This window comes from Hymenobacter sp. ISL-91 (assembly GCF_018613725.1).
Taxonomy (GTDB): Bacteria; Bacteroidota; Bacteroidia; order Cytophagales; family Hymenobacteraceae; genus Hymenobacter.
Genome location: NZ_JAGGPS010000031.1, coordinates 1 through 56,791, shown reverse-complemented (window position 1 = coordinate 56,791; position 56,791 = coordinate 1). Strand labels below are relative to the sequence as shown.

The 56,791-nt window shown below is 61.5% G+C and carries 48 protein-coding genes; 23 read left to right on the top strand and 25 right to left on the bottom strand.

Annotation, left to right across the window (positions count from 1 at the left end; all coding sequences use genetic code 11):
- Positions 1–93: 93 nt before the first annotated feature.
- From J7E24_RS12895 to J7E24_RS12885, 3 genes are all read left to right on the top strand, one after another.
- Positions 94–1,719, top strand: a complete 1,626-nt coding sequence (locus J7E24_RS12895; RefSeq protein WP_215138567.1) for a PAS domain-containing sensor histidine kinase — start codon at positions 94–96, stop codon at positions 1,717–1,719.
- Entirely contained in the window at positions 1,697–2,779 is a 1,083-nt protein-coding gene (locus tag J7E24_RS12890) for a response regulator (protein WP_215138566.1), read from the top strand. Before J7E24_RS12895 ends, J7E24_RS12890 begins: the two co-directional genes overlap by 23 nt.
- A gap of 321 nt (positions 2,780–3,100) precedes the next feature.
- The gene (locus J7E24_RS12885; protein WP_215138565.1) at positions 3,101–4,390 is read left to right on the top strand and encodes a nucleoside permease; all 1,290 of its coding nucleotides are present in this window, start codon (positions 3,101–3,103) and stop codon (positions 4,388–4,390) included.
- Between the two features lie 203 nt (positions 4,391–4,593).
- Here J7E24_RS12885 and J7E24_RS12880 read toward each other — a convergent pair whose 3' ends face one another.
- Complete coding sequence (locus J7E24_RS12880) at positions 4,594–4,998, bottom strand: nucleoside-diphosphate kinase (protein ID WP_019947375.1); 405 nt, start codon at positions 4,996–4,998, stop codon at positions 4,594–4,596.
- Positions 4,999–5,280: 282 nt separating this feature from the next.
- Here J7E24_RS12880 and J7E24_RS12875 point away from each other — a divergent pair, with 282 nt between their 5' ends.
- The 7 genes from J7E24_RS12875 (at position 5,281) to J7E24_RS12845 (ending at position 10,797) form a co-directional block, all read left to right on the top strand.
- Positions 5,281–6,324 (top strand): DHH family phosphoesterase, encoded by a 1,044-nt coding sequence (locus tag J7E24_RS12875; RefSeq protein ID WP_215138564.1) that lies wholly within the window; start codon positions 5,281–5,283, stop codon positions 6,322–6,324.
- Positions 6,325–6,377: 53 nt separating this feature from the next.
- Positions 6,378–7,439 carry an FKBP-type peptidyl-prolyl cis-trans isomerase gene (locus tag J7E24_RS12870; RefSeq protein WP_215138563.1) on the top strand — a complete coding sequence of 354 codons (1,062 nt, stop codon included), beginning with the start codon at positions 6,378–6,380 and terminating at the stop codon, positions 7,437–7,439.
- Between the two features lie 108 nt (positions 7,440–7,547).
- Positions 7,548–8,069: an FKBP-type peptidyl-prolyl cis-trans isomerase gene (locus J7E24_RS12865; protein WP_215138562.1), complete on the top strand. Its 522-nt coding sequence runs from the start codon at positions 7,548–7,550 to the stop codon at positions 8,067–8,069.
- A 28-nt stretch (positions 8,070–8,097) separates the two neighbouring features.
- Positions 8,098–8,589: an FKBP-type peptidyl-prolyl cis-trans isomerase gene (locus J7E24_RS12860; protein ID WP_215138561.1), complete on the top strand. Its 492-nt coding sequence runs from the start codon at positions 8,098–8,100 to the stop codon at positions 8,587–8,589.
- 45 nt (positions 8,590–8,634) lie between these two features.
- Positions 8,635–9,174 (top strand): FKBP-type peptidyl-prolyl cis-trans isomerase, encoded by a 540-nt coding sequence (locus tag J7E24_RS12855; protein WP_215138560.1) that lies wholly within the window; start codon positions 8,635–8,637, stop codon positions 9,172–9,174.
- Between the two features lie 11 nt (positions 9,175–9,185).
- Positions 9,186–9,677, top strand: a complete 492-nt coding sequence (locus J7E24_RS12850; RefSeq protein WP_215138559.1) for an FKBP-type peptidyl-prolyl cis-trans isomerase — start codon at positions 9,186–9,188, stop codon at positions 9,675–9,677.
- Positions 9,678–9,819: 142 nt separating this feature from the next.
- Positions 9,820–10,797: an FKBP-type peptidyl-prolyl cis-trans isomerase gene (locus tag J7E24_RS12845; RefSeq protein WP_251047185.1), complete on the top strand. Its 978-nt coding sequence runs from the start codon at positions 9,820–9,822 to the stop codon at positions 10,795–10,797.
- Between the two features lie 147 nt (positions 10,798–10,944).
- On the opposite strand, the gene recO is transcribed toward J7E24_RS12845, so the two are convergent.
- The 4 genes from recO to J7E24_RS12825 all read right to left on the bottom strand — a co-directional run bounded on the left by recO (position 10,945) and on the right by J7E24_RS12825 (position 15,259).
- On the bottom strand, positions 10,945–11,661 hold the full coding sequence (gene recO, locus J7E24_RS12840; protein WP_215138558.1) for a DNA repair protein RecO: 717 nt from the start codon (positions 11,659–11,661) through the stop codon (positions 10,945–10,947).
- A 54-nt stretch (positions 11,662–11,715) separates the two neighbouring features.
- Positions 11,716–14,091, bottom strand: a complete 2,376-nt coding sequence (locus J7E24_RS12835; RefSeq protein WP_215138557.1) for a T9SS type A sorting domain-containing protein — start codon at positions 14,089–14,091, stop codon at positions 11,716–11,718.
- 70 nt (positions 14,092–14,161) lie between these two features.
- Positions 14,162–14,761: a thymidine kinase gene (locus J7E24_RS12830; protein WP_215138556.1), complete on the bottom strand. Its 600-nt coding sequence runs from the start codon at positions 14,759–14,761 to the stop codon at positions 14,162–14,164.
- Between the two features lie 168 nt (positions 14,762–14,929).
- Positions 14,930–15,259: a 2Fe-2S iron-sulfur cluster-binding protein gene (locus J7E24_RS12825; RefSeq protein WP_215138555.1), complete on the bottom strand. Its 330-nt coding sequence runs from the start codon at positions 15,257–15,259 to the stop codon at positions 14,930–14,932.
- Between the two features lie 34 nt (positions 15,260–15,293).
- On the opposite strand from J7E24_RS12825, the gene J7E24_RS12820 reads away from it, so the two are divergent.
- Genes J7E24_RS12820 through J7E24_RS12810 form a run of 3 tightly spaced genes read left to right on the top strand, consistent with a single transcriptional unit; the run spans position 15,294 to position 18,011 of the window.
- Positions 15,294–16,421: a hypothetical protein gene (locus J7E24_RS12820; protein WP_215138554.1), complete on the top strand. Its 1,128-nt coding sequence runs from the start codon at positions 15,294–15,296 to the stop codon at positions 16,419–16,421.
- A gap of 55 nt (positions 16,422–16,476) precedes the next feature.
- Positions 16,477–17,502: a hypothetical protein gene (locus J7E24_RS12815; RefSeq protein ID WP_215138553.1), complete on the top strand. Its 1,026-nt coding sequence runs from the start codon at positions 16,477–16,479 to the stop codon at positions 17,500–17,502.
- Positions 17,503–17,561: 59 nt separating this feature from the next.
- Positions 17,562–18,011 carry a hypothetical protein gene (locus tag J7E24_RS12810; protein ID WP_215138552.1) on the top strand — a complete coding sequence of 150 codons (450 nt, stop codon included), beginning with the start codon at positions 17,562–17,564 and terminating at the stop codon, positions 18,009–18,011.
- Positions 18,012–18,076: 65 nt separating this feature from the next.
- On the opposite strand, the gene rodA is transcribed toward J7E24_RS12810, so the two are convergent.
- From rodA to purH, 6 genes are all read right to left on the bottom strand, one after another.
- Positions 18,077–19,375, bottom strand: a complete 1,299-nt coding sequence (gene rodA, locus J7E24_RS12805; RefSeq protein WP_215138551.1) for a rod shape-determining protein RodA — start codon at positions 19,373–19,375, stop codon at positions 18,077–18,079.
- A gap of 116 nt (positions 19,376–19,491) precedes the next feature.
- Positions 19,492–21,336: a penicillin-binding protein 2 gene (gene mrdA, locus J7E24_RS12800; protein ID WP_215138550.1), complete on the bottom strand. Its 1,845-nt coding sequence runs from the start codon at positions 21,334–21,336 to the stop codon at positions 19,492–19,494.
- A gap of 187 nt (positions 21,337–21,523) precedes the next feature.
- Entirely contained in the window at positions 21,524–22,060 is a 537-nt protein-coding gene (locus J7E24_RS12795) for a hypothetical protein (protein ID WP_251047184.1), read from the bottom strand.
- Positions 22,057–22,980, bottom strand: a complete 924-nt coding sequence (gene mreC, locus J7E24_RS12790) for a rod shape-determining protein MreC (RefSeq protein WP_215138549.1) — start codon at positions 22,978–22,980, stop codon at positions 22,057–22,059. Before mreC ends, J7E24_RS12795 begins: the two co-directional genes overlap by 4 nt.
- Positions 22,981–23,082: 102 nt before the next feature.
- Complete coding sequence (locus tag J7E24_RS12785; protein ID WP_215138548.1) at positions 23,083–24,108, bottom strand: rod shape-determining protein; 1,026 nt, start codon at positions 24,106–24,108, stop codon at positions 23,083–23,085.
- A 171-nt stretch (positions 24,109–24,279) separates the two neighbouring features.
- Complete coding sequence (gene purH, locus J7E24_RS12780) at positions 24,280–25,848, bottom strand: bifunctional phosphoribosylaminoimidazolecarboxamide formyltransferase/IMP cyclohydrolase (RefSeq protein ID WP_215138547.1); 1,569 nt, start codon at positions 25,846–25,848, stop codon at positions 24,280–24,282.
- A gap of 234 nt (positions 25,849–26,082) precedes the next feature.
- On the opposite strand from purH, the gene J7E24_RS12775 reads away from it, so the two are divergent.
- The 3 genes from J7E24_RS12775 to J7E24_RS12765 all read left to right on the top strand — a co-directional run bounded on the left by J7E24_RS12775 (position 26,083) and on the right by J7E24_RS12765 (position 28,889).
- The gene (locus tag J7E24_RS12775; RefSeq protein ID WP_215138546.1) at positions 26,083–27,252 is read left to right on the top strand and encodes an acyl-CoA dehydrogenase family protein; all 1,170 of its coding nucleotides are present in this window, start codon (positions 26,083–26,085) and stop codon (positions 27,250–27,252) included.
- A gap of 252 nt (positions 27,253–27,504) precedes the next feature.
- Positions 27,505–28,290: a PIG-L deacetylase family protein gene (locus J7E24_RS12770; RefSeq protein WP_215138545.1), complete on the top strand. Its 786-nt coding sequence runs from the start codon at positions 27,505–27,507 to the stop codon at positions 28,288–28,290.
- Positions 28,287–28,889 carry a class I SAM-dependent DNA methyltransferase gene (locus tag J7E24_RS12765; RefSeq protein ID WP_215138544.1) on the top strand — a complete coding sequence of 201 codons (603 nt, stop codon included), beginning with the start codon at positions 28,287–28,289 and terminating at the stop codon, positions 28,887–28,889. Before J7E24_RS12770 ends, J7E24_RS12765 begins: the two co-directional genes overlap by 4 nt.
- A gap of 173 nt (positions 28,890–29,062) precedes the next feature.
- Here J7E24_RS12765 and J7E24_RS12760 read toward each other — a convergent pair whose 3' ends face one another.
- From J7E24_RS12760 to J7E24_RS12730, 7 genes are all read right to left on the bottom strand, one after another.
- Positions 29,063–30,262 carry a glycosyltransferase gene (locus tag J7E24_RS12760; RefSeq protein ID WP_215138543.1) on the bottom strand — a complete coding sequence of 400 codons (1,200 nt, stop codon included), beginning with the start codon at positions 30,260–30,262 and terminating at the stop codon, positions 29,063–29,065.
- A gap of 137 nt (positions 30,263–30,399) precedes the next feature.
- Positions 30,400–31,674: a BamA/TamA family outer membrane protein gene (locus J7E24_RS12755; protein ID WP_215138542.1), complete on the bottom strand. Its 1,275-nt coding sequence runs from the start codon at positions 31,672–31,674 to the stop codon at positions 30,400–30,402.
- A 133-nt stretch (positions 31,675–31,807) separates the two neighbouring features.
- On the bottom strand, positions 31,808–32,758 hold the full coding sequence (locus J7E24_RS12750; protein ID WP_215138541.1) for a geranylgeranylglycerol-phosphate geranylgeranyltransferase: 951 nt from the start codon (positions 32,756–32,758) through the stop codon (positions 31,808–31,810).
- 187 nt (positions 32,759–32,945) lie between these two features.
- Positions 32,946–33,440, bottom strand: a complete 495-nt coding sequence (locus tag J7E24_RS12745; protein WP_215138540.1) for a KdsC family phosphatase — start codon at positions 33,438–33,440, stop codon at positions 32,946–32,948.
- Positions 33,441–33,535: 95 nt separating this feature from the next.
- The gene (gene iscX / locus J7E24_RS12740) at positions 33,536–33,772 is read right to left on the bottom strand and encodes a Fe-S cluster assembly protein IscX (protein ID WP_116943204.1); all 237 of its coding nucleotides are present in this window, start codon (positions 33,770–33,772) and stop codon (positions 33,536–33,538) included.
- A gap of 107 nt (positions 33,773–33,879) precedes the next feature.
- Positions 33,880–34,209 carry a 2Fe-2S iron-sulfur cluster-binding protein gene (locus tag J7E24_RS12735; protein WP_215138539.1) on the bottom strand — a complete coding sequence of 110 codons (330 nt, stop codon included), beginning with the start codon at positions 34,207–34,209 and terminating at the stop codon, positions 33,880–33,882.
- Between the two features lie 63 nt (positions 34,210–34,272).
- The gene (locus J7E24_RS12730) at positions 34,273–35,115 is read right to left on the bottom strand and encodes a Rossmann-like and DUF2520 domain-containing protein (protein ID WP_215138538.1); all 843 of its coding nucleotides are present in this window, start codon (positions 35,113–35,115) and stop codon (positions 34,273–34,275) included.
- A gap of 181 nt (positions 35,116–35,296) precedes the next feature.
- Here J7E24_RS12730 and J7E24_RS12725 point away from each other — a divergent pair, with 181 nt between their 5' ends.
- Together J7E24_RS12725 and J7E24_RS12720 are read left to right on the top strand one after the other, a co-directional pair.
- On the top strand, positions 35,297–38,011 hold the full coding sequence (locus J7E24_RS12725; protein WP_215138537.1) for a T9SS type A sorting domain-containing protein: 2,715 nt from the start codon (positions 35,297–35,299) through the stop codon (positions 38,009–38,011).
- A gap of 259 nt (positions 38,012–38,270) precedes the next feature.
- Positions 38,271–38,420 (top strand): hypothetical protein, encoded by a 150-nt coding sequence (locus J7E24_RS12720; protein WP_215138536.1) that lies wholly within the window; start codon positions 38,271–38,273, stop codon positions 38,418–38,420.
- A gap of 106 nt (positions 38,421–38,526) precedes the next feature.
- Here J7E24_RS12720 and ccsA (J7E24_RS12715) read toward each other — a convergent pair whose 3' ends face one another.
- From ccsA (J7E24_RS12715) to J7E24_RS12685, 7 genes are all read right to left on the bottom strand, one after another.
- Positions 38,527–41,127, bottom strand: a complete 2,601-nt coding sequence (gene ccsA, locus J7E24_RS12715) for a cytochrome c biogenesis protein CcsA (RefSeq protein ID WP_215138535.1) — start codon at positions 41,125–41,127, stop codon at positions 38,527–38,529.
- Between the two features lie 115 nt (positions 41,128–41,242).
- Positions 41,243–41,671, bottom strand: coding sequence for a cytochrome c maturation protein CcmE (locus J7E24_RS12710; RefSeq protein ID WP_215138534.1), 429 nt, complete (start codon positions 41,669–41,671; stop codon positions 41,243–41,245).
- Positions 41,672–41,809: 138 nt separating this feature from the next.
- Entirely contained in the window at positions 41,810–42,076 is a 267-nt protein-coding gene (locus J7E24_RS12705; RefSeq protein ID WP_251047183.1) for a CcmD family protein, read from the bottom strand.
- On the bottom strand, positions 42,057–42,728 hold the full coding sequence (gene ccsA / locus J7E24_RS12700; protein WP_215138533.1) for a cytochrome c biogenesis protein CcsA: 672 nt from the start codon (positions 42,726–42,728) through the stop codon (positions 42,057–42,059). The genes J7E24_RS12705 and ccsA (J7E24_RS12700) overlap by 20 nt, the downstream gene beginning before the upstream one ends.
- Positions 42,729–42,844: 116 nt before the next feature.
- A complete protein-coding gene (locus J7E24_RS12695; protein ID WP_215138532.1) occupies positions 42,845–43,486 on the bottom strand; it encodes a heme exporter protein CcmB in 642 nt (213 codons plus the stop codon).
- A gap of 190 nt (positions 43,487–43,676) precedes the next feature.
- Positions 43,677–47,003, bottom strand: coding sequence for a PD40 domain-containing protein (locus J7E24_RS12690; RefSeq protein ID WP_215138531.1), 3,327 nt, complete (start codon positions 47,001–47,003; stop codon positions 43,677–43,679).
- Between the two features lie 131 nt (positions 47,004–47,134).
- Positions 47,135–48,223: an NAD(P)/FAD-dependent oxidoreductase gene (locus tag J7E24_RS12685; protein WP_215138530.1), complete on the bottom strand. Its 1,089-nt coding sequence runs from the start codon at positions 48,221–48,223 to the stop codon at positions 47,135–47,137.
- A gap of 224 nt (positions 48,224–48,447) precedes the next feature.
- On the opposite strand from J7E24_RS12685, the gene J7E24_RS12680 reads away from it, so the two are divergent.
- From J7E24_RS12680 to J7E24_RS12660, 5 genes are all read left to right on the top strand, one after another.
- Entirely contained in the window at positions 48,448–49,083 is a 636-nt protein-coding gene (locus J7E24_RS12680) for an MBL fold metallo-hydrolase (RefSeq protein WP_215138529.1), read from the top strand.
- 115 nt (positions 49,084–49,198) lie between these two features.
- The gene (pssA, locus tag J7E24_RS12675) at positions 49,199–49,903 is read left to right on the top strand and encodes a CDP-diacylglycerol--serine O-phosphatidyltransferase (RefSeq protein WP_215138528.1); all 705 of its coding nucleotides are present in this window, start codon (positions 49,199–49,201) and stop codon (positions 49,901–49,903) included.
- A gap of 183 nt (positions 49,904–50,086) precedes the next feature.
- Positions 50,087–54,013: a type IX secretion system sortase PorU gene (gene porU, locus J7E24_RS12670; protein WP_215138527.1), complete on the top strand. Its 3,927-nt coding sequence runs from the start codon at positions 50,087–50,089 to the stop codon at positions 54,011–54,013.
- Positions 54,014–54,067: 54 nt separating this feature from the next.
- Positions 54,068–55,267: a type IX secretion system outer membrane channel protein PorV gene (gene porV / locus J7E24_RS12665; protein WP_215138526.1), complete on the top strand. Its 1,200-nt coding sequence runs from the start codon at positions 54,068–54,070 to the stop codon at positions 55,265–55,267.
- Positions 55,268–55,397: 130 nt separating this feature from the next.
- Complete coding sequence (locus J7E24_RS12660; protein WP_215138525.1) at positions 55,398–56,675, top strand: M16 family metallopeptidase; 1,278 nt, start codon at positions 55,398–55,400, stop codon at positions 56,673–56,675.
- Positions 56,676–56,791: the final 116 nt, after the last annotated feature.

Below are 56,791 nucleotides of genomic sequence, written 5' to 3'. Positions count from 1 at the left end.
CCTCGCTTGACCTTCCTCAGAAAGCCCGCCCGCACCGCCTTTTTTGCCGAACTTCGCTTCTTCCTCACTTCTCAGGGTTTCGCTACCGCAACTATGTTTTCCCACGCCCTGGCCGACCTGCTGCTCTCCCAAACCCCCGACTTTGCGGGGCTGGCCGACCCGGTTACCGGCCGGCTGCTGCGCGTAAACCAGGCGGGCGTGCAGCTGCTGGGCTACACCTCCGAAGCCGAGCTGCTGGAGCGGCCCGTTTCGCCGCTGCCGCCCGAGTGGCCCGCGCTGCTGGCCGAAGCCCGTAGCACGGGCTCGGCCGAGTCGGTGGTGCAGCTTGGGGCGTCCGGTGTGCGGGCCCGCCTCACGCTGCTGCCCCTGGCCCCCGCCGACCCCGCCGCGCCGCTGCTGCTGCGGCTGCAACCGCTGCCCAGCGGCGGCTGCCCGATGGCCGAAGGCTTGCGGCTGCAGCGCGCCGAGCAGGCCCTGGCCAACAGCCACGGCCAGTTCGAGGCCGTGGTGTCGCACGCCACCATTGGCATTATCGTCTGCAACCGGGCGGGCGACATCGTGTCGGCCAACCACTTGGCGCACCAGCAGTTCGGCTACCCGCCCGAGGGGCTGGTGCGCGCCAACATCGACGCGCTGGTGCCGCCTGCGCCCGGCCGCAACCACCAGCAGCTGCGCGAATCGTTCAACGCCGACCCGCAAGTGCGCGCCCTCAACTCGCACCGCGGTGACCTGGAGGGCCAGCGCGCCGATGGCTCGGTGTTTCCGGTGGAGGTGAGTCTGAGCTATTTCTACCAGGAAAACGAGCTGTACGTGGTGTCGTACGTCATCGACATTACCGATAAGCGGCAGGCGCGGGAGGCGCTGGTGGCCGAGCGCCTGCGCGTGGAGCGCCTGCGCGTGGAGCGCCTCAACGCCGACCTGGAGCAGAAAGTAGCCGACCGCACCCACGCCCTGCTGAGCACCCTGGAGCAGCTGGAGCAGCGCAAAGACGAGCTGGCCAAGGCCCTGCAGGCCGAGCAGGAACTGGGCGAGCTGAAGTCGCGCTTCGTGAGCATGGCCTCGCACGAGTTCCGCACCCCGCTTACGGCCGTGCTCACCTCGGCCTCACTCATCGAGCAGTACCCAGCCACCGAGCAGCAGCCCAAGCGCCTGCGCCACATCGAGCGCATCCGCCAGTCGGTCAACCACCTGAATGATATTCTGGAGGAGTTCCTGTCGGTGGGCCGGATTGAGGAGGGCAAGGTGGCTGCCCGCGCCGCCCGCCTGGAGCTGGCCGAGCTGGTGCAGGACACGATGCTCGACGTGCAAGGCCTGTGCAAGCCCGGCCAGCGCATCGAGACCGACCTGCAGGCCTGCCCCTCCGCCATCTGGCTTGATGCTTCGCTGCTGCGCAAAATCCTGGTTAATCTACTCTCCAACGCCCTCAAATACTCGGGCGACGACTCGGTGGTGCGCCTGCACGCGGCCTGCGCCGGCGGCTGGCTCACGCTGCGGGTCGAGGATGAAGGACTGGGCATTTCGGAGGAAGACCAGCAGCATTTGTTCGAGCGGTTTTTCCGGGCCCGTAGCGTCAGCAACCTGCCCGGCACCGGGCTGGGCCTGTATATTGTGGGCCGCTACGCCGAGCTGCTGGGCGGCACCGTCGACCTGCAAAGCCAGCTCGGCCAGGGCACTACCGTCACGCTAACCATCCCCTATGAAAGTCATTCTACTGATTGAGGACCACGACCTTATCCGCGAGAACACGGCCGAGCTGCTGGAGCTGGCCGGCTACGAGGTGCTCACGGCGGCCAATGGCAAGCTGGGCGTCGAGCAGGCCCTGGCCACCCGCCCCGACCTGGTTATCTGCGACATTATGATGCCCGTGCTCGACGGCTACGGGGTGCTGCACATCTTCAACCAGAACGCCGAACTGCGCGGCATTCCGTTTATCTTCCTGACGGCCAAAACCGAGCGCCAGGATTTGCGCAAGGGCATGGAGCTGGGCGCCGACGACTACCTCACCAAGCCCTTCGACAGCAACGAGCTGCTGAACGCCGTGGCCGGCCGGCTGGCCCGCTTTCAGCAGCTGCAGCCCCCACCTGCCCCCGAGTACGAGGCCACGCCCGCCGGCCTCGATGCGTTTCTGCACGACGCCCAGGCCACGGGCCAGCTCGATTCACTGGAAAGCTTGGCCGCCGACCGTCGTACCCACGAGCTGCCCCGCAAGCAGATTATCTACGCCGAGGGCGACGAGGCTAGCCGGCTGTACTTCGTGGAGTCGGGCCGGGTGAAAACCACCAAAACCACCGCCGCCGGCAAGGAGCTGATTACCGGCCTCTACGGCCCCGGCGACTTTTTCGGCTACCAGCCCCTGCTCGAACACACCGCCCACCACGACTCGGCCCTGACGCTCGAAGACACCGTGCTGCGCTACATTCCGGCCGCCGACTTCAGCCAGCTGCTCAGCCGTAACCCCGAGGTAGGCCGGCAGTTTGTGCGCCTGCTGGCCGGCCGGGTGCGCGAGCAGGAAGAGCTGCTGCTCGATATGGCCTACAACTCGCTGCGCAAGCGCGTGGCCGACACGCTGCTGCGCCTGCACGAGCAGCAAACCGCCGCCCAGCCCACTGCCGAGCCCCTTATCCAGCTCTCGCGCGAAGACATGGCCGCCCTCATCGGAACCGCCCCCGAGTCGCTGAGCCGCATCCTCAGCGAGCTGCGCCAGGACGGCAGCATCGAGCTCACCAACCGCGACATCCGGGTACTGCACCCCGAAAAGCTGCGCCGCGCCAACTGGTAGCGGGTCAGGGATTAGGGGTTAGGGGTTAGGGGTTAGGGGTTAGGGAAAGAACGTCATTCAGAGCGAAGCGAAGAATCTTGCGTGCTACTGTTGAACGACAACCGTTATAACGACTCCGAGCGAGATTCTTCGCTTCGCTCTGAATGACGTTCTTTTCTGAATGACGTTCTTTTCAGCTCCGGCGGATATTACCTGCCAACCGCTCCCAACTTTACTTATATTTGAACCCCTGAGCCGCACCCACCCGGCCCGGACAGCCGGCCAACAACTCTAAGAGGCGTTGGCGGCGGCTTTTCCCACGCTCCAAACTGCCCCCACCGCATGAGTACCAAGCTGCGTCTCATTATTCTGAGTTTCCTTCAGTTTTTCATCTGGGGCTCGTGGCTGATTACCATCGGGGCCTACTGGTTCCAGACCAAGCAGTGGTCGGGCTCGGAGTTCGGGGCCATTTTCTCCACGATGGGCATTGCCTCCATCTTCATGCCCTCGCTTATGGGCATCGTGGCCGATAAGTACATCAACGCCGAAAAACTCTACGGCGTGCTGCACCTGCTGGGCGGCGTGGTGCTGTGCACGATTCCGCTGGTAACGGACCCCAGCACCTTTTTCTGGGTGATTCTGCTGAATATGGTGTTCTACATGCCCACGCTGGCGCTGTCCATTGCCGTGTCGTACTCGGTGCTCAAGCGCGAGGGCTCGGATGTGGTGAAGGACTACCCGCCCATCCGGGTGTGGGGCACCATCGGCTTCATCGTGGCCATGTGGACGGTGAGCTTGCTGGGCTTCGAGAAGTCGGCCAGCCAGTTCTACGTGGCGGCCGGCGCGGCTTTCCTGCTGGGCTTCTACTCGTTCACGCTGCCCAAGTGCCCGCCGCTGGCCAAAAACACGCCCGGCCGCTCGGTGGTCGATGCGCTGGGCCTCAAGTCGTTTGCCCTGCTGCGCGACTCCAAGATGCTGGTGTTCTTTATGTTCGCGCTGCTGCTGGGCGCGGCTCTGCAGCTCACCAACGCCTACGGCGACACCTTCCTGCACGATTTCGACCAGAACCCGGCGTATAAAGACACGCTGGCCGTGAAGTACCCGGCCATCATTATGTCAATTTCCCAAATTTCGGAGACGCTCTTCATTCTGGCCATTCCGTTCTTCCTGCGGCGTTTCGGCATCAAGCAGGTCATGTTTTTCAGCATGATTGCCTGGGTGCTGCGCTTCGGCCTGTTTGCCTACGGCGACCCGGGTGCGGGACTCTGGATGATTATCCTCTCGTGCATCGTGTACGGCATGGCCTTCGATTTCTTCAACATTTCCGGCTCGCTGTTCGTCGAAACCCAGACCACGGCTTCTATCCGGGCCAGCGCCCAGGGGTTGTTCATGATGATGACCAACGGCTTTGGTGCAGTGCTGGGCAGCTCCGTCAGCGGCGTGGTGATTGAGCGCTACTTCACCGATGCCAACGGCGTGAAGGACTGGCACAACATCTGGCTGACGTTTGCGGCCTACGCGCTGGTTATTGCCGTGCTGTTCATTTTCCTCTTCAAACACAAGCACAACCCCAACCTAGTAGACGAGCAGGTAGACGAAGTGGAGCCCCTACTGACTATTGAGCAAGCCTAGATCACGAAGTAGCACGGATTTTTACGGATTTCACGGATTTTGTAGCCGGATTTCAGTGTAAAGCAAAACAGCCACTCTCCGCGGAGAGTGGCTGTTTTGCTTTATCAAAAGTCTTTATTAGCAGGATATCACTTAGCCAGGCCGGCTAACGGGTCCGTTCACAAAATTCGTGAAATCCGTAAAAATCCGTGCTAATTCGTGATCTAGCCGAAGTAGAATTCGCCCTCAATCTGAGCGTTTTCGTCGGAGTCGGAACCGTGCACGGCGTTGGCTTCGATGCTTTTAGCGTACTTCTTCCGGATGGTGCCTTCCTCAGCGTTAGCGGGGTTGGTAGCGCCAATCAGGGTGCGGAAATCAGCAACGGCGTTGTCCTTTTCGAGGATGGCGGCTACGATAGGGCCCGACGACATGTATTTCACGAGGTCTTGGTAGAAGGGGCGCTCCTTGTGTACTTCGTAGAACTGACCAGCCCGCTCGGGGGTCAGCTGCACTTTCTGAAGCTCCACGATGCGGAAGCCGGCCGCCTCAATCATGCCGAGGATACCACCAATGTGGTTGTCCTGCACGGCATCAGGCTTAATCATGGTGAAGGTGCGGTTGGTAGCCATATGGCGGGTTGGGTTAGTGGAAATGGAATGCAAATTTGCGGGCACAAAAGTAGTAGTTTTTGAGTTAGGAGGGAGTACGGAGAGGTGAGCGGGAACGTCATTCAGAGCGCAGCGAAGAATGACGTTCCCGCTCACCTCTCCGTACTCCCTTCTCGCTTCTCCTCTCACTACCTTTGCGCACCTTTCTGAGGAGCCTTTTGTTGGAGAGCGGAATATTTCCGAATTTTGCCGCCTTTGCATTCGGGCTAACCAGCCCACTTTCAGTTACCTGCCCCGTAGGAGATGTCGCAAATTGCTGAGTTGAAAGAACTGCTGGCCCAGCCCCGGCAGGTATTCATCACCACCCACCACAAGCCCGATGCCGATGCCCTGGGCTCGTCGCTGGGTTTGGCGGGTTACCTGCGCAAGAAGGGCCACCAGGTAACGGTCGTAACGCCTTCCGACTATCCGGATTTTCTGGCCTGGATGCCTGGCAACGATGAGGTAGTAGTGTACGACCCGCGCCGCAACGATGCGAAGGTGCGCGAGTTGGTTGAGCAGGCCGAGGTGTTATTTTGCCTCGATTTTTCGTGCCTGGCCCGCATCAACGAGCTGGGCGAGTACGTGCGGATGGCCAAGGGCACCAAGGTGCTCATCGACCACCACCAGGAGCCCGAGAATTTTGCCCAGCTGGACTTTTCCAACTCGCGGGCCGCAGCCGCATCCGAGCTGGTGTTTGAAGTAATCCGCGACCTGGGCGACCAGGACCTGATTGACACGGGTATCGGCGAATGCCTGTACGCGGGCATCATGACCGATACGGGCTCGTTCCGCCACCCCAGCACCTCGCGCAACGTGCACCTCATTATTGCCGAGCTGCTCAGCGCCGGCATCAACACGTCCGAGGTGCACCGCCGCATCTACGACTCGCACTCGGAGGAGCGGCTGCGGTTTCTGGGCTTCGTGCTAAAGGACAAGCTGACGGTGCTGCGCGAGTACAACACGGCCTACATTGCCATTACGGCCGACGAGCTGCGCCAGTACCACTCCAAAACCGGTGACACGGAAGGGCTGGTAAACTTTGCGCTGAGCATTGAGGGCATTGTGTTTGCCGCCATTTTCATCGACCGCACCCAGGCCGTAAAAATCTCCTTCCGCTCGGTAGGCGACTTTTCAGCCAGCGAGTTCTCGCGCCGCCACTTCAGCGGCGGCGGCCACCACAACGCCGCCGGCGGCATCAGCCACGTACCGCTGCCCGCCACCCTCGACCGTTTCCTGGAGTTGCTGCCCGACTACCAGGTGCAACTGCTGGGCGCGCCGCTGGCCAGCCCGGCCCCGGTGGCGTAATTCGGCGTAACTTCGCCGCTGTTTTTGCATCTTCACTCCTCTCAAACCCCTTCATGTTTTTTCAACGCACCTTTCTGAGCCTGGCCCTGGCGGCCGGCATCCTGAGCCTCGCCTCCTGCAACAAAAGCGGGGAATTCAGCAAGACGCCTTCGGGAATTGAGTACAAGATTTTCAAGAGCACTGCGGCCGGCAAGTACGAAGACAAGGACGTGAGCAAGGACGGCGACGCGACGTACAAGGAGCGCATCGGCAAAATAATGGCCCTGCATGTGGAGTACCGCACGGCCAAAGACTCGGTCCTGTTTAACTCGCGCAAGCAGCAGATGGGCTTCCCGGTGCGCGTGCCCCTGGATACCGTGCGGGCGCCCCAGCGCGGTGGCCTCGAAGAAGCCATCAGCCTGCTCCAGCCCGGCGACTCGGCCGTGTTCCGCTTCAACGTGGACACTATTTTCGCCAAGTCGTTCCGCCAGCCCGTACCCCCATTCATGAGCAAGGCCGGCAAAACCATGACCATGTACGTGAAGGTGGACAAGGTGCAGGACCAGGCCGAAGCCCAGGCCGACGTGCAGAAAATGCAGGTAGAACAGCAGGCTAAAATGGCCGCTCATGCCGAGGCGCAGCTCAAGAAAGACGATGTAGCGCTGCAGGCCTACGCCAAGAAAAACAACCTCACCGTTCAGAAAGACCCATCGGGCGTGTACTACGCCATTACCACGGCTGGCCCGGGCCCCAAGCCCAAAGCCGGCCAGGTTGTATCGGTGCTCTACAAAGGCTCGTTGCTGGAAAACGGCAAAGTGTTCGATTCGTCGGAGAAGGTAGGCAACAAGCCGTTCGACTTCACCATTGGCCAGGGCCAAGTGATTCCGGGCTGGGATGCGGGCATTGCCCAGTTCCCCAAGGGTTCGAAAGGCATTCTGCTGGTGCCTTCGTCGCTGGCCTACGGGCAGCGCGGTGCCGGCGCCGACATTCCGGCTGACGCCATCCTGCGCTTCGACGTAGAGCTGGTCGACATCAAGAACGCCCCCGCTCAGCCGGCCGCCGGCGCCCAGATGGACGAGGCCGAAATCCGTCGTCAGATTGAAGCCATGCAGCGCCAGGCGCAGCAGGGCAAATAAACCCGGGCACTTGCTCGTTTAGCCTAAGCCCCCGGCCCTGCGGTGCAACCCGGCCGGGGGTTTTTGTATCCTATCCTCAAGGGGTTTCACGTTTTTTTCTTCCTGCTGATGCTGTTTTCTTCCTTCTGCGCTGCCCTGCACCGCACCGGCCACCGCTCCCTGGTGCTGCTGCTTACGCTGCTGCCGCTGCTGCTGGCGGGCTGCCAGTCCGATCCTATTGACAACACCAATTACGCCGAGCGCGACGAGCAGCTGATTACTGACTATATCAAGGCCAACAACCTGACGGGCTTCGAGCGGAAGGCATCGGGCCTGTACGTGGCTGTTACGCAGCCCGGCACCGGCAACCCGGCCGTAGCCGGCCAGCAGCTGACGGTGCTTTACACCGGCCTCACGCTCGACGGCCGCGTTTTCGACTCGACGAGCAGCCGCAACGACGAGCCGATTACCTTTACGGTGGGTCGGGGCCAGGTTATCCCAGGTTGGGACGAGGGCTTTATCGGCCTGCGCCCCGGCAGCAAAGCCATCCTGCTTATTCCATCGGACCTGGCCTATGGCCCCCGCGCCACGGGCCCGATTCCGGCCCGTTCTGTGTTGCGTTTCGACGTAGAGCTGCTACGGGCTCAGTAATAGTTTCTCACCACGCTTTTCGCCTGCCATGAATTTCCGGTTTTCGCTGCTTCCTTTTTTTCTACTGACGCTGCTTCTTGCGCTCGGTGCCTGCAAAAAAGATGATAAAAATGAGCCTGCTCCCGACTTTACTGAGCGCGATGAGCAGTTGATTACCCAGTATATCCAGGCCAACAACCTGACGGGCTTTGTACGTGACACCACCATGTTCGTGTCCGTTACCCAAGCCGGCACGGGCGCGTTGCCCAAAAAGGGCCAGACTATCATCGTCAAGTACAAAGGCACCACGCTCGACGGCCAGGTATTCGACGAAACCAAGGAGTCTACTATTGGCTTCCCATTCGTGCTGGGCGCAGGCCAGGTTATAAAGGGCTGGGACCGGGCTTTCAAGCAGTTCAACAAGGGTACCAAGGCCATTCTGCTTATTCCATCGGGGCTGGCTTACGGAAATACTGCCACGGGCTCTATTCCGGCCAATTCGGTGTTGCGCTTCGATGTGGAGGTAGTAAACATCAAGTAAGCCGGCTTCCCAGAACAGTAGCCTTTTCTTTTTTGCTTTATGACTATGAAAAACCTGACCCTGTTTCTGTCGTTGCTGGCCCTGCTGGTAGGAGCCTCGCTCATGAGCGGCTGCGAACAGCCCAATAATCCTTTCCAGATTGACCCCAAGGTAATTGAGGCCCAGAAGAAGGCCGATGACGACACCATTCAGGCCTACCTGACCCGCAACGCCATTACCAACTACCGCCGGCTCGACTCGGGCATCTACCTGGTGCCCCTCACCGATGGCCCGGCTGCCAACCCGCTCATCAAAGCTGGCCAGAAAGTGACGGTTAACTACGTGGGGCGGTTTATTAATGAGCGCAACGAGTCGCAGGTATTCGACGCTTCCAGCACCAACCGCACCGACTGCGGCTGCTTTAGCTTCCGCAACGGAGCCGGTGGGGTAATAAAAGGCTGGGACGAAGCGACGCTCGAAATGCGCCAGGGCGACCGGAAGCTGGTGCTTATTCCCTCCTACCTGGGCTACGGGTTCGAAGCATCAGGGCCCGTTCCGGCCAGAACGCCGCTATTGTTCGATCTGGAAATCCTGAGCGTAGAATAACTACCTGAACGATGCGGCAAGGGCTGACGTGGGCTATTTTACTACTGCTGGGCGGCTGGCCCCTGGCTGGCCATGCCCAGCGTACCCTTACCACCGCTGCCCCCCTGCCCCCTGCCGACAGCCTCGAAGCCCGGGCCCTCACTACGTCGTCGGGCCTGCGCTATGCGTTGCGCCAGCCAGGAGCCGGCCCTACGCCCAAAATCGGTAGTCGGGTGAGCGTCCATTACACCGGCTTTCTGGCCTCCAATGGGCATATTTTTGACACCTCGGTGCAGCAGGGTGGCCCGCTGAAGGTGCGGGCGGGCGCGAAAGAGGTTATCAGAGGGTTTGATGAGGCGCTGTTGCTGCTGCCCGAGGGTAGCCGCGCGCGCGTCTGGATACCGGCCCGGCTGGCCTACGGTGCCAAAGGCCTCCCCGACCCCGACGACGACAGCAACCGCCGCTACATCATCCCGCCCAACGCCGACTTGATTTTCGAACTGGAAGTGCTGAAGGTGAAGTGAGAAGTGAGAAGTGAGAAGTGAGAAGTGAGAAGTGAGAAGTGAGAAACGGTACGACGGTCGTTCTGCTTGGGCGGAATGACCGTTTTTTTTTGGATTACCGGCGTGTGCTACTTTTGTTCACGTTTCTAAAAGCACCTATTGTATGGCTTATTCTGTTCGGATGCGCGTGTTGGGGTCGGTGAGTGCGCTGCTGCTGGCAGCAGCGGGGCTCGTTTCGTTTCAGGGGAAGCCCGTGCCCTTCAATCGGCTGAAATCGGGCTTGGAATACCGGATCTACCGGCTCGAAAAGGGCCGTTACGTGCTGCGGCCCGCCTTGCCCGCCACCGGCGACCCGGCCTATGCCAGCCGCGTAGGCCGCATCCTGAGTTTGCACCTGCAGTTCCGCACCGCCAAAGATTCGGTGCTTATGCACTCGCGCCGCCAGAATGAGAACCAGCCCGTGCGCGTACCGCTCGATACGCTGCGGACCGGCCAGGGCGGCAGCGTCGAGCAGGCACTGGCGCTGCTCCAGCCCGGCGACTCGGGCGTGTTTCGCCTCAATCTCGACACGGTGTTTAGCAAGTCGTTCCGACAGCCGGTGCCGGGCTTCATCCGCCGGGCCGGGCCTGCCATGCTGGTATTCGCCAAAGCCGTAAGCGTGCAGACGCCGGCCGAAGTGGAGGCGCAGATGCGCCAGGAGGAAGCCAAACAGCAGGAAACGGCCACCCTAAAAGCCGCCGAACAGGCCCGCCGCGACGAAGCGCTGATTCTGGCCTATGCCAAAGAAAACAAGCTACAGCCAAAAAAAACGCCCCGTGGCGTGTACTACGTGGTTACCCGCCCCGGTAGCGGCCCGGTGGCCCAGCCGGGCCAAACGGTTTCGGTGCTCTACCGCGGCCAGCTGCTGAGCGGCCAGGAGTTTGATGCGTCGGTAAAACACGGCAACAAGCCTATCGAGTTTCCGCTGGGTGCCGGCCGCGTTATTCCGGGCTGGGATGAAGGCTTGGCCCAGCTTTCCAAAGGCGCCAAAGCCACGCTGCTCATCCCTTCGGCCCTGGCCTACGGCCCCCGCAGCCCCGGCGAGTCCATCCCCGCCAACAGCGTGCTGCTCTTTGAGGTGGAGCTGGTGGATGTGAAGTAGGGAGTAGGGTAGGAACGTCATTCAGAGCGCAGCGAAGAATCTCGCGTGAATCGTTGAACAACGACTGTTGACACGATTCACGCGAGATTCTTCGCTGCGCTCTGAATGACGTTCTTCTTTCTGCTGTATTTCCTTCTCCCCTATCCTTTACAACTCCGCCAGCACTTCCGACAGCACAGCCAGGGAACGGATGTCGCCGAGGCGCTCGACGTGGAGCTGGTAGTAGCGGATGAGCACGCCCAGCAGCTCGCGCCGGACCCGGCCATTCGGAATAGAGGCCGAGGCGGGAGTGCGAATCAGCTCGTCGAGGTACTGGTCGAACTCGCGGCGCAGCGCCGTGGGGCCGCGGTTGGTACCGGCCGCGGCATCGGTGGCAAAAGCTACCTGGGTGGTAATTTCCTCGCCCGTTTCGGCACCGAAGCCCAGGTAGTGGCTGAGCTGCAGCAGAAACACCAGCGCGAAGTTCTCGAAGCCCGTTTCCTGCCGGTCGAAGGCCAGCACCGAGTCGTGCAGAAACGTGAACAGCGGCTCGTTCTCCTCCTCCTCCAGCAGCACCCGGCTCACCACCTCCGACAGCAGCAGGGCAATGCTGCTTTTGCGTACATCGTAGGGCAAGGTGCGGAAGGGCTCGGCGCACCGGAACTCCGAGAGGCGCGTGAGGCCACCATTACGCGAGGTGTACGCTACCAGTTCCAGCAGCGTGAGGGGCTGAAACAGAGCAATGCGGCCGGGCGGCTTGGCCTTGCGCACCCCGTTCACGAGGTAGCTCTGCAGGCCCAGCCGCTCGGTATAGATGCGGGCAATAATGCTGGTTTCGCGGTAGCGAATGTGGCTAAGCACAATACCGCGGGTTTTGATAAGCATTTCTTTGAGAAGCTAGGAGATAGAAGACAGGAGCCAGAAGGGTTCTTCCAACTTCTACTTGCTCACCACGGCAATCTTGCTTACGCAGCCGTTCTTGCCGTCGGCGTCGGCGGTGAGTACAAGGTACACGCCCGAGCGCACGCGTTGGCCATTGTAGTCGGCCAGGTTCCAGCTGACGGTGCCGCCGTTGGCGCGAGTCTGGTATACGAGCCGGCCCGCTACATCGGTTATTTTCACGCTGGCGTTGTTGGCCAGGCCCGAAACACTCACGGGCCCGGCGTAATCGGGCCGAATGGGATTCGGGTACACACTCGCGCAGCTGGGCTTGCCTTCGGTGATGGTGGCGTCGCCGCGGTAGCTGACCACGCCCGCATCCGTCACGGCGAATACCTCGCCGGTTTTATCGTTCACGGCTACATCCACGATGGTGTTGGAGGGCAAGGGGCTATTCTCGGTAGTAAAATGGAGCAGCACCTCGTTGGCATCGGCCGTAAACAGCCACAGGCCGCTTTCGGTGGCAAACCACTTACGGTTGGCCCCATCAATGGCAATGCCGTTTATTTTGCGGTTGTCGAGCGTGGCAAAGCCCACCTCGTCTTCGCCGCCTCTATCCACGTAAGGCAGCTGAAAGCCGGTGGTTTGCTGGGGGTCGAAGGCGCCGCCGGGGTTGGGAAAGAAGGCCGGGCCTTTGTTGGTGCCCACCCAGATGTCGCCCACCCGGTCCTTCACTACATCGTACACGTCGTTGATGTCGCGCGCAGCACCTTCGCGGCCCGCAGCCTGGCTGTAATAGCGGGTTTCGCGGGTTTCGGGGTTGTGGGCCACCATGCCCAAGCCGCTGCCGGGCGCCCGGGCCCGCGACACCCACGCCGCGCCGGCATCATCGAGGGCAATACGGTCGAGGTTTTCGCTGCCCGCGAAGTAGTCGATAATACGCCAGCTGCTGGCCACCGGGTCGAACACGAACAGGCCCGACTGCCCGGCTATCTGATGGCGGTTTACCACCCACACGCGGCCCTCGGCATCCGCCGCAACGTCGGTTACGCGGGCAAAGGTGGGGTCGGCAATGGCGCTGCGCAGGGGGTTGGGCTGGTTGGTGGTGGGGTTGAACAGCCGGAACTCGCCCGGGCCCTTCCACTCCAGCAGGCCGTTGCCGTAACTGCCCACGTACAACGTGCCGTCGGGCGTGCGGGCGCCTCGGGTTAGGTCCTGGGGGTTGGGGTACTGCGCCCGGTCGGGCAGGGTGCTGGGCGTGAAGTTGGTCCACTGCCCCTGCTGAAACTCGTAAAAGCCCCGAAAAAAGCCGCGCTGCAAATACCGGTCGGTGTAGCCGCCCGTGAACACGTTTACGGTGTTGGTGCGGGCATCGGCCAGCACACTAAAGGCCTGGGCTTCGGCGGGCGCATTGGTCAGGAACTGCTCGGCCTGCTGGCCGTCGGGGGCAACCCGCAGCAGCCCGTTCTCAAAATCGGCTACGTAAAAGCTCCCGTCGCGGCTACGCAGGCTGGCCTGTGGGTTGCGCAACAGGGCCGGGCGCAGTGTTGTGCGCCGGGCGCCGGTTGCTACATCCAGCACTGAAACCTGGGCCGGCTCAGTTATCAGCAGGCCGGCGGCCGAAGCTGTTAACTGCCGGAAACTTATGCCCACCGGCGAACCGGCCAGCGGCTGCCAGCTGCCGGGGGCAGCGTAGGCATACAGCCGGTCGCCATTGATGCCGGCCACCACCCGGCCCTGCTGCACGGCCAGCGTGCGGTACGGGTCGCCGGGGCGGGCAGGCAGGTCAGTGGTCCAGGTGCGAAAATCGAGCGGGTTACCGGCCAGACTGGTGCGCATCAGCCCGTTGGAAGTGGCGGCGAACAGCGTACCGTTGGCTACAGCCGTGGCGTACACCCGCACCACCGTGCCGCCAGGGCCGATGTTGGTGTACGAATCCCGGATTTCGCGCTTGTCCAGATCGAGCACCACAATGCCGAAACTGGCCGACAGGTAGGCCCGCCGCCCGGTAATCTGCACCTGATACACGGTTTTACCGCCGTTGATGTCCTTGCGGAAAATATCGTTGAGGTTGCTGATTTTCCCGTCCTGCAGACTCAGCAAATCGAGGTTGGCATTCTGGTAGACCACCAGCAGCTGCCGGCCCACCGAATCGTAGGCTACTGTGCTCACGCCCACGTCGTTCAGGCCGTCGCGGCGCGAAAGCAGCGTGGTCGTGCTCAGCTTCTTATCAAGGTAGAAAAAGGCATCTTGGGCGGCTACGTACACCCGGTCGTCGGCTTCGGCCAGGGCCAGGGCGCGGTTGGTGGGCAGGTGCAGCTGCCACTCGCCGTAGCCGGCCGCCGCCGACTGGGCCCGGGCTGTGCCGGCCGGCAGTACAGCCAGCAGCAGGAAAAAGGGCAGCAGCGCGGCGCGCAGGCGTAGAGGTAGGCTCATAGGGCGGGCGGTAGAGAACGAGGCAGACAGACGAAAGGTAACGCCCCCGGCCGGGCTTTAGTGCAGTTCTTTATTTCGCTTTTTGCCGCAGCCCTTCCTGAAAGCAAACGCGGCAGCGGGCTTCGTAGGCATCGGTTTCGCCGAGCAGAATTTTGTCTTCGGCGGCGGTTACCCGGAATGAATACGAGGCCAGCTCGCCGCAGCGCACACAGATGGCGTGCACCTTGGTTACGAACTCGGCCACGGCCATCAGGGCGGGCATGGGGCCAAAGGGCTGGCCCTGAAAATCCATGTCGAGGCCGGCCACAATCACGCGGGTGCCGCCGTTGGCCAGCTGCACGCACACCTCCACCAGCGACTCATCGAAAAACTGGGCTTCATCAATGCCCACTACGTCGCAGCTGGTAGCCAGCAGCAGGATTTCCTGGGCCACCGGCACGGGCGTACTCCGGATGCTGTTCTGGTTATGCGACACCACATCTTCGGCATGGTAGCGGGTGTCGAGGGCGGGCTTGAAGATTTCCACCCGCTGGCGGGCAATTTCCGCCCGTTTCAGCCGCCGGATAAGCTCCTCGGTTTTGCCCGAAAACATGGAGCCGCACACAACTTCAATCCAGCCCCGGCGGGCATTATTGCCAGGGCGCGTACCAACGCGGGGTTCAATAAACACGGGCGGAGTAAATGTGTGAATGGGTGAGTAGGGAAATACAAAAGAACGTCATTCAGAGCGAAGCGAAGAATCTCGCCGAGTCGTCGGGCGGTTGGCGCTCAACGATGGCACGCGAGATTCTTCGCTTCGCTCTGAATGACGGGCTGATATCCCCATTCGCATCTTCACTCACTCCGGCACCGAATACACGACGTGCGGCAGCTGGGTGGCGCGGGGTACGCGGGCGCTTACCTGGCCATCGGGCAGGCGGGTCTGGCAGCTCAGGCGCTCATCGGGACCGAGGCGGCCGGCAGCGCGGTAGCGTAGCTCGGGGGGCGTCGGCTCGCTCAGCAGTTCGGCCCCGGCGCACACCCGCAACCGGCACGTAACGCAGCGCCCCCGTGCCCCGCAGGCGTGCTGCCAGTCGTGACCGGCGGCCTGAATGGCGGCCAGCAACGTGGCCCCCGCAGGCACCGGAATGGCCACGCCGGACAGGTTTTCGACAATCAGAGTGGGCATATTTCTGTAAATTGCTCGCTGAACCAGGCTCTCAATGAATACCAAATATAGCCACGCACAGCGTGAACAATACGGCCGGCTGCTGGCAGCCCGGCTCTGCGACCAGCATTTCGGGGCCCGCCCCACGGCCACGCTCGATGGTCCGGCAGTGCTCAGTTTCACTCCCATCAGGCAGGTAAACCTGTTTGTAGTGCAGGAGCTGCTGAGCAAGTGGACCGCCGAAATGGCTCAGCTGCGCAGCACTTATTTCGACTTCGAGGATGCCGACGTACGCCAGGCCCTCACCCAGTTCATGAACGTGCTTTCGCGGCGCATCCGCCTCAGCCGGCCCGCCTACGAGCCGCTACTGGCCCAGGCCGTGACCGACACACTGGCTGGGGCCCTCAATCCGGCCGATACGCTGGCCACCAAGCTGCTGCCCGCCGAGGCCGGCCCGCGCACGCCCGAGCAACTGCGCGAGGGCCTGCGCTACCTTCACTTCAACAAAGCCCTGTTCGAGCACTTCATCAACGCACTACCTGCCGGCCAGGAGCAGCCCCGCGACTACCTCATCAGCCACTTCCGCCAGCACCTGGAAAACAACCCCGGCCAGCTGGAGCCCCTGACGGCCCTGGTAGCGCAGTTCAACGAGCTGCTGCCACTCACCGAAGAGGAGCTGCGCGAAGCCTCCCCGCCGCCCGCCGCAGTACCGGTTCAGCCGACTCCTGCTGCTCCGGCCGCGCCTACTCCGGCTCCTGTTCCCGTATTGCCCGCGGCTGAGGTGGCTCCGAATCCGGTGGTTCCGACTCCAGCGGCTCCGGCCGCCGAAGAGCAGGCGCCGGTTCCGCTGCACGCCAAGCTGAAGGCCGAGCGGGCGGGCTCGCCTTCGCTAAGCGAAACCCTGCGCCCCGAGCGGGCCGCCACGCTGGCCGACAAGGCCCCGAATGTGGAGTCGTTGCGCGAGGCTATTTCCATCAATCAGCGGTTCAGCTTCATCAATGAGCTGTTTGGGGGCGAAAACATGCGCTACCACGCCGCCATACAGCACCTCGACTCGCTGCCCAACGCCGACACGGCCAAGCGCTACGTAACCGACAACCTAGCCACCGAACAGCAATGGGTGCGCAAGGACGAGCACGTAAATAAGCTGCTGCGCCTGATTGACCGCAAGTTCAGCGCCTGATTTTCCAGAGCCAGCCCCCGCTTCGGGGCTGGCTTCTTGCGTTTATTGCCACCCCATGCCCCATCCCGCTGCTGCCCCTTGGCGCTGGCCGCACTGGCTGCTGGTGTACCTGCTGGGCCTGGGCTTGGTAGCCGGGCCGGCCTACCCCATGTACCGGCACTACGATTTCTCGCACTCGCTCGATACGCGCAGCTACCTGAGCGTAGCCCGCGGCGAGTTTGAGGGCGTGAGCCTGACCAGGCGCTACCGGCCGCTGGTGCCGGCCCTGGCCGCCACCGTGGCCTGGCCGCTGGAGCAGGTGTACGCCCGCATCTGGCCCGAGCGCCCCGGCACCGAGTGGCCGCTACGGCTGGGCTTCTACGTGGTGAACTGTCTGCTACTGGCCGGGGCGGGCCTGGTGATATTCCGCACCTGCCAGTTGTGCGGGGCCTCGCCGCTGGCGGCCGCGCTGGCCCTGGCGGCCGTTTTCACAAGCCGCTGGACGGTGTACATGGCCGGTCTGCCGCTGGTCGACAGCCTGTACCTGCTGGTATTTGCGCTGGCCTTTTATGCGGTGCGCGCGGGCTCGGCGGGGGCGGTAGTGGCAGTGCTGCTGCTGGCGCTGCCGGCCAAAGAATCGGGGCTGCTGCTGGTGCCCTGGCTGCTGTGGTACGGCCGCCATGCCCTGCGCTGGCCCTGGCAGCTGGCTTGGCTGGCGCTAGGCGGCGCGGCCTGGCTGGCCCTGCGCCTCTGGATCGACCAGCAGGCCGGCACGCCGCCGGAAGCCAGCGTAAGCAACGCCCTAGGCCACCTCGAAAACCTCACGTACTCGCTTAGGCGGCTTTTTTCGGTGAAGGGCGCGGGCGAAATCTTCAGCATCTTCGGCTTCTTCAGCCTCGCCTTGCTGGCAGGTTTGCGCAGCCGGGCGGCCCGTCAAGATTGGCTGCCCGCCGTGGGCCGGTCCGGAATCGGGCTGCTGGTTATCGTGGCTGCCCACATGCTGCTCTCGGGTGATTTGGGCCGCATGGGCTACCTCGCCGCCCCGGTTTTCGCGGTGGCGTTTTCGTTGATTGTTAGCAAATACAGACTACTCAGTGAGTGAAGTATTCGAAAATTAGCTGAAAGACAGCTCAATTTTTCAACCTTTAGAGCAACACAAAGATGTATGTCTGGCTTATTTTCTGGTTTATTATCCTCGGTATTTTGGGAATGCTGTTTTTTCGTTTCATCGGCCTGTGCCTGGGAGACCCAAAACAAGAGCGTTACGCGAAGATTTTCGCGTTGGTAGCGCTGTTGTGGGGTCCCTTGCAGTACAGTTGGGATAACGGCTTATCTCAGAATCATAGCTATTACGTTGTAGATACAAGTAAGCCACCTATTGGTCGTTATGCTAATGGAGCACTTAAACACCCATCAAAATTTATTGACAGACCGTCCTATCATTACGGCGTGGGCTACAAATTCAGCCTTGGCAACCCCGTAGCCAAATTCATTTATGACCTATTCGGCGGTTATGGTGTGACCTACGTGATGTCCTTCGTTGATGTGTTGATCTTAGGAAGCATCTGCTCGTATATTGCTTCCCGCTCCCCTCAACGGCGCCCTACTTAATCATCAATTACATCAACTACATTCAGCTCTTTTTCGCACACTGGTTACAGCGTTTCCACTCCAACTCAATACCGCTCCAAATCCTGCTTGCGGGCGGCATCAATGGCCAGCAGAATAAACAGTAGCGTGGTGAACGACCACAGCGAGGAGCCGCCGTAGCTGAAGAAGGGTAGTGGGATGCCCACCACCGGGGCCAGCCCGATGGTCATGCCGATGTTGATGCAGAAGTGGAAGAAGATGATACTGGCCACGCAGTAGCCGTAGGTGCGCCCAAACACCGATTTCTGCCGCTCGGCCACGTACACGATGCGGCCCAGCAGGCCCATGAACAGTCCGATGGTGACTATCGAGCCTAGCCAGCCCCACTCCTCGCCCACGGTGCAGAAAATGAAGTCGGTGCTCTGCTCGGGCACGAAATCGAACTTGGTTTGGGTGCCCTGCAGGAAGCCTTTACCAGCCAGCCCACCAGAGCCAATGGCAATTTTCGACTGCGTGACGTTCCAGCCCACGCCCAGCGGGTCGGCCGAAGGGTTTATCAGGATTTCAATACGCTTGCGCTGGTGGTCCTGGAGCACGTTGTTGAAGAAGAAATCCACCCCGAACACCATGCCGATAACCACTGCCCACACGCCCAGACTCAGCGGAATATAATGCCGTAGCGTCCGCCAGTTGGCCGCCAGCGCAATGGCCAGCAACACCGTAAAACCAACCAGCAGCCACAGTTTAGGCACGAGCAGCGCCAGAATCAGAATAAAGGCGCCGGCAGCCAGAATCAGCAGGATGATGGGCGACATGCCCTCGCGAAAGTAAGCCAGCAGAAATGCGGCGAACACCAGCGCCTGCCCTGTTTCGTTGGCCGCAATAATGAGCACCGGCGGCAGCAGCGTGAGGCCGGCCAGCACCAGCTGGTCGCGGAAGCTTTGCTGGCGCAGGTTGATGCCGGCCAGGTAGCGCGAGGCGGCCAGGGCCGTGATGAACTTGGCAAATTCGGCGGGCTGCAGGCGCACCGGCCCCAACTCCAGCCACGAGCGCGAGCCGGCAATGGGCCGGGCGATAAAGGGCGTGATGATCAGTAGTACAATCATCAGCCCGTACAGGCCGTAAGCCAACGTGTCGTAGGCCTTGGGGTCGATGACGAGCAGCACCACAATGAGTACCAGGGCCGTGCCAATCCAGACAATCTGCTTGAACCAGTTGAAGTCCATGAGCTGGCCGAAACTCAGCGAGCTGAGCGCATCGTCGGGCGCGTCGGGCGAGTAGCTGGCCGCGTACACGTTCAGCCAGCCCACGCCCACCATCAGCAGGTAGAGCAGAACCGTGACCCAGTCGATGCTGCGGTTGTAACGGGCGGGGAGGGAATTCAATTTTTAGTTAAGAATTAGAAGCTGACGTAGCGCAAACTTTGTCATTCGCGTCCTCGTGCCGTTAAGGTGGCTTTGAACGGCGTGGCGACGCGAACTACAAAGTTCGCGCTACACTATTAATACCGTCGGCGCTTGATGAACCGGTCGGCGGGGCCGGGCAGCCACTCTTCCCAACGGTGGCGCCAGGGGGCTATTTTACCGCGCAGGTGTTTTTCGATAACCAGCGCGGCCAGCGGAGCAGCCGAGCTGCCGCCAAAACCGGCGTTTTCGATAAACACAACAATGGCAATCTGGGGGTCATGGGCGGGGGCGAAAGCAGCGAAAGTGGCGTGGTCGTCGCCGTGGGGGTTTTGCACAGTGCCGGTTTTGCCGGCCACCGAAATGCCCACGTCGGCCAGGCTGGCGTTGATGCCGGTGCCGCCGTTGCCATCCACCACGCTGATCATGCCCGGCACAATGGCCTCGAAGTGCTGGGCATCCACCCCTACCGTGTGCTTCACCTGATACTCGGGTAGTGGGCCGCCATTCCCGATGCCGCGCACGAAATGGGGCGTGTAGTACCAGCCGCGGTTAGCAATGGTGGCCATCACGTTGGCCATTTGCAGGCCGGTAATCCCGATTTCGCCCTGCCCGATGCTCAGCGAGTACACGGTGCGGTAGGTCCAGCGGTGGTAGCCGTTGCGCTTGTCGTAGAACTCGGGCGACGGAATCAGGCCCTTCTTTTCCTGGCCCATATCCACGCCCAGCTTCTGGCCCAGCCCGAACTTCATCACCTGCCGCCGCCATTCACCCAGACCCAAACGGGCATCTTCGAAACGGTTGCTGGAGCGCCCACGCAGCACGGTAGCGCGCATTACCTGATAGAAATACGGGTTGCAGCTCTGTTTGATGGCAATGCCCACGTTGCTGGGGTACTCGTGGCGGTGGGTGCAGCGCACCAGCTTAAAGTTGCACGCAAACGGCGTATTGGGCGTTACCACGCCCGCTTGTAACGCCACCAGCTCGTTCACGAGCTTGAACGTGGAGCCGGGCGGGTAGGTGGCCATCAGGGGGCGGTTGAACAGCGGCTGCTCGGGGTTGTTGAGCAGCTCCATGTAGCGGTTGCCCATGCCCTTACCCGACAGCATTTCGGGGTCGAACATGGGCGCCGACACGAAGGCCAGGATTTCGCCCGTTTTGGGGTCGAGGGCCACCACCGAGCCGCGCTTACCGGCCATCAGCTGCTCGGCGTAGGCCTGCAGCTCCGAGTCGAGGCTCAGGTGCAAATCCTGGCCGGCCACCGAGAGCGTGTCGTACTCGCCGTCGCGAAAGGCCCCTTTTTCGATGCCGCGCACGTTCACCATGCGGTACTGCACGCCACGCCGGCCCATGAGCTGCTTTTCATAGTACGATTCCAGGCCCGTAATACCCAGAAACTCGCCCGGCTGGTACTTGCTGTACTGGGGCCGCTCCAGCAGCTTGGGCGTTATCGAGCCCACGTAGCCCAGGGCGTGGGCCATGGTGTGGGTGTTGTACGAGCGAGCCATCCGCGCTTTCACGCTAAAACCAGGAAAGTCAATCAGGTTGTCCTGGATGGTGGCCAGCTCCTGGGTGCTCAGGTTCTGCACCAGTGGCGAGGCCTTTACCCGGCTGAACTTGCGGGCCTGCTGCAACCCCTCGCGCACCTCCTCCAGCGGCAGCTGCAGCAGCTGGCTGAAGCGCAGCGTGTCGAGCTGCTTTACTTCGCGCGGCACTACCATCAGGTCGTACACGGGCGTATTCTGAACCAGAATCTGGCCCTTACGGTCATAAATCAGGCCCCGATACGGAGTCTGGACGATGCGCTGGAGCGTGTTGCGGTCGGCAGCCAGCTTGTAGCTGCCGTCCAGAACCTGGATGTAGAACAGGCGCGTCGCAAAAACCAGCGCGACGGCCAGGAAAATTGCCTGGACGACGTATTTGCGGCCTTCGAGGTATTGCAAAGCAGGGAAATCTTAAAAGGCAGGCTCCGCCGCTACCGGCGGAAACGCAAAGATAACCCCGACCGTGCGGAAAAGGTGCGCGGGAGGTGAGATGGGGAGGGCGGAAGGCTACTGGCACGACGTAGGGGCGGGGCTTGTCCCCGCCCCTACGTCGTACCAGTAGACTCGCTTTATCAACCCAACAACCCTACCGCTTGCGGCGCTTGGTGGGGTAGAACACCAGCTGGATGATGAGCAGGGCCAGCGCCGTATAGAGGGTACTGAGCACGATTTTGGCCAGCGTGAGGCCCACAAACCGGAACGAGCCCAGCTCCAGCAGGAAGAAAGCGGCGTGATGGATGGCCGTGAGCAGCACCAGGTACACCACCATCCACTGCCAGCCCATCTGGTGAATGTTCACCGAATCCTGGGCATCGTATCCGTCGCGGGGCGTGAGCAGGCGCAGCACCCAGGGCCGCAGGTACATCAGCAGCACGGCGGCGGCGGCGTGCACCCCGCCGGTATCAAACACCATATCGAGCGAGATGCCCGCCACAAAGCCCAGCACCAGCTGCACCACCAGCGGCGTGGCCAGCGGCAGAAACAGCAGGAAGCCCAGGTAAATAAAGCACCAAGCCAGATTAAAGAGCACGAAGTCGGTGCCGCTGATTAGCAGCACGTACAGGGCCAGATAAAATATCCCGCGCACCGCCTGCCACAAAACGCTCAGAATTCCTCCGCTCATGGCCGCTTGGTTTCGGGTTTGATGCCGGCGCGCAGCTCCAGCGTGTCGCGCTCGGCCTGGGGCCGGCTCGTAACCAGGTACACGTAGGTGAGGCGCGAGAAATCGGTGGCCAGCCGCACGCGCACCGTCCAGAAGTTTTTGTCGGGCTCCTTCACAAACGAGTCGATGGTGCCTACCAGCACGCCCTCGGGGTACACGGCGTTGTAGCCCGAGGTGACCACCGTGTCGCCGCGCACCAGCTTGTTCTGGCGCGGAATATTGTCGAGCAGCACGTGGGTGGGGTCGTCGCCGAGCCAGCGCACGGTGCCAATGGTGCCGTCGCGCTGAATGCGGGCCGACGTGCGGCTCTGCGAGTGCAGCACCGACGTAATGGTGGCGTAGTGCTCCGAAAACACTTTCACCCGTCCCACAATCCCTTCGGCCGATACCACGCCCATGCCCTCGCGCACGCCATCGACGCGGCCCACATTCAACGTCAGGTAGTTATCGACGAGGCGCTGGGTGCTGCTTACCACGCGAGCCGGAATAAGCGGGTAGTCGGGGTCGCGGGTGGCCAGGGGGCGCAGGCCCAGCAGCAGCGAGTCGGGCCGGCCCAGAATGGCCAGCCGGGCGCGGGTAGTACTATCCTGGCGGACGGGCAGCGAATCGGCGGTGCGGCCGCCCAGGTCGGGCGGGTAGAACTGCTGCCGGAGCCGGGCGTTTTCGCGCATCAGCTCCTGGTTTACATCGGCCAGCCGGAAATAATCCTGCACCTGGTTGCGCCAGCCCAGCACCTGCCCCACATAGGCGTTGGATGAGTTGAAGAACGCAGCGCGCTGGTACGTGCTGTTGCGCACCAGCAAAAACAGGCTCAGCACTTCCAGCACCGCAAATACCAGGAAAGCCCGGTAGCGAAACAGAAAGGCGAACAGGTTATTCATGGGTTAATTATGAATTTTAAATTTTGAATGATGAATTACGACTTGCCCCAGGCTGATAATGCAACGCCGAACAATTCAAAAATCAAAATTCATTATTCATAATTAAGTAAGCAGTACGCCCCGGAAGGCCTGGATGTCCTTGATGGCTTTGCCGGTACCGCGCACCACGGCGCGCAGTGGGTCTTCGGCAATATGAATGGCCAGCTTGGTTTTCACAGCCAGGCGCTTGTCGAGGCCACGCAGCAGGGCACCGCCGCCGGTTAAGTGAATGCCGTTTTCGTAAATGTCGGCCGACAGCTCGGGCGGGCTGATTTCGAGGGCCTTGAGCACGGCTTCCTCAATTTTAGCCACCGATTTATCGAGGGCAATGGCAATTTCCGACGACGTTACCTTGATAACCTTCGGGATGCCCGTCATCAGGTCGCGGCCGCGCACCTCGTAGTCGGGTGGCGTTACGTCGAGCTCGGTGAGGGCCGCGCCGACCTCAATTTTGATGCGCTCGGCGCTCCGCTCGCCAATCAGCAGGTTGTGCTGGCGGCGCATGTAATCCAAAATATCCTGGTTGAACACGTCGCCGGCCGTTTTGATGCTCTGGTCGCAGACGATGCCGGAGAGGGCAATAACCGCAATTTCGGTGCTACCGCCCCCGATGTCGATAATCATCGAGCCCACGGGCTGCTCCACATCAATGCCAATACCAATGGCGGCGGCCATGGGCTCCTGAATCATCCAGACTTCCTTGGCCCCGGCGTGCTCGGCCGAGTCGCGTACGGCCCGCTTCTCTACCTCCGTAATGCCCGACGGAATGCAGATAACCATGCGGTGCGAGGGCTGAAACAGGCGGTTGCGGGTATCAATCATCTTGATAAGCCCCTTAATCATCTCCTCGGCGGCGTGGAAGTCGGCAATTACGCCGTCTTTCAGGGGCCGGATGGTTTTGATGTTGTCGTGGGTTTTCTCGTGCATCTGCTGCGCCTGCCGGCCCACGGCAATTACCTTATTGGTCGTGCGGTCTTTGGCGATGATGCTCGGCTCGTCCACCACGATAACATCGTTGTGAATAATGAGCGTGTTGGCCGTGCCCAGGTCGATGGCAATGTCGCTGGTAAAGAAATTGAAGAAACCCATTGAGTTACGGCAAGTAAATGAGAACGGGGCGCTTGCGCCCGTCAAAAGTGGGGGCAAAAGTACGGAGGAATTTATGGGGATGAAGCAGCACAAGCTAAGCCATACCCGACAAACGTCATCCGGCATGCCTTAGCCTGTGCTGCTTCCTCTTTTTTATTCGGTACTTCTTGCTTAGTGCTTGAAGTGGCGCACGCCCGTGAGCACCATGGCCATGCCCAGCTGGTTGCAGGCGGCAATGCTGTCCTGGTCTTTGATGGAGCCGCCGGGCTGCACCACAGCCCGGATACCAGCTGCGCCGGCAATTTCCACGCAGTCGGGGAAGGGGAAGAAGGCGTCGGAAGCCATAACGGCGCCGTTCAGGTCAAATCCAAACGAGCCGGCCTTCTCGATGGCTTGGCGCAGGGCATCCACCCGCGAGGTCTGGCCCACGCCCGAAGCCAGCAGCTGGCCGGCGCGCGCCAGTACAATGGTGTTGCTTTTGGTGTGCTTGCAGATTTTGAGGGCGAATTCCAGGGCCGCCACCTCGTCGGCAGTCGGAGCCGACTCAGTTACGGTTTTGAACTCGGCCGCGCCCTCGATGGCCTGGTCGAAATCCTGCTCGATGGTGCCGTTGAGCAGCGTTTTGACCTGCTTGGCTGGAAACTGCACAGGCTTCTGGCGCAGCAGAATCCGATTTTTCTTGCTTTGCAGCAGCGGCAGCGACTCGATTTCGAAGCCGGGCGCAATCAGCACCTCGAAAAACAGCTTGTTCAGCTCCTCGGCTGTGGCCGCATCTACGGGCTTATTCACGATGATGACACCGCCGAAGGCTGACACCGGGTCGCAGCTCAGCGCATTCAGGTAGGCGTGGTGCAGCGTATCGGCCTGGGCCACGCCGCAGGCGTTGGTGTGCTTGAGAATGGCGCAGGCGGCCGGGCCGGCCACATCAAACTCGCGCATGAGCAGCACGGCCGCGTCCACATCCACCAGGTTGTTGTAGCTGAGCTGCTTGCCGTGGAGCTGGTCGAAGAGCGCGCCCAGGTCGCCGTGGAACGTGCCCGCCTGGTGGGGGTTCTCGCCATAGCGCAGAGGCGTTTGGTTTGCGCTGCTTTCCGCTAAGCTGTTAGCTGTTAGCTGTTGGCTGTCAGCTTTTCCTTCGGAAGCCGGATTCTGGCTTTCCACGAAGTAGCGGCCGATTTCGGTGTCGTAGTGGGCGGTGGTGGCGAAGGCGGCAGCGGCGTACTGCTTGCGGTCGGCCAGGTCGGTGGCGCAGTTTTTCTGGCTCAGCAGCTCGGTTACCTGCGCGTATTGGTCGCGGCTGCTGACCACGAGCACGTCGCGGTAGTTTTTGGCCGCAGCCCGCAACAGCGAAATACCGCCAATGTCAATCTTCTCAATCACGTCGGCCTCGCCGGCGCCCGAAGCCACGGTTTCTTCGAACGGGTATAGGTCCACTACCACCAAATCGATGGGCGGAATGCCGTGCTGGGCGGCTTCGGCCAGGTCGGAGGCCTCGTGCCGACGGTGCAGAATGCCGCCGAATACGGTGGGGTGCAGGGTTTTTACGCGGCCGCCAAACACGGCCGGAAAGCCAGTCAGCGTTTCCACGGCCGTCACTTTTGCCCCCTGCTCCTCGATAAACTGTTGGGTGCCACCGGTCGAGTACATCGTTACACCGTGCTGGTGCAACAACTCCACAAGCGGACCGAGGCGGTCTTTGTAATACACCGAAATAAGGGCGGAACGAATGGGCTGCGACATGGCGGAAGGGGGCTGAATGGGTTAGTGAAATGCGCCGCGAAGGTAGGCAGCGCCGCGCGGCCGGCTGTTACCGAATTGTTAAGCCGGCCCGGCTACAGCACCCGAAGTACAGCAAAGCCAACCCAGCCAGCAGCGGGTGTAGGGGCGGCCAGGCAACTTTCGTAGCTCAACCGTGGCAGCCGAAGCAGGCCACCGTTCGTAGAGGAAGTAGTTGTTATCCGGCTCCTGCTTTTTATGCCCGAACTGATTAGCCCACCCACTACTTCTGCCGCTGCTTTACCCGCGGCCACTCCGGCCCTGGCCGCTGCCGGGGCGGCGGCCCTCGCCCCACGCCTCTTCGCCCAGGCGGCCCACTCCGATGTCGAGGGCGGCTTCCCGAGCCAGGAATTCGGCTGGCTTCGTGAGGCCGGGCTGCTGGCGGCCCCGCTGCCCGCCGCGCTGGGCGGTAGCGGCCTCAACGAGCCCGCCCACACCTATGAGCTGCTCAGCACGTTGCGCCACATTGGGCGGGGCAACCTGGCCGTGGGCCGGGTGTACGAGGGCCATACCAACGCGCTGCAGCTCAGCGGGCGCTTTGGCCGGCCGGCGCAGGTGCAGCACTGGGCCGCCGATGCCCGGGCAGGCCATCTGTTCGGTGTCTGGAACACTGAGGCCCACGACGGCGTGAAGCTGGAGCCGCTGCCCAACGGACGCTTCCGGCTCAGCGGCAGCAAAACCTTCGGCTCGGGTGCCGGCCACCTCACCCGCCCGCTGCTCACGGCCGCCCTGCCCGGGGGCGGCTGGCAGATGCTGGTGCTGCCCGCCGACACGCTGGTACCCGAATACGACGCCCGGTTTTGGCGGCCGCTGGGCATGCGGGCCTCGGCCAGCTTCCGGGTCGATTTTACGGGGCTGGAAGTTGGCCCCGAACAGTTGCTGGGCGCGCCCGGCGACTACTACCGCCAGCCCTGGTTTAGCGGCGGGGCCATTCGGTTTGCGGCCGTGCAGCTGGGCGGGGCCGAAGCCGTTTTCGACGAAACCCGCCGCTTTCTGCAGGCGCTGGCCCGCACCGACGACCCCTACCAGCGCCAGCGGCTGGGCCAGTTAAGCATCCTGATAGCCAGCGGCCAGCACTGGCTGCAGGCCGCCGCCGAACTGGCTGCCCGCCCCGGCCCCGATGCCGAAACCGTGGTAGCGCACGCCAACCTCGTGCGCTCGGCCATCGAGGACATTTGCCTGCGGGTGTTGCCGCTGGCCGAACGGTGCGTGGGGGCCCGGGGCCTGCTGCGGCCCGAGCCCTTCGAGCGTCTGCACCGCGACCTGACCCATTACCTGCGCCAACCCGCCCCCGATGCCGCGCTGGCCGATGCCGGCCGCTACGCCCTGGCCCACTCCCGCCCCGCCCACCGCCTCTGGCACGACTGAGTAATTCAAGTTGCGAAGCACGATGTAGGGGCAGGGCTTTTCCCCGCCCGCCGTTGAACGACACATGCGGGGCATGCGAACAGTCGGTCAACGCACTATGCTGACGGCGGGCGGGAACAAGCCCCGCCCCTACACCGCTCCAATAGATGAACTCCGCAACTTGGTTTAAATAGTATTCTCTTCTCCAGCCTTTAGCTAAAGGCTGGAGAAGAGAATACAGGTTCGTACTGTTTTTGAAGCATTACTCCCCCGATGACGTTTGATTTCGATGCCTTGCCGCTACGCCCCGCTACCTACGCCGCCACGCTGGGGCCCACCGTGGTTATTGCCCCGCACCCCGACGACGAAAGCCTGGGTTGCGGCGGGCTGCTGGCGTTGCTGGCCCGGGCGCACGTGCCCGTGTGGTGCGTACTGATGAGCGACGGCACCATGTCGCACCCCAACTCGGTTGCGTTTCCGCCCCCGGCCCGCCAAGCCCTGCGCGAAACTGAGCTGCGCCTGGCCCTGACCCAGTTGGGCCTCAACCCCAGCCAGCTACTGCCGCTGGGCCTGCCCGACAGCCAGGTACCCGGCCCCGATGAACCCGCGGGCCAGATAGCCGTGGCCCAGCTCGTAGATTTTCTGCAGGAGAAGCAGCCGGCCAGTGTGTTGTGCCCCTGGCGGCGCGACCCGCACCCCGACCACCGTGCTACCAGCCAACTGGTGCGGGCCGCGCTGGCGCAGCTACCCACCCCTCCGCGCCTGCTCGAATACCTGGTTTGGGCCTGGGAACGCGCCGCCCCCACCGACCTGCCCCTTCCCGGTGAAGTCGACGGTTGGCAGCTCGACATCAGTTCGGTGCTGGCCGATAAGCGGAATGCCATTGCCGCCCACGCCTCGCAGCTGCCCGGCTCCTGCATCCACGACGACCCGACGGGCTTCACATTGGCCCCTGGTATGCTGGCCCATTTCGCCAGCCCTACCGAAGTGTATCTGGAGTCCTCCGCTGCAACAGCCGCGTTGCCTGTTCACTCTTCCTCCGATTCTTATTCTGTATGAAGCCAAACCCCAACCAGCCCCACACGCTGCCGCCCGACTACTTCGATAAGGTGTACGAGGCCAACCAGGACCCCTGGGACTTTGCTACCAGTCCCTACGAGCAGGAAAAGTACGCGGCCACGCTGGCCGCCCTGCCGCGCAGCCACTACGCGCGGGCCTTCGAAATCGGCTGCTCGCTGGGCATCCTCACGGCCCGACTGGCCCCGCGCTGTGGCTATCTGCTGGCCGTTGATGTAGCTGAGGCGGCCCTGCAGCAGGCCCGCCAACGCTGCGCTAACCTACCACAGGTAGCGCTGCAACTGCTGCGTGTGCCCGATGAGTTTCCTGATGGGCAGTTCGACCTGATTTTGGTGTCGGAAGTAGGCTACTATTGGAACCCGGCCGACCTGGCCCGTGCCGCCGACCAGCTACTGGCGGCACTGCCGGCTGGTGGCCAGTTGGTACTGGTTCACTGGACGCCTCCCGTACACGATTACCCGCTTACCGGCGACGCCGTACACGAGTTCTTCCTCGAAAAAGCCACTCCCAATGGCCCTCTACGCCACTTGCACGGCCAGCGCCACGAGAAATACCGCCTCGATGTGTTGGAGCGGCGGTAGCTGGATAGGACTTTAGCTTAGCAACTAATCAGCTGAAGTACTTCCAGGGAATAGTAGCGCGAACTACAAAGTTCGCGCTACTATTCCCTGGAAGTACTTCAACAAAACCACTGCGTGACAGCAGTAATCAGTTTAACGTCATGCTTCGCTGCCCTCTGAATAACGTTCATATGCTACCCATGAACCAGCGCTGGCACACGCGCCAGCTCGGTGCGCAGGATGGTGATGGCCAGCGCCAGTGGTACCTGATCCTCTGCACCGGACGGCAACAACTGCGGCCGCGCCCACTCCCAATAGGCGCCGAAAGTGGCGTAGCCTAGGGGCGCGGCCAGCAGCTCGGCCGGCACTTCTTCCAATCCGGAAACTACTTGCTCAAACGCTTCGCTACTCCAGGCCAGTTGCCAGTGCTGGCGTAACTGGCGGCGCAGCTTCAACTCCTGCACCAGGGTGGCCGGGTTAGAAACCAATAGTTGCTGCTGGCCCAGCCGGGCCCACTCGCGCAGCTGCCACGAGAGGCCAACCGCCACCCGCCCCTGCTGCCGGCCCGAGGTAAATACGCGCACGGCCGGGCTGTGCCGTACCTGTAAATCATGACGCAGCAGAGTCTGATAAAGGGCCTCATCCTCCAGATACGGCACTACGGGCAGCCCACCCACCTGCCGGTAAGCAGCCACCGTAACGGCCAGGCTGGCCCCGAAGTGCTGGTGGTGGCGGGGCCAGGGGTCGTGGGGCTGGGGGTCGAGTTGGGTTTCGAGCTGAACCCGTAGCAACTGGTAGGTGGCATCCTGCAGCTGGCAGCGGCGCACGGGGCAGGTGCGGCGGCTTTCCTCCATTAAAATGCGGCCAGCCACGGCATCTACACCCAGCGCCAGCTCCCGGAACGTGGCGGCCAGCCAGTCGGGGGCTACACGGGTATCGGCATCGGTGCTGATGATGGCGGCGCGGGGCTGGCCGGCCAGCTCCAGGCGGTAGGCGGCCTCATCCATGAGCAGACGGCGGGCCCGGCCTACGTGCGCCTCGGCGGGCGGCAACGTCAACTCGGCTACGTGCAGGGCCAGCGTCGGGTGGGTGGCAGCAAAGGCCTGCACTACGGCCGCCGTATGGTCGGTGCAGTTGTTGGCCAGCACCAGCACTTCGAAAAAGCCAGGCGGCAACGGCTGGCCCTGCTCGTTGGTTTGGGCCGCTAGCGCCGCCAGTGTAGCAGCCAATGAGTCGGCCTCATCCTTGGCCGGAATGATGACGGTAGCCCTTAAAGTCGGGGAAGGGGGCGGCAGGTGGCTCCAGACCGAAAAGGGCAGCGCCGTGTTGTTGGGGTGGGCCGAGTGAAACCGGTGCGGAGTGGCGTATTCCATGGGCTGCTTCTTACGCAGCACGCGGTGGACAGTTGGCGCTTAAACCGGCCAAAAGCCCTACTGACGAGCTTAAAAGGCCAAAAAAGCAAAAGCTGCAGACTGCAAACCGCCCGATGGCGCTTGCAACCTGCAGCTTAATAGCCAGCTACTGAGAGCGACTAGAATGCCTCGCCTACCGCGAAGATGATACCCGAGTTTCCGCCCGAACCCACCCCGTAGTCGAGGCGGATGTTGAGCCGGTCGCGGCGGTTGAAGCGGAAGCGCAGGCCGGCACCACCGGCGTAGCGCAGCCCGTCTACAGTGTAATCGTCGAGGTTCGGCGCCACCTGGCCCACGGCCCCGAACACGGCCCCGTCAATCCGCCAAAACAGCTTCTGGCGGATTTCGGCCTGGGCCGTAGTAAACTGCCGGTCGCGGTAGCGGCCTTCGTAAATGCCGCGCATCAGGTAGGCGTTGTTGTAAAGCGAGCCGCCGAGCGTAGCGCCCATGCCGCCCCACTCGCGGAACGGCACGTCGCCGGTGTGGTACTGGCCCAGAAACTGCAGTGCCAGAATGGTGTTGTTGGAGCCGAACAGCGGGTTGAAATGGCGCGCGTCCACCATGTAACGGGTGAATTTGTAGTCGCTGCCCAGGCCCTTGCCGGCAAACAGCACGTGCGCATCCACAAAATTACCGGTGTACGTGGCCAGCACGTTGTCGCGGCTGTCGTAGAGCAGCGCCGGGCCCACCCCTGAGGTGGTGTAGCCGCCGCGCTGCTCGGCCGGGATGGTGAAGTAAGAACTGGCCGTGGCCTCGTCGTCACCATCTTCCTTGAGCTTGACGGTACCCAGGTCGGTGAGGCGGTAGCGCAGGCCCACAAACAGGTTGGGCTTTACTTTCACCAGCGCCTTCTCATCAAACACCCACAGCGGGTACTGAATGTTGGAATACACGTCCTCATCGGTGTCGTTGCCGCGGCCGTAGTACTTAAAAGCCAGGTCGAAGTAGCTCAATTCGCCCGAGAAAAAGAACTTTTCTTCCTTGGTGAAAATGGTGTGCGTGAGCTGCACGGTGGTCTGCTTTTTCTGCGAAATCCAGGCAATCAGGCGGGCGTTCGACTTGCGCACCGTGGTGTCGGTGCCGAAGCGCCACACCGGCAGAATGGCCACGCCGCCGGCAAAACCGGTTTCCTGCTGATAAAAGGCAATGGGCACCGGCAGAAAGCTCGGCTTGTCGGGGTCGGAGGGCGTGAGTCGGATTTTGGTGGTAGTAGCCGGGGCCAGGGCGCGGTTGAGGCCCACCGGCGCGCCTGCGGGCTCGGTGGTGGCTTCGGCCGAAACAATGGGAGCAGCCGAAGCCAGCAAAGGAGCGGCCGAATCGGAAGGCGTTGACTGCGCCAAAGCAGCCGGGGTAGCCAGCGCGCTTAGCGCCAGCAACGGGTAGAGGAAGCGCATACAGTGATGGCCGGAATAAAAAGGAAAGTGAGAGGAAGAGCCCCCGTTGGCAGCGCAGCCACAACGGGCGGCCGCACAAATCGGGCGGTGGCCTTTGCTAACGCAGCAGTTGCGGCCGCGGTTGCCCACACTTTCAGCCCAGGCCGAGCATCGAGAATACCCCGGCCAGCATAATGAGTTTGCACCAAGTGCTAAGCCGGGCAAAATGTTGCCGTTGGTCGGCGCGGCGCAGGGCGGCGGCCAGTGCCAGCAACGGGGCCAGCACCAGCAGCAGCAACCATAGGCCCAGCCCGTAGCGGTAGCTCATGAACAGGGCATTGAACACGGCTCCGGCCACCAACAGCAGCAAACAGGCCAGAAAAAAGCCGGCTACCCACTTCGTGCGCGGCACGCCCCACACCAGCGGCAGCGTGCGGCACTCGTGCTGGGCGTCGCCGCGCATGTCCTCCACGTCTTTCACAATTTCGCGCACCAGCGTGAGCATAAACGCAGCCAGCGCGTAGCCCCACACCGCCGAGCGGCCGGTGTGCAGCTGCAGCTCGGGCAGCAGCACCAGCGCCGCCGTGAGGGTGGCAATGCTTACGTTGCCCACCAGCGCCACCCGCTTAAACCGGGCCGAGTAGCCCCACAGCAGCAGCGCCGAGCCCAGGTTCACGAGCCCCAGCAGCGGCGAGAGCAGCGCCCCCAGCCCCACGCCCAGCCCCGACAGCAGCAGATGGGCCAGCATGGCGTGCCGCCGGTTGATGCCGCGCCCCACCACCAGCCGCCCCGGCCGGTTGATGGCATCAATCTTGACATCGTAGTAGTCGTTGATGATGTAGCCAGCCGCCCCGATGCACAGAGCCGCCAGCAGCAGCAGCGCAAACCCCGGGGCAACTACCTGGCGCCAAGGTGCCTGGGGCAGCAGCAGGCAGGCGCGCACCAGCAGCATACACAGGGCCATAATCAGCAGGTTGGGCAGGCGCACCAGCCGGGCCAGCTGCCGCCAGCTACTACCGCTGCTGTTACTGCTGTTGCTGCCAGCCGGGCCGGCAGTGCCGGGCGCAGTGGCGTCGGGGGCAAACAGGGGCGGGCGGAAAAGCATAGCTGGAGCCGAAGGGGCAAATAAGAAGCACAAAGATGGTCCAGCCAACCCGAAAGGTTACAAAAATGCCTCTCCCAAAAATCAGGAAAGGCATTTGCTTAATGAAGCCGGCCGGAGGTTACAGGCACTTTATGTTTAGGGCATTTATAACTTCTTCAGCTTCAACACAACCGGCAATCGGAGCGGCTTACCAGGTTCCCTGCACCTTCATCACGGCCTCTATCAACTCGCGCACGGCACCGTGCCCGCCGGGCAGCCGGGCCACGTAGTTGCTAATGGCCTGCACATCGGTGGCGGCATCGGCCGGGCAGGCCGCTACGGCGCAGCGGCGCATTACCTCCAAATCAGGCATATCGTCGCCCATGTAGGCAATGCTGGTCGTTTCGAGGTGGTAAGTGTTGAGGTAATTGTTGAAGATTTTCATCTTGTCATCAACTCCCAGGTAAATGTCGCGCACATCAAGCGACTCCAGCCGCTTGCGGACGCCCTGCTCTTCGCGGCCCGAAATAACGGCCACCCGGTAGCCCTGGCGCAACGCGTGCCGGATGGCGTAACCGTCGCGGATGTGGAAGGCGCGCACCTGCTCGCCCGAGTTAAAGGCCAGCAGGGTGCCATCAGTCAGCACCCCGTCCACGTCCAGCACAAACACCTTTATTGCTTGTAAATCGAGTTCTGACGACATAAACATACCTTACTATACATAGCACAGAAGCGCACCGGCCGGGTTGCCGGGCAGCTACTGAAGAAAAAACGGCGGAACTGCCGGCGCAGAACGACCTATTGGTTGTCGCGCCACTCGTACACCCACTTGGCCTGAATCTGCTCCAAGTGGCCTTCATTGGCCTGCTCGCGGGTGCCTTCGAAATTGGGCAGGCTCAGCACCCAATCCAGCAACTCGGTAAACCGGATGCGGTAGATTTTGGCCTCCCCAAATTCGTCGCCAAACTTCTCATACAGGGCAATGGCCACGTCTTCGTGGTCGCTCCACTTAATCGGGGGCTCGAAATGATTCATAGTCAGAAAAGGCTGATTTGGAGATACGGACCGAAGGTAAAAGGGCTGGCGGGGCTACCGAAACAGTTGGCCGGCCGCCAGTTCACGCTCTTCCGCAGTACTAAAAACTAGTGGCCGAGGAAGTGCTGGGGCGGAATGCGCACTACCAGGTCGGAAGCCCCCTGCACCACGCACTGGCAGGCCAGGCGCGAGTTGATGCGGGGGTTTTCGGCCCGGTCGATAAAGTCCTCCTCGGCGTCGGAAATTTCGGGCAGGTCGTTCTCGCCCTGCTCAATGTATACGTGGCAGGTGCTGCACCCGCACACGCCGCCGCAGTTGTGCTGCAGCTGAATGTTGTTGTTGAGGGCTACGTCCAGCACCGATTCGCCCTCGGCGGCCACGTGTGTCTGGTCGGGCTGGCCGTCCTGGAAGGTAAACGTAATATTGATGGCTTTCACGGCGAAAGGCTAGGTACACAAGGCAAAAACGAAGGGGCAAAGGTACGGACGTACCCCCCCGAATCAAAGCCGCAACCCCGGCGCATTGTTTGCCGCAGCTGGCAGCGGCTCGGCTGTGGCCTGAATGCTGGCCGTGAGCTGCTGGTAGAGCTGCTGCCAGCGCGGCCGGGCGGCCAGCGCGGCCGCGTGGTGGGCCAGCGTGGCATCATCGTGGCGCACGGCCGGGCCGGTTTGGGCCGCGAAGGGCGGCTGGGCCAGCGCTTTGTCCAGCGTTTCGCGGATGAGCGGGTGCAGTAGCTCCCACGGCAGCCCCGCACCCTCCAGTAGCTCGCGCCCGATGCCCAACAGGTGGTTGGGAAAGTTGCTGACCCACACGGCCGCCACATGCAGCTGCAACCGCCGGGCCGAGTCCAGCTCCCGCACGTCGGAGCTTAGCGAAGTGGCAAGCTGGTGCAGGATGGCCAGCGCGGCCGCATCGGTGCCTTCCAGGCACAGCGGCACACTTGCCCAGGCAATTGCGCGGCCCGGCCCAAAAGTTTGGAGCGGATAAAACACGCCGCCCCGCAGCCGCCCCTGATAAGGTGCAAACAGGGAGAGCGGCAGCGCCCCGGCTGTGTGCGCCACCAACGCCCCTACCGGAAAGCAAGCCGCCGCCAGCACGTCGGGCACAACCGCATCGGGCAGCGTGAGCAGGTATACGTCGGCGGCGGGCAGGTGCTGCAGGCTGCTGGCTACGGTGGCCGGCACCGGCAGCCGGGAGGCCAGCGCCGCCCCCGATTCGGGGCTGCGGCTCCAGAGGCCTACTACCGCGTGGCCGGCAGCGGCCAAAGCCGGGGCCAGGTGGGTGGCCACCCGGCCGGCCCCAAGCAGCACAATCCGAAGGGGGGTGCGGTCTGTTAATGTCATGACTATAAAACTGCCTGTTTAACAACTCCAACCATTCCTTTTTGAAATACTTGCAGCGAAATGATGCAAAAAATGATATTTAATTTGGCATATTGCCGATGCAAATGCCATACGCTCTACGAATAGAGCCATTGTTTGCGTTCTTCTTACTTCACTTCTTCACCCCTTTTTCTCACTATCCATGACAAAAATCTACACTACGGGCCGTACCACCAAAGCCTGGCGCAAGCTGGCCCTGCTGGGCCTGCTGGGGCTGGCTACCGGTGCCGCCCACGCCCAGAGCCTAAACTATAATGTTGCCAACACCACCAACGTGGGTGGCACTTATACCGACCTGCTCGCAACTGGTAACATCATTACCACGGCCAATACCGACGATGCTAACTCGGCGGCTACGCCCATTGGCTTCACCTTTAGCTTTAATGGCCAGAGCTTTACGAACTTCGTACTCAATACTAACGGCGCTATCCGGCTGGGCGATGTGGCTCCTTCGGCAGCAGACCTGTTTATTACGCAGGACCAGAACAGCACGGCTACCGATCCGCTGACGAGCACTAACTCGGCCAACACCAACATCCTGATGCCCTTCAACATCGACCTGATTGCGGGTACGGCGGCTGGGGGCGCAGAGTATCGGGTAGCTACGACGGGCACGGCACCCAACCGCGTCTGCACAATTCAGTGGAAGAACGTGAGCGACAAAGCTGGCACCGGCACTGATGCCGCCGCCACGCAGTACGCCAGCTTCAATTTCCAGGTGAAGCTCTACGAAACCAGCAACCGGGTAGAGTTTGTGTACGGCACCGCCGTGGCGGGCACTGGTACGGCTGGTGCCCGGTTCCCCAACGTGGGCATCAAGGGTTCGGGTTCGGCCACGGGGCAAACGGTATTGGGAGCGAGAAATGCCTCAACCGCTGCTTGGAGCACGACTTCTTTTATTACCGGCACTTACGGAACCTTCACTCATAACTTCCGGTCCACTACGACTCCCGACTTGGGGCGCACTTACCGCTTCAACCCATTCGTGGCGCTCGCCAACGATGTGGCCGTGCGCTCGGTATTCACGCTGGGCCAACTGACCCGCGAGTTCAACTCGCCCCATACCGTGCAGGCGGTTGTTACCAACAATAGCGGTGGTACACTCACCAACATTCCGGTTACGCTGACCGTGAGCGGCGCCAACACGTTTACCAATGTGCAGACGGTGGCCTCACTGGCCACGGATCAGTCGACAACAGTAACCTTCACGGCTTATCCGCTGACCGCTAACGGCACCAATACAGTAACTGTAACCGTTCCTGCCGACGACCTCAACACGAACAACTCGGCTGTGGCCTCGCAGAACGTGAGCAACAACCGCCTGTCTTATATTGACCCAGCTGCGCCGCTTTTCGCTGCTGGTGTGGGTGTAGGCAGTGCCGATGGTATTCTGGCTACCAAGTTCAGCATTACCAAGCCCACCACGGTGTCTGCCGTGAAGCCAACTTTCGCGGCTAGCGCAGACAACGTATCGACTTACCAGATTGTATTGCTCGACGCCACCGGCGCCAATGGTACGCCCGGTGCTATCCTCTATACCTCGCCTACTCAGACGCGGACCGCAGAGGCTGGCACAGTCACGGTAGCCATTCCGGATGTTGCTGTGAGCGGCGACTTTTTCGTTGGAATAAAAGAGCTGGCTACCAATCCGGCTCTGGCTTATCAGGTGGAGGACCCGCTACGGCCCGGCACTTTCTATTTTAAGACTGCCACCGGTGCTTGGACGCTAGTTAACACTACTCCGCTAAGAACCCGCTTGGCCCTGGAAGCCACCATTGGAACTGTGGCCTGCGCCACGCCAACGGCACTGGCAGCAACCAGCACGCCTACTACGGCTACCATTACGTTCACTCCCGCCACCGGCGCCACTGGCTACAGCATCATCTACGGCCCGGCTGGTTTCAACCCTGCTTCGGCTGGCACTACCGTAACTACCACGGCATCGCCCTACACCATCACCGGGCTGATGGGCACGACGGCTTACGACGTGTACATCCGCACTAACTGCAGCGCTACCCTCCAGAGCGACTTGGTAGGTCCGGTACGGGTAACGACCACCTGTCAACCACCGATTGTTAACACGTTCCCTTACACTGAAAACTTTGACGGTGTAGCGGCTGGTGCCCTGCCCTGCGGTATTACAACGGCTAACATCAACACCGATGCTAGTGTCTGGGGTGTTGTAGCGACCGGTACGCCGGCTTCGGCTCCGAACCACATGCGTTACTCGTTCAGCGAAACCAACGCGGCCGACGACTGGTTCTTTACGCCGGCGCTGTTCCTGCGGGCGGGCACTTCTTACCAGCTCACGTTTAAATACAAGGCCGGGCTGGCTGCTTTCCCCGAGGGTCTGGAAGTGAAGTACGGTAACGCCACTACGCCAGCAGCACAGTCCAACCTGTTGTGGCGCAATATCAACATCAATAATGCTGCTTACGCTACCACGGTGGCCGGCAACGACGACGGGCAGGTAAAGGCCATTACGCCTACCACCACCGGTAACTACTACATCGGTTTCCACGCTATCAGCGCCGCCGACCGGTTCAACCTCTACGTGGATGATATCAGCGTAACGGCTACGGCCATCACCGGTACTTCGCAGGCGTTGCAGCAGGCTATCAACATCTACCCCAACCCTACTGCCGGCAGCCTCACGTTTGATGTACGCGGTGCCAAGGCCAAAAACGGCCTGCAGGTAGAAATTACCAACATGCTGGGTCAGCGTGTTCACACTGCCACCGTGCGCGACAACGCCGTAGAGGTCATCAACCTCCCGAACCTGTCCAACGGCATGTACACCGTGAAGGTGATCAACGGCAACGAGTTCATGATCCGCAACATCTCGGTGCAGAAGTAATTCGTCCTCGCTATTGTACCCTAAAGGGGGCAGCCACATGGCTGCCCCCTTTTTTTATGCCCGCCAATTACTCTGGCCCGCCAACCGGACGCCCCGGAACCGGACCCGGCTGAGCAGCGGCCTTCGGCACCCCCCGGATATCAGGCAGCGCTACAACAATTTCATGCGACCCCGCATGAATCTCACGGGAGGTCGGGTGATTTTCATGCGGGGTCGGATGAATTTCACGAGAGGTCGGATGAATTTTATCCGCCGTCCCATGAAATTCATCCGACCCCGCATGAAATTCATCCGACCTCTCGTGAAATTCATCCGGCTTCCTATGAAAATCATCCGCCGTCCCGTGAAATTCATCCGGCTTCCTGTGAAGCTGATGGGCGAGGCCGGGGCGGCACGTAGTGGGCCCTAACCGACTGCGCCCCCACTGCCACAAGGACAGCGGGGGCGCAAGCAGGCTACTTAAAGAGCGGTTGCAGAGACACAGCACAATGTAGAGACGCGTCTTCGCAACCGCTTTACGCTACGGCCTTGGGGCGGGGCGCTACCGGGCGGGGCCGGGACCCGGCTTCGGGAGTAGGCACTACCGGAGCCTCAGTTTCGCGGCGGCGGCGGTAGATGGCCATGCCGAAGCCCAGGGCCATGAGTAGCGTACCGCTCCAAAGCAGGTTGATAAAGGGCTTCTCCACGGCTTTCAAAATGATATAGTCCTTCTGGGTGGTGCTCACGCCGAACGTGAACTTGCCCTTCTCGGGGTCTACATTCAGGAAGCTCAGGCGCAGGCCCAGGTCTTCCACTTCGTCGGGCATGCGGCCGATGAGGCGGTTGCGCACCGCAAACACGGGGTGCACATGGTACTGCTTTTTCTCACCCGCCACCAGGAAGTCGCCCTGAATGGCCAGGTCGTCCTTGGCCAGGCCCAGGCCGGCCGTTTGCTTGGCCGGACCCACGCCCCGGAACACGGCGAAGTAGTCGTTGAGGAAAATGGTGTCGCCGATGCTGAGCACGTGCTCCTTCACCTCGCTCCAGTCTTTTTCCTGGTCGATGGGCGGCACGGCGCTGATGTGGGAATAGATGTCGTGGTCGAGGAACACCTTCACGTCGGGCGAGGCCAGCAGGCCGCCCATCTGCTCGTTTACCTGCGCCCGCGGGTAGAGCGTGAACTTCTCCTTGCTCTCCCGGTCCTGGTACTCGACGCGGTAATAGGTGTTTTCGGGCAGAATTTCGAGCGTGTCGCCGGCTTTGTAGTACACCTTGTCGCCGCGCTTTACGTCGGAGCGGGCCAGGGCCTTGTACTCATCGTCGGTGCGGTAGAGCTGCTGCTTATCCACGTAGCCGGGTACGCCGGGTACGTCGAGGTACTGGCCGGTGTAGCGCACGTCGTATGCGCCCATGCGCGTTACGTCGTTGCGCCACAGCAGCACGTTGTCCTGGTTGGTGGTCTGGTCGAACTCGCGCGAGTACAGCAGGCCCGAGGTGTTCTGGCTGATGATGTTGGAATAGCCCGATGAGGCCAGCACACCCAGCAGCATCAGGGCAATGCCGATGTGGGCAATACCGCCGCCCGACAGGCTGACTTTACGCCGCAATAGCGTGAACACCATGCTCATGTTGGCCAGCACCCCAAACAGGGCCGTAGTCAGGAGCGCGATGTACGAAAGCTCCATTTTCTTGCCGTTGTACTGCACCAGCAGGATAACCAGGGCCGCCCCGAGCAACGAGAGCATAGCGGGCACCGTGAGGGTGTTGGTGAGGGAGGCGCGGTCGTTTTTCTGCCACCACATCAGCTGGGCCAGGCCCGAGCACAGCGCCACGCCCACGCCCAGCCACAGCTGAAACTTGGTGTAGTGGGCAATCTGGTCGGCGGGCAGCGCCAGGTTCGATTTAATGCCGATGAAGCCCAGGAAGGCGTTGTACACCGGAATGCTGGTCGTGAACAGCACCTGGAACGCACCCAGACACAGCACCGTAGCGCCCACGAACACCCACAGCTCGGGGTTGTAGGTGGTCAGTTCCTTCTCCGAAATCGGAATCCGCTTCCAGCGCCACACCAGCAGCGCCACGCTCACCACCACAAAAGCTGCCAGGTAGATAATGAGCTGGCCCGAAAGACCCAGATCGGTAAACGAGTGCACCGAGGCATTGCCCAGCACGCCCGAGCGGGTGAGGAAGGTAGCGTAGAGTATGAGCAGGAAGGTGGCCATTACGAGCACAAACGAGGTGCGCAGGGCCAGCTTGCTGCGCTGCCACAGCACCAGCCCGTGGATGGAAGCCACCAGCACGAGCCACGGAATGTACACGGCATTTTCTACGGGGTCCCAGTTCCAGTAGCCCCCGAAGTTGAGCGTTTCGTAGGCCCAGTAGGCTCCCATCATGATGCCGACACCCAGAATCAGGCCGCCCCACAGGCTCCAGCGCAGGGCCGGACGCGTCCAGGTGCCGTACTCGCCCTTCCAGAGGCCGGCAACGGCGTAAGCAAACGGCACCAGCGTAAGAGCAAAGCCCAGGAACAGCGTAGGCGGATGAATCACCATCCAGTAGTTCTGCAGCAGGGCGTTCAGACCGGTGCCATCGGCAGGTACGAAGTTGGGGTTGGTCTGCCACACGGGCAGCTCAGGCATAAAGTCGCGCAGCAGGATAAAGGGCGACGAGCCGATTTTAAGGTCGCCCAGCACCACGCCCAGAATCATGGACGTGAGGAATAACTGCACGCCGGCAAAAACCGTCATTACCGGAGCTTCCCAGCGTTTGGCCGAGCGCATCAGAATGAGGCCCAGGCATACGTGCCAGAAAATCCAGAGCAGAAAACTACCCTCCTGCCCTTCCCAGAAGCAGGAAATCATGTAGTAGATGGGCAGGTGGTTGCTGCTGTGGCTCCAGGCGTAATAATATTCGTAGCGGTGGCCGTGGATAATGCCGAACAGGCACACAATGACCGACAGTACGGCAACCGAATGAATGATGAAGGCCCCACGACCCAGCTTCATCCAGCCAGCGTCGGTGTCGCCCAGGGCCCGGCCCTTGGCAGCCATGTAATAGGCGTACGCCGCCACTGTGGCCGCCACAAACGCCAGAATAACACTTAAGTGCCCGACGTCACCGATGAGAGTGTTCAGCATTGTTTTTAATTAGAGCTTAGAATTTAGAGCTGAGAGCTGAGAGGCTAGAGCCTAGATGATAGAGCTGGCTTTCCCGGGCTCTGCATGCTAAGTTTTAGGCTCTAATAGCTAAGCTCTAATTAACCGACGCGGTGGCGCCCTTCACCTCGTTCTCCACATACTTGGAGGGGCACTTGAGCAGGATCTTGTCGGCCACGAACACGTTGTTGCGCATGGCACCTGTAATTACCACCTGCTCCGACTTGTCGAAATCCTGGGGCTGGGGGTTGAAATACACTACGCGCTGGGCAATGCGGTTGGTATCAACCAGCGTGAAGGCGAAGTAGTTGGGGTCCAGAGTCGGGTTGTATTCGAGGCCCATGATGTTCTTCTGGCCGTCGCGGGGCAGGCGGCCTACTACGTGCACCTTGGTCAGGTTGCCATCGGCGGCCCGCTCGCGGGCTTCCTTGAACGAGACGTACACGCTGGCGTCGCCGGCGGTGCTGGTGATAATGGCAATGGCTACCGCAATGATGGCCATGATGAAAATGTGGGCTTTTTTCATGTCAAGTAAAACAGGCGGCGACTCGGGTTTTGGAGTCAGAAGTCAGCTCAGAACAATACTTCGGACCACAAAGGTCCGCAAAAACAGATGAATGACCGGATTATCCAGCCGGCGGCCGGGCTAGTCGACGTGCGTGTTCTACTGCTCGTCCCGCACTTCCTTTTCCAGCCGGCTCAGCTTACGGTCCAGCGAAATCAGGAACAGCAGCAGCCCGGCCAGTACGACAGCTATAACGGCCACTACCACGTAAATTTTCCCGTTCTGGCGCATTGCTTCAGCCATTTCGGGCTGGGCACCGGGTGACTGGGCCGCGGCCTGCCATAGCGGCAGCAGCAGGGCCAGCAGCACCAGCAGCCCCTGTCGGATTACAACGCCGGAAGCCGGGCTACGCAAGTTGCTTTTCATATAGTTTCAGTTTGAGCACGGAAATGCGGGTGGCCAGCTGGGCCACCCAAAACGCCAGCAGCGTCCAGCCAATGACGGCCGGATAGAACACCAGACGCATGTCGCTGTCGAGGTCGTACTTGGCGAAGGCCGGATTACCACCCGCGCCGGGGTGCAGCGAGTCGGTGAGGCGCGGCAGAATATAGAACAGCGGCATGGCCACGGCAAAGGCGAAGATGTTGTAGATGGACGAAACCCGGGCCCGCTGCTGCTCATCGGTGAAGGAGGAACGCAGTACCAGGTAAGCGCCGTAGATGAGCATGGCCACGGCCGCCCCGTTCAGCTTGGGGTCGTTGGTCCACCACGCCCCCCAGGTGTAGCGGGCCCAGATGCTACCCGTGGCCAACCCCACGCACCCCATCAGAATGCCGGTGCGGGCCGCCTCGTGGGCTTTTATGTCAAATCCGGCCGTGGGCGTGTGCAGGTAGCGCACCGAGTAGTACACCGAGGCAATAAGGATGGCCGTCATGCCGAACCACATGGGCACGTGGAAGTACAGGTTGCGGATACTCTCGTTGAGAATGGCCAGCCGCGGCACCGGAACCAACAGGCCCGCCACCGCCACATACAGCAGCAGTAGCACAGTCAGGACTTTCCACCAGTTCTTTTTCATAAGCTGTTAGCTAGTAGCTGTTGGCTGTTAGCTTTTTGATGGGTTGAAAGGATATAAGAAACAGCTATTCGAAGGCCCGCTAACAGCTAACAGCTGACAGCTAAAAGCTTCTAAAATCAGCTTCGCCACAAAAACGGAAACAGCAGATACGACACAGCCCCAACGATAAGGTTGAGGGCCACCAGAGTAAGCAGAGAGTTTTGGCTGGCTTCGAATTCGAGGCCATCGAGGGCATTTTTGGATACTTTGATGAGCAGCAGCAGCATGGGCACCATCAGCGGGAAACCCAGCACAGCCATGAGGGTGCTGCTGTTGGTGGCCTTGGCGGCAATGCCGGCCACCAGCGTGAGCGTGCCGGCAAAGCCCACCGCGCCCAGCACCACATTGCCCACAAATAGCGGCACGTTTTGCACGGGGTTGCCCAGCACCACGGCATAGAGCGCGAAGGCCACCAGCGCCAGCCCCAGCAGCAGCAGGGCGTTGTAGGCTATTTTGGCCAGAATCACGGCTTGCGGCCGCACCACGGTGTAGTAGTAAAGCATCCGGCCCCGGCTTTCCTGCAGAAAGCCTTTGGCCACGGCATTAACAGCCGAAAACAGCAGCACAATCCAGAAAAGCGCGTTCCAGGCCGGGGCGGGCAACTGGCCGCCACGCAACGAAAAGCTGAGGTAGCACACGAACACCGTGCTACTCACGTACAGCAGCATACCGTTCAGCGCTGCCCGCTGCCGCCATTCCAGGCGAAAGTCCTTCTGCATCAATACCCAGATTTCACTTAGCAGCGCCACGGCAACTCGGCTGGTTCAACGGACCACAAAGATACAACCCAACCCCCGGACTACCTGCCTTCCAGCCCCGATTGCGTCTTGATTGCCCGCCTAAACGCGCAAGGGTCGGTTTTCCAAGCAGGAAAACCGACCCTTGTCCATCCGTTTAACCCTGTTGCCGCTAAAAGTCGTAGCCCAGCGTGGCGTAAATTTTCGGGCCTTTGGTCGTGTACTGCTCACGGCCCCAGGCCACGTCGCCCTTCACATAGAAGCCCAGCATGGTAGTGCGAATACCCGCTCCGTAGCCATACAGCAGCGGGTTGGTAAAGTTGATAACCGTGGCCGAAAAACCGCCTTGGGACGGGGTTTGCGTGTTATTGGAGTTGTTGACACTGAACGGGTTGGCACCCGAGTACGTCGTACCCATGTCGCCGAAAGCCGTCAGCTGCAGGTTCCGGAAGAAGCCCGACTCGATGGGCCGCCGCGAGAAGTACTGCACAATGGGCAGGCGCAGCTCGGAGTTGAAGAGCACGTACTTGCGACCCACCCGTTTGCTGTAGTCGTAGCCCCGCAGGTTGGTCACAAACTGCTGGTAAAACATCTGGGTGGGGTCGAGCTGACTGGGGCCAGCGGCTACTTCGCCTTTTTCATTGATGTAGCGCGCATCGGTGTATTCGTAGTTCAGCCAGTTGTCCATGCCGCCGAGGCGGAAGAAGGGCGGCGTGGCTCCGCCCCCAATGTACTGCCCGAAACTGGCCCGGTTGGCCCAGATAAGCTGGCGGTGCAGCTTCTGGTAGTGGCGCAAATCAACAGTAAGCTTAGTAAAGCCCGAGTTGTTGCCGTTCAGGTCGCGCAGTTGGTTGATGCCGGCCTTCATGCGCGTACCCTGCAGCATATTGATGCCGGTAATCACCGAGTTATCGAACACGAGTTCGGCCTCACCACCCAGGTAGCTGGTGTTTACATCGGTGGCGTTGGCTAGTTCGCGGTATAAGCGTCTACTCACATTCACGAAGCGCGGACCCAGGCGCACGCTCAGGTTGTGGGTGAGCGGATAGGCAATGGTAGGGGCAATTTCGTGGCGGCCGTAGCGCACCCGGCTACTAGGGTCGAGGTCGGGGAAATAGGCCTGCTTCTGGTACCGGATGCTCCAGTCGTAGCGGTGCCGCAGGTTGGTATACTCGGCAAATATATTGCTCGTACTCAGGTCGGTGAGGGCGAAGATGCCCGCCTGAATCCGATGATCCTCCATCAGGTCCGACATGTTCACCTGGGCCGAAAAGCCCAGCCCCAGCAGCGGATCCGACGTCAGCGTCGACACCACATTATCGATGCTAAAGGGAGTACCATAGCGGAAAGGGCCCGCCAGGGTTGCCGCCTCGGCCGGGGCGGCCTTGGGCAGGGCTACCACCGTAGCCGCCCGGCGCCGGGTGGGCGCCTGCGCAGAGGCCCGCGAGGCCGGAATGTCCTCGTCGAACTCGTAGTCGTTGGGGTTCACGCGGTTTCCCGCAGGCTTATCGGGCGCATTTTGAGCCGGAGCAGGAGCCGCGGGAGCGGGTACGGCGTCGGTGGCTGGGGCGGTGCCCTGGGCGCGGGCCACTGTAGGGCCGGGCCGGTTAGGAATCGGGGCCTTAGCAGGTCGCGAACGGTCTTCCAGAATTTCCTGGCGAGCCGTTTTAGACAGCCTCAGGCCGGTGGGCAGCGTGTAGCTGGGGTAGAGGTAAGCATTGCTGCGGCCATCGGCCGTGGCCGTGAGGGCCAGCGCGCCGGTGGCGGCGCTGTAGTCGAACTCGTGCACCCCCGCCAGAAAGCTCGTTACGGGCTGGTAGTCGCGGGCACTGAACGAGTAGCGGTAAATGCTGCGCACGCCGCTTTCCTCGCTCACAAACAGTATCTCGTCGTTGCTTAGGGGCCGGGGGCGGGTTTCGTTGGAAATCGTGCCGACCAGCACTTCTACCGGCTGGGGGCGGCCATCGAGGTGGTAACGGTACAGGTCGTAGTTGTTCACCACCGACGCAAACGAGCCGCGGGCCGTACCCGCCGAATCGAGCCAGCGGTTGGAGCTGAACAGCAGGCTCTGGCCGTCGGGCATGAATACCGGCTCTACGTCGTCGAATATGTCGTTGGTGAGCTTCTCGGGCGTCCGGCCACCGGCGCGCAGCAGATATAGGTCGCTCTGGCCCTGGCGCACCCCGCTAAACACCACCGACTTGCCATCGGCCGAGTAATTGATAGCCGTTATCTGCGAGAAAGGCGAAAACAGCGACGTGCGGCGCCCAAAACGGGGCAGCAGGCTGCTGAGGCGGGCCGTCAGGTTGCTCAGGCCGCCGTTGGCTTCGCGCAGCTGCAGCACCAGCTGGCCACGCTGCTCCTCCACCACGGCCACCTGCTCGTTGCCGCGCCAGGCCAGCAGCGGCAGCCGCGTCTCTACCCGCTGGTCGGGCGTTTTGTAGCCGCCGCGGTGCAGCACGTCGCGGCCGCGGCCGTTCTGGTCTACTACCAGCACCCGGTAGCGGCCCCGGTCGTTTTGCACGTAGGCCATGCGCTTGCCATCGGGGCTGAGCACGGGCTGGCTGTAGCGCACGTTACGGCGGTTGCGGCCAGCCAGGCTGTTCTTTTCATCAAGCTCCTGAAAAGGCGTGAGCGGCTGAGAGTTGAGCTGGCGGTAGTAGGCCAGCCAGTCCTTCAGAAACACCTTGTAGGGCACGTTCAGCGAAGAGCTGATGCCTACTTCCACGTCGCGGGTGATGCGCGTGAGGTTGAGAATGTTCTGGACGCTGGTGTAGCCATAGCGTTCGGCAATGTAGTTCCACACGCTCTGGCCGGCCAGTTCGGGGTTGCGCAGAAAAAACGGAGCCGTACGGTTGCCTTCGTTTTCCTGCAGCATGGTGCGCATGTAGTCGTCCATCTCCACGCTCCACCCTTGGGCAGCGTAGGCCGAAGCTCCCGAAATAAACCAATCGGGTAGCTGCAGTAGGTAGCTGCTCTGGATTACTTCGCGCAGCGAGCCGCCATACATCATGTCGTTGAGCAGCACCTCGGTAATGCGCTTGCTCAGCTCCTGCTTGAACTGGGTCTGGGTGCCTTCGAAGGCAATCTGCACCTTGGTAGAGCGCGTCAGGGAGGTTTCGCCGCCGCTGGTGTACTTCTCGGGAGCCAGCCCCACGTTGCTCTGCCGCAGGTCGCCCACCGAGTTGAAGAGCATAAGAGTGGTTTTGGAATACGGGTAGTACCCAATCAGCCCGGTAATGCGCTGGAGCTCCTTTTCGGCGTACTCGGCCGCGTGGCGGGCGTTGGCTTCGCCGCCGGCGTAATAGTACACGGTAAAATTCTGGGTGCTGAACTGCAGCCAATCGAAGCTTTTATACTGAATCCGGACCCGCCCAAAGGGTTCCTGGGCGGTCTGGGCCCGGGCGGCGGGGGCAGCGGCCAGCAGCCCGGCCAGCAGCAGCACCGAACCGGCAGGCCGCGCCAGCCCCGGACGGAAAAGAAAGGATACGTGCTTCATATCAAAAACCGAGAGCGGGAGACGGATGGATAAGGGCAATACAACTAAAAAGACAGGTCGTTATGCTGGACGATGCGCAGGATGCTGTTTGTCCAGTTTCTTCTTCACAAAAACAAAGTAACCAAATCCGGCTACTTCGCGGCCGGCCCTGCCGGGTACAACGAAATATACCGCCGGATATTGACTTCGGGCCAGGGCTCTACGTCATTTTCCAGCCAGTCGGCCATTACCTGGGCCAGCCGGGGCGCCAGCATAACGCCCTTCGAGCCCATGCCATTGAATACGTGCAGCCCCGGCATTTCGGGGTGCGTACCCAGCAGCGGCTTCCGGTCGCGCACCGCCGGCCGCACCCCGGCCCGCTGGTCGAGCACCCGGAAGGGCTGCGGCGTGAGTTCGGAAAGGCGCTGGCCAAGCTCCTCGCGGGCCTCGGCCGTAATGCCCGCCGCGAAGGGAGGCCAGCGGTAAGTGGCTCCTACCCGCAGACGGTTGCCTCCCAACGGCACCACGTAGGCGCTTTTGTTGAGCACCGTATCGGCCGGCAGGCCGGCACACTCCACCGTCAGCACCTCGCCCTGGTTGGGGGTGAGGGGCAGCCAGCTGAAATATGGGTTCTGAATGGTGGCCGCGCCTTCGCAGCTGATAACGTGCAGGGCCTGCACCCGGCCCGCGTAGCTGAAGCCGCCGGCCGGCTCGGCAACAAGGGCGGCCCAGTCAAAAGTTTCGTGTTGCAGCCAGCCCGCCGCCAGCCCTTCGGCGGTGAGGGCCGTGAGCAGCTCCTCGACCAGCACAAAGCCCCCGCGCCGTACCAGTAACCCGCCAAACTGCGGGCTCACGCCTGGCAACGGCGGCAATTCGCCGGCCGAGAATTCATCCACAAAATCCAGCCAGGGCCGGTCGGCGCTGCGGGCTAATAGTGCGTTCTGCTCCTGCACCGACGAAAAGAACTTGGCAATAGGCAGGGCCTGAAAAAACGGCCGGCCCAACCGCTGCTCCTGCGCCTGATAAAAAGCGGTGGCGGCCGTCAGCAGCTCGTCGGCGCGCCAGGCCAGCGCGAAGCGCTTGCCGGCCACCGGGTTCATGAGGCCCGCCGCCACTCGCGAGGCCGAGTCGGGTTGGGGGGTATCGAGCACGAGCACCGTGCGGCCCCGCCCGCGCAATTCGGCCGCCAGCGTGGCCCCGGCAATACCATAGCCGATAATCAGGTAGTCAATGTGTAGCATGGGCTGGCAAGGTAGGCTGGCAGAAGTTGAGTTGGCATAACGACGTAAGAGCGGAGCTTGTCCTGGCCCGCTATTGAACGGCAACCGTTATACAATCCCGGCCACAGCCGTTTGTTGACCTGTGCGGGCGGTAAGCTAGGGCAGCCCCGCCCCTACGTCGTGCGGTAAACTCCACCAACCCAAAATCCACTTATCTTGCCCTTTCAAAATATTTCTCCCCTGCCATGACCGTTGCCGGCTTTACTTTCAATCCGTTTGCCGAAAACACCTATCTGCTCTCCGACGAAACCGGCGAAGCCGTTATTGTTGACCCCGGCTGCTACGAGCCGGCCGAGCAGCAGGCGCTGCGCCAGTACATCGACGACCAGAACCTGCGCGTGGTGCTGCTGGTAAACACCCACGCCCACATCGACCATGTGCTGGGCAACCAGTTTGTACTCGATACTTATAAGGTGCCTTATCTGCTGCACGAGGCCGATTTTGCCACGTTACGCGCTGTGCCAAGCTACGCCTCCAACTACGGGTTTCCGCGCTACCAGCCCGCCGAGCCCACCGGCCAGCTACGGGCCGGCGAGGCCGTGCGCTTCGGCACTACCGAGCTGGAAGTGCGCTTTGTGCCCGGCCACGCCCCCGGCCATGTGGTGTTTTACCACGCGCCTACCAGCACCGTTATCGGTGGCGACGTGCTGTTCCAGGGCAGCATCGGGCGCACCGATTTGCCCGGCGGCGACCATGCGACACTTATTGCCAGCATCAAGAGCCAGCTGCTGCCCTTGCCCGACGATACCGTAGTGTACCCCGGCCACGGCCCCGCCACCACTATTGGCCAGGAGCGCCGCACCAATCCGTTCCTGACGTAGCGGCGTTTCCTGTTTTCTGCGCTTACTTGCCGTAGGCGCCAAGCCCCGGGCAGGCAGTATTTTTACCAGCGTTGCCTTACGCCCCCTCTCTTAAGATTTCCCCCTAAGTCCGCACGTGAAAAAGCATATTCCCAACGCCGTTACCTGTCTGAATCTGTTTTCGGGCTGTTTGGCGCTACGTTTCATTTTTGCCGATGAGCTAGTGCTGGCAGCCTATTTCGTGGCGCTGGCGGCGTTGTTCGATTTCTTCGACGGGTTGCTGGCCCGGGCTCTGCACGTGTCGTCGCCGATTGGCAAAGACCTGGATTCGCTGGCCGATGTGGTGTCGTTTGGGGTGGTGCCGGGCGCGTTCCTGTACGCGCTGCTGCACCAGGCCGGCACCGACCTGCCCGACTGGCTGCCCTACGCAGGCTTCGTTATAACGGTGTTTTCGGCCCTGCGCTTGGCCAAGTTCAACAACGATACCCGCCAGTCCGAATCGTTCATTGGGCTGCCGACGCCGGCCTGCACGCTGGTTGTGGCCTCGCTGCCGCTCATTCTGGCCGACGACCAATTCGCCCTCACGCCCTTCCTGCTCAGCCCTTGGCTGCTGCTGGGCCTCACGGCGCTGCTATCGGGGCTGCTGGTGGCCGAAATCCCGCTTTTCGCCCTTAAATTCAAAGCGTTGAGCTGGCAGGCCAACAAGCAGCGATTCGTGTTTCTTTTACTAAGCCTGGGGTTGCTCGTTGGCCTTGGGGCGGTGGCCGTGCCGCTCATCGTGCTGCTCTACGTGCTGCTCTCGGTGCTGAGCCCGGCTACTATCTCTGCGCCGGCGGCCTGAGCCGGGGCGGGCAATCCGGGGCAGGGGCCAGCTTCGTTTACTAAAGCAGGCCATTCGCTCGCTACTTCCGGCCTCGGGCGCAATAATTTGCGGCCGGCGCTGTTATCATTTGGGCTGAACTGTATTGCCGGTCAACCTGTTGGCATTTCTGGTTTATCTCCCGGCTTTTTTTGCGTTGTGCGTATGCGTTATTCTACGGTCTGGCTACTGATTACGCTCCTGGTGCTAGGTGCTATGGGCCCGCGGGCGCAGGCACAATCCGGCGAGCAGACGTACCGTGGGCGCATCACTTGGACTGGCACGGTACCGGTGGGCATTAAGGGGCAGAAACGGCTGGTGCCTGCTTTCCGCGGGGCGGCTTTTGATACCGAGCAGCAGGTGGGCACGCTGCTGGTGCGGCTGGCCGGCACCGTAACCGTGGGCCAGCTCATCGAAACGCAGTACGAACCGCTGCTGCCCGCTCAGGCCGGCCAGCTCGATGTGGCGGCTCTGCCCCCCTCGCCGCTGGTACAGCTAGAACCGGGCACCGAAGCCCGCCAGCCAGTTACGATGCTGCGCCTGCAGCCACTGCGCCGCAACCCACAAACGGGTCAGGCCGAACGCCTTACCAGCTTTGGTTACACGTATAGCGCCACTGGCGGCCGCCCCGGGGCTACCCGCACGTACGCCCGTTCATCGGTTTTGAGCCAGGGCGAGTGGTTTAAAATCGGAGTACCCACCAGTGGCATTTTCAAGCTCGATAAGGCTACGCTCAGAAGTTTCGGGCTGGAGAACTTCGACCCGGCCCGGCTGCGGCTATTCGGCAACGCTATGGGCACGCTGCCCCAGCCCAACAGCGCCTACCGCCCCGACGACCTGGTGGAAAATGCCATCCAGTTTGTGGGCAACTCCAACGCGACCTTTGATAACGACGAGTACTTCCTGTTCTATGCCCGCGGCCCGCACACCTGGAGCCGCGAGGGCCTGAGCACCCGCTTCCGCCACCAACTCAACCCCTACACCGATACGGCCTACTATTTCCTGACAGTAGGTGCCCCAGCCGGCCGCCGGGTGGCCCCGGCCCCGGCCGTTGGCGGCACGCCCGGTGCCCGCATCAGCACGTTCACCGACCGACAATTCTACGAGCGTGACTTGCTTAACCTCAGGAAAACCGGCCGGACCTGGGTGGGCGAGGCCTTTTCGGGCCGGCCCGAGCAAACCTTTACGCTCCCTGTGGCCGACCTGGTGCCAGGCTCCACGGCCCAGATTACTTCGGCCGTAGTGGCGGCTTCGGCGGCGACTACCGTGTTTCAGCCCAGCGTAAACGGGCAGGCCCTGGATGCCCAGGTGGTGCCGGGCTTCAGCTGCACCAGTGGCGGCTACTGCTACCCCGAGGCGGCCAATACCAACCGTAGCATTCTGGCCTACCAGGTACCGGCCACCTCTCCCACCGACCTCAAAATTACGCTCAGCTTCAACAGCGGCTCCGACCCCGGCGCGCAGGGCTACCTCGACTACCTCGAAGTAAACGCCCGCCGCCAGCTGCGCCTGGCCGGGGGCCTGCTGCAGTTTCGCAGCCTCGAAAACCTGCTGCCCGGTGCCATCAGCCAGTTCGAGCTGGGCAATGCGGCCAGCGCTACTATCTGGGACGTGAGCAACCCGCGCCGCCCAGCCGCGGTGGCTGCATCGGGCGGTACGTTTCTGGCCCGCACCGACACCATACGCGAGTTTGTAGCCTTTACTGGTACCGATTTTCCGGCTCCCCGTGGCTTTGGCAAAGTGGCCAACCAGAACCTGCACGCCCTCAACCTCGATGGCCAGCTGGAGCTCCTGATTGTAGCCCACCCCCGCTTTCTGCAGGAAGCCAACAAGCTGGCCGCCCACCGCACCAGCCACGACGGCCTGAACGCGCAGGTGGTGAACGTGCTCCAGATCTACAACGAATTCGGCTCGGGTGGACAGGATGTAACAGCCATCCGCGACCTGATGAAGATGGTGTATGACCGCAACACCAGCGGCCGCCGCCAGTACCTGCTGCTGTTCGGCGACGCCTCCTACGACTACAAAGCCAGCCCCACCAACGACGTAGCCCAGCTGCCCGACTGGTGGAATAGCCGCCAGCCAGCCAACGCCAACCAGACAAATCAAAATTTTGTGCCGGTCTATGAGTCGGAAGAGAGCTTCGACTTAGTGATGGGCAACCGCCCCAACGGCCGGGGCCTCACGTATTCGTCCGACGATTATTACGGGCTGCTCGACGACTCGGAAGGCGCCTGGCTGCCGGGTTCCAACAACGAGCTGCTCGACATAGCCGTGGGCCGCCTGCCGGTGAGCACCGCCGAACAAGCCGCCCGCGTAACCCAGAAGTTGATCGACTACGACAGTCCCGCCGGCTACGGCAAGTGGCGCAACCGCCTCACCTTCCTGTCCGACGACGGCGACAACAACCTGTTTGTGTACTACAGCGAGCAGCTCACCAACCCGCTCGACACGCTGGCCGCCACCCGCAGCTACAATGTGTACAAGCTCTACCTCGACCTGTTTCCGCAGGTGCAGCTGGCAGCCGGCGAACGGTCGCCGGCTGCTGAGAAGGCCGTGGATGAAGCCTTCGAGCAAGGGTCGCTGCTCATCAACTACATCGGCCACGGCGGACCCATTAGCCTAGCCCAGGAGCAGATTATAACCAAAACGTCCATCGAAAACCTGAAGAACACAACCCGGCCCGCGTTCATGTTCACCGGCACCTGCGACTTCAGTACCTACGACAACCCTAATCTTACTTCAGCCGGCGAGCAGGCGCTGATTGATGTGCAGGGCGGCGCCATTGGCCTGCTTACCACTACCCGCGTGGTGTACGCCGACCGTAACCAGGCCTTGGCAGTCGCCTTTTTCAACGACCTGTTTAAGCCCCGGCCTGATGGCACCATGCCCCGCATCGGCGACGTCTGTCGCACGGCCAAAAACATTGCCGTAATCGGCGACAACAACCGCAACTACGCTCTGCTCGGCGACCCCTCGATGCGCCTAGCCTACCCCGAGCAGGACGTGGCCCTGACTGAAATTGATGGCAAGCCGGTAACGCAGAACATGCCCGACACCCTGAAGGCCCTGCAACAGGTTACGCTGAAAGGCGAAGTGCGGCGCGGCGGGCAGCTGAATTCGGCCTTTGCGGGTACGGCCAACGTGCAGGTGTTCGAGAAACAGGCTACCGTGAAAACGCTCGGCAACGAAGATGCCCCCCAGGCGGTGCAGTTGCGCGAAAATATCCTCTACGACGGCCCGGCCAGCGTGCAGGGCGGCAAATTCAGCCTGCAGTTTGTGGTGCCGAAGGATATTAACTACAGCGTGGGTCTAGGCAAAATCAGCCTCTACGCCGCCGACCCCACCAACCGCACCGACGCCCACGGCCAGCGTCTGCTGCCCATCGGCGACGTGGCCCCGCTATCCGCCCGCGACACTATTGCGCCCCGCATCAGCCTGTTCATGGATAACGAGCAGTTTGTATCGGGGGGCCTCACAGGTCTCAGCCCCACGCTGCTGGCCGTGCTGCGCGACGCCAGCGGCATCAACACAGCCGGTACCGGCATCGGCCACGACCTCACGCTCACGCTCGACGGCGACGCCAGCAAGGTGTTGGTGCTAAACTCGTCCTACACGGCCAAAACCGACAGCTTCCAAGTAGGGCGGGTACGCTACGAGCTCAAGGACCTCACGCCCGGCCCCCACGAGCTGCGCCTTAAGGCGTGGGACACCTGGAACAACTCGGCCGAGCAGCGTCTCGAGTTCATTGCTGCGCCCACCGACAAGCTGGCCTTGCAGCACGTGCTCAACTACCCCAACCCCTTCGCCCGGAATACGACCTTCCACTTCGACCACAACCGCAGCGGCCAGGACCTCGATATTCAGGTGCAGATTTTCTCGGTGGCCGGCCGGCTGGTGCGCACCCTGCAGGGCACGGCCCTGGGCAGTGGCTCACATGTGGCCGCCCTAAGCTGGGACGGGCGCGACGAATACCAAGACCAGCTGGCTCGCGGCGTGTACGTGTACCGCGTAACGGTGCGCACCCGCGCGGCCAACGGCACCGATATTTCCACAGCCTCCAAATACGAGAAACTGGTGCTCCTCAATTAACTTGCTTCTCTGGCTTTTCGCTACTTTTCGACTCTGCATCCTTCACCCTCCCCTATGATCCTGCCCCACTTGTCCCTGCGTTCGGTATTGTTGCCCGGGCTGTTGAGTCTGGCCGCCACCGCCGCGCATGCCCAGGACCAGCATACCATCACCACGGCCGTGCCCATCCTCACCATCAGCCCCGATTCGCGCTCCGGAGCATTAGGAGAGGCCGGCGTAGCCATCAGCCCCGACGCCAATGCCGGTTATCACAACCCCGGTAAGCTGGGCTTTGTGCGCTACCAGCACAGCGCCTCGCTTTCGTACACGCCCTGGCTGGCCAGCATCACCAATGATATGGGCCTGGGCTACCTGAGCGGCACCACCAAGCTCAGCGACCGAAGCACGCTATCGGCCAACCTGATGTATTTTGACTTGGGCGCGATTGAGTACCGGGACTTCCTCGGTAACTCGAATGGTGGCTTCAATCCCAAGGAGTATGCCGTGACGATAGGTTACGGCCAGAAGTTGAGCGATAAGTTTGGCGTAGGCCTCAACGTGCGCTATGTTCGCTCCAACCTCACCGGCAATGGCGGAGATGTCACCCCTGGTAATGCAGTAGCTGTAGACTTAGGTGCGTATTACACTACCGACCTCACCATCGGAGCTGGCGACTATAACCTGGCCTTTGGCGGTGCGGTGTCCAACATTGGCAACAAAATCACCTATACCGACCCTAGAAACGCTGATTTCCTGCCTACCAACCTGAAGCTGGGTACGGCCATCACCAAGGAACTTGACCCGTTCAACAAGCTTACGTTTACCTTCGATGCCAACAAGCTGCTCGTACCGTCTCCTTATTACGAGGAGGGACCGGATGCCAATACGAATGCCAGTATTGCGGCCGTAAGGGCCGAAAACGATAAGCGCCGAGCTTACGGTATCGTGAAAGGTATCACCAGTTCGTTCAGTGATGCGCCGGGTGGCTTCAGCGAGGAGCTCCAGGAAATCAACCTCTCGGCCGGCCTCGAGTACGCCTACAACGACCTGCTGATGGTGCGGGCCGGCTACTTCTACGAGAACCCCACCAAGGGCAACCGGCAGTATCTAAGCTTTGGTGCGGGCGTACGCTATCAGGTATTTGGAGTTGATGGCACCTACCTAGTGCCTAACTCCAAGGCTAATCCTCTCGCAGAAACATTACGGGTGTCGCTGCACTTTAACTTCAACGAACTAAGCGAAGCTTTCGGCCCGTCCGACAGCCCGGTTAACTAGCTTTTCGTTCTCTGCATAATCGTCATTCCGAGCCGAGCGAGGAATCTGACTGGACGCTATGGCGGTTCAGCCCGGATTTTTCGCTCAGCTCGGAATGCTGGTTTTTCATTCTACCCAATTCGCTAATTTGATGCTCGACCGAACCGTTGCTCCCCCTGTCCAGCCGCTGGCCCGCGTAACGCTGCCCGCAGCTGAAGTTTTTCTCCTCCCCAACGGTGCCCGCCTGCATGTGCTGCGCAACGATGCTCAGCCCGTAATACGTCTGCAAGTAGTTTTCAAGGCCGGCAAGTGGTACGACCCCTCAGCGGGCGTATCGCTACTGGCGGCCCGGCTACTGCTCGAAGGTACACGCACACGCACCGCCCGCCAGATTGCCGATGAGGTAGCCTTCTTTGGCGCCTCGCTGGACTGCGAGCAGGGTTTCGACCGGGCTACGCTCACGCTCTACTGCCTCAGCCGCCACCTGCCGCAACTGCTGCCACTGGTCCAGGATGTGCTAACAGAACCCACTTTTCCCGAAACCGAACTGGCACTGGTGAAAACGCGCACCATCCAGAACGTACGCGTGGAACGGCAGAAAACCAGCTACCTCGCCTCCGAAAGCTTCTCGCGCCACCTGTTCGGCCCCGGCTACCCCTACGGCGTTACGTTCGACGAATCCATTTTCCAGGACATCACTTCTGAGCAGGTTCGCCGCTTTTTCCAGCAGCACTACAACTTTGCCGAGGCAGAGATTTTCCTGTGCGGCGACGCCACAGACGAGCATATTGCCCTGCTGACTGAACGACTAGGAACCCTACCCGGCAGCCAGATTAACACACCAACCTCCATATCCGCTCCCGCGGTGCTGGCTCCGCGTGACTATGTGACCGTGGAAGGCAGCCTGCAGGCTTCTTTGCGCATCGGGCGTCTGTGGCCGGCGCTGAGCCATCCGCAAACCCACGCGCTGCAAGTGTTGGTTAAGGTGCTGGGTGGCTACTTCGGCTCGCGCCTGATGAAGAACATCCGCGAAGACAAAGGTTTCACCTACGGCATCTACTCCAGCGTACACCCGCGCGAATACGCCACCAGCTTCATGATTGGCTCCGACGTGAATACCGCCAACGCTCCCGCCGCCATCGAGCAAATACAACTAGAGCTTCGCCGTCTGCAGGAAGAGCCGGTGCCGCTGACGGAACTGCAAACGGTAAAGAACTATATGAGTGGCAAGTTCGCCAATGAGCTCAGCACCGTTTTTGAGCAGTGCGACAAGTACAAGAACCTTGTATTTTACCACCTGCCCACCAGCTACTACTCCGACTTCGTAGCGCAGGTACAAGCCACCGATGCCGCCACGTTACAGGAGTTAGCACAAGAGTACCTGTCGCCTGCAAGCATGGTTGAGGTGGTATCCGGCCCCAAGCATTAGCGCGAGGCAGCCACAAACGTCAAACGGCCCGTTCTCTAACACGAGGGAACGGGCCGTTCTACTTGATACTTAGCCCAGCAGTACTGCTACGACGGGGCCGTAAACGCGAGCTGCCC

Excerpts from the sequence above, each read along its gene's own strand:
- J7E24_RS12895 (WP_215138567.1), top strand. The coding sequence starts at position 94 with ATGTTTTCCCACGCCCTGGCCGACCTGCTGCTCTCCCAAACCCCCGAC.
- J7E24_RS12890 (WP_215138566.1), top strand. The coding sequence starts at position 1,697 with ATGAAAGTCATTCTACTGATTGAGGACCACGACCTTATCCGCGAGAAC.
- J7E24_RS12885 (WP_215138565.1), top strand. The coding sequence starts at position 3,101 with ATGAGTACCAAGCTGCGTCTCATTATTCTGAGTTTCCTTCAGTTTTTC.
- J7E24_RS12880 (WP_019947375.1), bottom strand. The coding sequence starts at position 4,998 with ATGGCTACCAACCGCACCTTCACCATGATTAAGCCTGATGCCGTGCAG.
- J7E24_RS12875 (WP_215138564.1), top strand. The coding sequence starts at position 5,281 with ATGTCGCAAATTGCTGAGTTGAAAGAACTGCTGGCCCAGCCCCGGCAG.
- J7E24_RS12870 (WP_215138563.1), top strand. The coding sequence starts at position 6,378 with ATGTTTTTTCAACGCACCTTTCTGAGCCTGGCCCTGGCGGCCGGCATC.
- J7E24_RS12865 (WP_215138562.1), top strand. The coding sequence starts at position 7,548 with ATGCTGTTTTCTTCCTTCTGCGCTGCCCTGCACCGCACCGGCCACCGC.
- J7E24_RS12860 (WP_215138561.1), top strand. The coding sequence starts at position 8,098 with ATGAATTTCCGGTTTTCGCTGCTTCCTTTTTTTCTACTGACGCTGCTT.
- J7E24_RS12855 (WP_215138560.1), top strand. The coding sequence starts at position 8,635 with ATGAAAAACCTGACCCTGTTTCTGTCGTTGCTGGCCCTGCTGGTAGGA.
- J7E24_RS12850 (WP_215138559.1), top strand. The coding sequence starts at position 9,186 with ATGCGGCAAGGGCTGACGTGGGCTATTTTACTACTGCTGGGCGGCTGG.
- J7E24_RS12845 (WP_251047185.1), top strand. The coding sequence starts at position 9,820 with ATGGCTTATTCTGTTCGGATGCGCGTGTTGGGGTCGGTGAGTGCGCTG.
- recO (WP_215138558.1), bottom strand. The coding sequence starts at position 11,661 with ATGCTTATCAAAACCCGCGGTATTGTGCTTAGCCACATTCGCTACCGC.
- J7E24_RS12835 (WP_215138557.1), bottom strand. The coding sequence starts at position 14,091 with ATGAGCCTACCTCTACGCCTGCGCGCCGCGCTGCTGCCCTTTTTCCTG.
- J7E24_RS12825 (WP_215138555.1), bottom strand. The coding sequence starts at position 15,259 with ATGCCCACTCTGATTGTCGAAAACCTGTCCGGCGTGGCCATTCCGGTG.
- J7E24_RS12820 (WP_215138554.1), top strand. The coding sequence starts at position 15,294 with ATGAATACCAAATATAGCCACGCACAGCGTGAACAATACGGCCGGCTG.
- J7E24_RS12815 (WP_215138553.1), top strand. The coding sequence starts at position 16,477 with ATGCCCCATCCCGCTGCTGCCCCTTGGCGCTGGCCGCACTGGCTGCTG.
- J7E24_RS12810 (WP_215138552.1), top strand. The coding sequence starts at position 17,562 with ATGTATGTCTGGCTTATTTTCTGGTTTATTATCCTCGGTATTTTGGGA.
- J7E24_RS12795 (WP_251047184.1), bottom strand. The coding sequence starts at position 22,060 with ATGAGCGGAGGAATTCTGAGCGTTTTGTGGCAGGCGGTGCGCGGGATA.
- mreC (WP_215138549.1), bottom strand. The coding sequence starts at position 22,980 with ATGAATAACCTGTTCGCCTTTCTGTTTCGCTACCGGGCTTTCCTGGTA.
- J7E24_RS12785 (WP_215138548.1), bottom strand. The coding sequence starts at position 24,108 with ATGGGTTTCTTCAATTTCTTTACCAGCGACATTGCCATCGACCTGGGC.
- purH (WP_215138547.1), bottom strand. The coding sequence starts at position 25,848 with ATGTCGCAGCCCATTCGTTCCGCCCTTATTTCGGTGTATTACAAAGAC.
- J7E24_RS12775 (WP_215138546.1), top strand. The coding sequence starts at position 26,083 with ATGCCCGAACTGATTAGCCCACCCACTACTTCTGCCGCTGCTTTACCC.
- J7E24_RS12770 (WP_215138545.1), top strand. The coding sequence starts at position 27,505 with ATGACGTTTGATTTCGATGCCTTGCCGCTACGCCCCGCTACCTACGCC.
- J7E24_RS12765 (WP_215138544.1), top strand. The coding sequence starts at position 28,287 with ATGAAGCCAAACCCCAACCAGCCCCACACGCTGCCGCCCGACTACTTC.
- J7E24_RS12755 (WP_215138542.1), bottom strand. The coding sequence starts at position 31,674 with ATGCGCTTCCTCTACCCGTTGCTGGCGCTAAGCGCGCTGGCTACCCCG.
- J7E24_RS12750 (WP_215138541.1), bottom strand. The coding sequence starts at position 32,758 with ATGCTTTTCCGCCCGCCCCTGTTTGCCCCCGACGCCACTGCGCCCGGC.
- J7E24_RS12745 (WP_215138540.1), bottom strand. The coding sequence starts at position 33,440 with ATGTCGTCAGAACTCGATTTACAAGCAATAAAGGTGTTTGTGCTGGAC.
- iscX (WP_116943204.1), bottom strand. The coding sequence starts at position 33,772 with ATGAATCATTTCGAGCCCCCGATTAAGTGGAGCGACCACGAAGACGTG.
- J7E24_RS12730 (WP_215138538.1), bottom strand. The coding sequence starts at position 35,115 with ATGACATTAACAGACCGCACCCCCCTTCGGATTGTGCTGCTTGGGGCC.
- J7E24_RS12725 (WP_215138537.1), top strand. The coding sequence starts at position 35,297 with ATGACAAAAATCTACACTACGGGCCGTACCACCAAAGCCTGGCGCAAG.
- J7E24_RS12720 (WP_215138536.1), top strand. The coding sequence starts at position 38,271 with ATGAAATTCATCCGACCCCGCATGAAATTCATCCGACCTCTCGTGAAA.
- ccsA (WP_215138535.1), bottom strand. The coding sequence starts at position 41,127 with ATGCTGAACACTCTCATCGGTGACGTCGGGCACTTAAGTGTTATTCTG.
- J7E24_RS12710 (WP_215138534.1), bottom strand. The coding sequence starts at position 41,671 with ATGAAAAAAGCCCACATTTTCATCATGGCCATCATTGCGGTAGCCATT.
- J7E24_RS12705 (WP_251047183.1), bottom strand. The coding sequence starts at position 42,076 with ATGAAAAGCAACTTGCGTAGCCCGGCTTCCGGCGTTGTAATCCGACAG.
- ccsA (WP_215138533.1), bottom strand. The coding sequence starts at position 42,728 with ATGAAAAAGAACTGGTGGAAAGTCCTGACTGTGCTACTGCTGCTGTAT.
- J7E24_RS12695 (WP_215138532.1), bottom strand. The coding sequence starts at position 43,486 with ATGCAGAAGGACTTTCGCCTGGAATGGCGGCAGCGGGCAGCGCTGAAC.
- J7E24_RS12690 (WP_215138531.1), bottom strand. The coding sequence starts at position 47,003 with ATGAAGCACGTATCCTTTCTTTTCCGTCCGGGGCTGGCGCGGCCTGCC.
- J7E24_RS12685 (WP_215138530.1), bottom strand. The coding sequence starts at position 48,223 with ATGCTACACATTGACTACCTGATTATCGGCTATGGTATTGCCGGGGCC.
- J7E24_RS12680 (WP_215138529.1), top strand. The coding sequence starts at position 48,448 with ATGACCGTTGCCGGCTTTACTTTCAATCCGTTTGCCGAAAACACCTAT.
- porU (WP_215138527.1), top strand. The coding sequence starts at position 50,087 with ATGCGTTATTCTACGGTCTGGCTACTGATTACGCTCCTGGTGCTAGGT.
- porV (WP_215138526.1), top strand. The coding sequence starts at position 54,068 with ATGATCCTGCCCCACTTGTCCCTGCGTTCGGTATTGTTGCCCGGGCTG.
- J7E24_RS12660 (WP_215138525.1), top strand. The coding sequence starts at position 55,398 with ATGCTCGACCGAACCGTTGCTCCCCCTGTCCAGCCGCTGGCCCGCGTA.